The organism is Serratia sp. CoH_122_TC_1, assembly GCF_058191755.1.
Genome location: NZ_JBXWLA010000011.1, coordinates 56311 through 113723, shown reverse-complemented (window position 1 = coordinate 113723; position 57413 = coordinate 56311). Strand labels below are relative to the sequence as shown.

Annotated in this window: 56 protein-coding genes (2 of these 56 only partly in view); 17 read left to right on the top strand and 39 right to left on the bottom strand. The window is 54.2% G+C overall.

Annotated features, from left to right (window positions below):
- On the bottom strand, window positions 1–11 hold the 5' portion of the coding sequence (locus AC2FC2_RS15620) for a YfbU family protein (protein ID WP_037421009.1). The gene continues 484 nt to the left of window position 1, outside the view; the window shows 11 of its 495 coding nt (coding positions 1–11); its start codon is at window positions 9–11; its stop codon lies beyond the left edge, outside the window.
- 147 nt (window positions 12–158) lie between these two features.
- Window positions 159–614, bottom strand: a complete 456-nt coding sequence (gene yfbV, locus AC2FC2_RS15615) for a terminus macrodomain insulation protein YfbV (protein ID WP_209638913.1) — start codon at window positions 612–614, stop codon at window positions 159–161.
- Between the two features lie 355 nt (window positions 615–969).
- On the opposite strand from yfbV, the gene ackA reads away from it, so the two are divergent.
- Together ackA and pta are read left to right on the top strand one after the other, a co-directional pair.
- Window positions 970–2172, top strand: coding sequence for an acetate kinase (ackA, locus tag AC2FC2_RS15610; RefSeq protein ID WP_209638911.1), 1203 nt, complete (start codon window positions 970–972; stop codon window positions 2170–2172).
- 152 nt (window positions 2173–2324) lie between these two features.
- Complete coding sequence (pta, locus tag AC2FC2_RS15605) at window positions 2325–4487, top strand: phosphate acetyltransferase (protein ID WP_209638908.1); 2163 nt, start codon at window positions 2325–2327, stop codon at window positions 4485–4487.
- Window positions 4488–4625: 138 nt separating this feature from the next.
- On the opposite strand, the gene AC2FC2_RS15600 is transcribed toward pta, so the two are convergent.
- Complete coding sequence (locus AC2FC2_RS15600; RefSeq protein ID WP_265555661.1) at window positions 4626–5564, bottom strand: LysR family transcriptional regulator; 939 nt, start codon at window positions 5562–5564, stop codon at window positions 4626–4628.
- 220 nt (window positions 5565–5784) lie between these two features.
- Here AC2FC2_RS15600 and AC2FC2_RS15595 point away from each other — a divergent pair, with 220 nt between their 5' ends.
- Together AC2FC2_RS15595 and metC are read left to right on the top strand one after the other, a co-directional pair.
- A complete protein-coding gene (locus AC2FC2_RS15595) occupies window positions 5785–7035 on the top strand; it encodes a dicarboxylate/amino acid:cation symporter (protein ID WP_404759217.1) in 1251 nt (416 codons plus the stop codon).
- A gap of 51 nt (window positions 7036–7086) precedes the next feature.
- The gene (gene metC, locus AC2FC2_RS15590) at window positions 7087–8274 is read left to right on the top strand and encodes a cystathionine beta-lyase (protein ID WP_416221885.1); all 1188 of its coding nucleotides are present in this window, start codon (window positions 7087–7089) and stop codon (window positions 8272–8274) included.
- A 54-nt stretch (window positions 8275–8328) separates the two neighbouring features.
- Here the strand turns inward: metC and yfcD are convergent, their stop codons facing one another.
- Both yfcD and yfcE read right to left on the bottom strand, forming a co-directional pair.
- Entirely contained in the window at window positions 8329–8886 is a 558-nt protein-coding gene (yfcD, locus tag AC2FC2_RS15585) for an NUDIX hydrolase YfcD (RefSeq protein WP_209638902.1), read from the bottom strand.
- 90 nt (window positions 8887–8976) lie between these two features.
- Complete coding sequence (gene yfcE, locus AC2FC2_RS15580; RefSeq protein ID WP_209638900.1) at window positions 8977–9528, bottom strand: phosphodiesterase; 552 nt, start codon at window positions 9526–9528, stop codon at window positions 8977–8979.
- A gap of 248 nt (window positions 9529–9776) precedes the next feature.
- Here yfcE and yfcG point away from each other — a divergent pair, with 248 nt between their 5' ends.
- The 3 genes from yfcG to AC2FC2_RS15565 all read left to right on the top strand — a co-directional run bounded on the left by yfcG (window position 9777) and on the right by AC2FC2_RS15565 (window position 11823).
- Window positions 9777–10406, top strand: a complete 630-nt coding sequence (yfcG, locus tag AC2FC2_RS15575; RefSeq protein ID WP_209638898.1) for a GSH-dependent disulfide bond oxidoreductase — start codon at window positions 9777–9779, stop codon at window positions 10404–10406.
- Between the two features lie 104 nt (window positions 10407–10510).
- Complete coding sequence (folX, locus tag AC2FC2_RS15570) at window positions 10511–10882, top strand: dihydroneopterin triphosphate 2'-epimerase (protein WP_012146035.1); 372 nt, start codon at window positions 10511–10513, stop codon at window positions 10880–10882.
- A gap of 26 nt (window positions 10883–10908) precedes the next feature.
- Window positions 10909–11823 (top strand): TIGR01777 family oxidoreductase, encoded by a 915-nt coding sequence (locus AC2FC2_RS15565; protein WP_209638896.1) that lies wholly within the window; start codon window positions 10909–10911, stop codon window positions 11821–11823.
- Between the two features lie 41 nt (window positions 11824–11864).
- Here AC2FC2_RS15565 and hisP read toward each other — a convergent pair whose 3' ends face one another.
- The 15 genes from hisP to AC2FC2_RS15490 all read right to left on the bottom strand — a co-directional run bounded on the left by hisP (window position 11865) and on the right by AC2FC2_RS15490 (window position 26357).
- Window positions 11865–12638 carry a histidine ABC transporter ATP-binding protein HisP gene (hisP, locus tag AC2FC2_RS15560; protein WP_209638894.1) on the bottom strand — a complete coding sequence of 258 codons (774 nt, stop codon included), beginning with the start codon at window positions 12636–12638 and terminating at the stop codon, window positions 11865–11867.
- A 19-nt stretch (window positions 12639–12657) separates the two neighbouring features.
- A complete protein-coding gene (locus AC2FC2_RS15555; protein WP_209638892.1) occupies window positions 12658–13362 on the bottom strand; it encodes an ABC transporter permease in 705 nt (234 codons plus the stop codon).
- Window positions 13359–14045: a histidine ABC transporter permease HisQ gene (locus AC2FC2_RS15550; RefSeq protein WP_209638890.1), complete on the bottom strand. Its 687-nt coding sequence runs from the start codon at window positions 14043–14045 to the stop codon at window positions 13359–13361. The genes AC2FC2_RS15555 and AC2FC2_RS15550 overlap by 4 nt, the downstream gene beginning before the upstream one ends.
- 85 nt (window positions 14046–14130) lie before the next feature.
- The gene (hisJ, locus tag AC2FC2_RS15545; RefSeq protein WP_209638887.1) at window positions 14131–14913 is read right to left on the bottom strand and encodes a histidine ABC transporter substrate-binding protein HisJ; all 783 of its coding nucleotides are present in this window, start codon (window positions 14911–14913) and stop codon (window positions 14131–14133) included.
- 301 nt (window positions 14914–15214) lie between these two features.
- Window positions 15215–15787, bottom strand: a complete 573-nt coding sequence (locus AC2FC2_RS15540) for a UbiX family flavin prenyltransferase (RefSeq protein WP_490659493.1) — start codon at window positions 15785–15787, stop codon at window positions 15215–15217.
- Between the two features lie 132 nt (window positions 15788–15919).
- Entirely contained in the window at window positions 15920–17437 is a 1518-nt protein-coding gene (purF, locus tag AC2FC2_RS15535; protein WP_265555653.1) for an amidophosphoribosyltransferase, read from the bottom strand.
- A gap of 21 nt (window positions 17438–17458) precedes the next feature.
- On the bottom strand, window positions 17459–17959 hold the full coding sequence (gene cvpA, locus AC2FC2_RS15530; RefSeq protein WP_020827869.1) for a colicin V production protein: 501 nt from the start codon (window positions 17957–17959) through the stop codon (window positions 17459–17461).
- A gap of 296 nt (window positions 17960–18255) precedes the next feature.
- Complete coding sequence (dedD, locus tag AC2FC2_RS15525; protein ID WP_209638881.1) at window positions 18256–19008, bottom strand: cell division protein DedD; 753 nt, start codon at window positions 19006–19008, stop codon at window positions 18256–18258.
- Window positions 19009–20274 (bottom strand): bifunctional tetrahydrofolate synthase/dihydrofolate synthase, encoded by a 1266-nt coding sequence (gene folC / locus AC2FC2_RS15520; protein ID WP_490659492.1) that lies wholly within the window; start codon window positions 20272–20274, stop codon window positions 19009–19011.
- 211 nt (window positions 20275–20485) lie between these two features.
- The gene (accD, locus tag AC2FC2_RS15515; RefSeq protein WP_209638877.1) at window positions 20486–21394 is read right to left on the bottom strand and encodes an acetyl-CoA carboxylase, carboxyltransferase subunit beta; all 909 of its coding nucleotides are present in this window, start codon (window positions 21392–21394) and stop codon (window positions 20486–20488) included.
- Window positions 21395–21627: 233 nt separating this feature from the next.
- Entirely contained in the window at window positions 21628–22290 is a 663-nt protein-coding gene (locus tag AC2FC2_RS15510) for a DedA family protein (RefSeq protein WP_020827873.1), read from the bottom strand.
- Between the two features lie 75 nt (window positions 22291–22365).
- Window positions 22366–23187 carry a tRNA pseudouridine(38-40) synthase TruA gene (truA, locus tag AC2FC2_RS15505; RefSeq protein ID WP_209638875.1) on the bottom strand — a complete coding sequence of 274 codons (822 nt, stop codon included), beginning with the start codon at window positions 23185–23187 and terminating at the stop codon, window positions 22366–22368.
- Entirely contained in the window at window positions 23187–24197 is a 1011-nt protein-coding gene (locus AC2FC2_RS15500) for an aspartate-semialdehyde dehydrogenase (RefSeq protein WP_209638874.1), read from the bottom strand. Before AC2FC2_RS15500 ends, truA begins: the two co-directional genes overlap by 1 nt.
- A gap of 90 nt (window positions 24198–24287) precedes the next feature.
- The gene (gene pdxB / locus AC2FC2_RS15495; protein WP_490659491.1) at window positions 24288–25409 is read right to left on the bottom strand and encodes a 4-phosphoerythronate dehydrogenase PdxB; all 1122 of its coding nucleotides are present in this window, start codon (window positions 25407–25409) and stop codon (window positions 24288–24290) included.
- A gap of 174 nt (window positions 25410–25583) precedes the next feature.
- On the bottom strand, window positions 25584–26357 hold the full coding sequence (locus AC2FC2_RS15490) for an AraC family transcriptional regulator (protein ID WP_209638870.1): 774 nt from the start codon (window positions 26355–26357) through the stop codon (window positions 25584–25586).
- 117 nt (window positions 26358–26474) lie between these two features.
- Here AC2FC2_RS15490 and AC2FC2_RS15485 point away from each other — a divergent pair, with 117 nt between their 5' ends.
- The gene (locus AC2FC2_RS15485) at window positions 26475–27377 is read left to right on the top strand and encodes a DMT family transporter (protein ID WP_209638868.1); all 903 of its coding nucleotides are present in this window, start codon (window positions 26475–26477) and stop codon (window positions 27375–27377) included.
- On the opposite strand, the gene AC2FC2_RS15480 is transcribed toward AC2FC2_RS15485, so the two are convergent.
- The 3 genes from AC2FC2_RS15480 to AC2FC2_RS15470 all read right to left on the bottom strand — a co-directional run bounded on the left by AC2FC2_RS15480 (window position 27374) and on the right by AC2FC2_RS15470 (window position 29995).
- Entirely contained in the window at window positions 27374–28792 is a 1419-nt protein-coding gene (locus AC2FC2_RS15480) for a sensor histidine kinase (protein ID WP_265555633.1), read from the bottom strand. The two genes, AC2FC2_RS15485 and AC2FC2_RS15480, sit on opposite strands and share 4 nt — an antisense overlap.
- Window positions 28779–29453, bottom strand: a complete 675-nt coding sequence (gene tctD / locus AC2FC2_RS15475) for a transcriptional regulator TctD (RefSeq protein WP_209638864.1) — start codon at window positions 29451–29453, stop codon at window positions 28779–28781. Before tctD ends, AC2FC2_RS15480 begins: the two co-directional genes overlap by 14 nt.
- A gap of 221 nt (window positions 29454–29674) precedes the next feature.
- Window positions 29675–29995: a hypothetical protein gene (locus tag AC2FC2_RS15470; RefSeq protein WP_265555630.1), complete on the bottom strand. Its 321-nt coding sequence runs from the start codon at window positions 29993–29995 to the stop codon at window positions 29675–29677.
- Between the two features lie 298 nt (window positions 29996–30293).
- Between AC2FC2_RS15470 and AC2FC2_RS15465 the strand changes: the two genes are divergently transcribed.
- The 4 genes from AC2FC2_RS15465 (at window position 30294) to AC2FC2_RS15450 (ending at window position 34631) form a co-directional block, all read left to right on the top strand.
- Window positions 30294–31274: a Bug family tripartite tricarboxylate transporter substrate binding protein gene (locus AC2FC2_RS15465; protein WP_209638860.1), complete on the top strand. Its 981-nt coding sequence runs from the start codon at window positions 30294–30296 to the stop codon at window positions 31272–31274.
- A 12-nt stretch (window positions 31275–31286) separates the two neighbouring features.
- Complete coding sequence (locus tag AC2FC2_RS15460; protein ID WP_209638858.1) at window positions 31287–31718, top strand: tripartite tricarboxylate transporter TctB family protein; 432 nt, start codon at window positions 31287–31289, stop codon at window positions 31716–31718.
- An 11-nt stretch (window positions 31719–31729) separates the two neighbouring features.
- Window positions 31730–33247: a tripartite tricarboxylate transporter permease gene (locus tag AC2FC2_RS15455; protein WP_209638857.1), complete on the top strand. Its 1518-nt coding sequence runs from the start codon at window positions 31730–31732 to the stop codon at window positions 33245–33247.
- Window positions 33248–33815: 568 nt separating this feature from the next.
- The gene (locus AC2FC2_RS15450) at window positions 33816–34631 is read left to right on the top strand and encodes an MrpH family fimbial adhesin (protein WP_209638855.1); all 816 of its coding nucleotides are present in this window, start codon (window positions 33816–33818) and stop codon (window positions 34629–34631) included.
- Between the two features lie 171 nt (window positions 34632–34802).
- Here AC2FC2_RS15450 and AC2FC2_RS15445 read toward each other — a convergent pair whose 3' ends face one another.
- The gene (locus AC2FC2_RS15445; protein WP_209638853.1) at window positions 34803–35432 is read right to left on the bottom strand and encodes a CatB-related O-acetyltransferase; all 630 of its coding nucleotides are present in this window, start codon (window positions 35430–35432) and stop codon (window positions 34803–34805) included.
- Window positions 35433–35587: 155 nt separating this feature from the next.
- Window positions 35588–36583: a DMT family transporter gene (locus AC2FC2_RS15440; RefSeq protein ID WP_209638851.1), complete on the bottom strand. Its 996-nt coding sequence runs from the start codon at window positions 36581–36583 to the stop codon at window positions 35588–35590.
- A 170-nt stretch (window positions 36584–36753) separates the two neighbouring features.
- Here AC2FC2_RS15440 and pdxR (AC2FC2_RS15435) point away from each other — a divergent pair, with 170 nt between their 5' ends.
- Window positions 36754–38226: a MocR-like pyridoxine biosynthesis transcription factor PdxR gene (gene pdxR, locus AC2FC2_RS15435; RefSeq protein WP_490659490.1), complete on the top strand. Its 1473-nt coding sequence runs from the start codon at window positions 36754–36756 to the stop codon at window positions 38224–38226.
- Between the two features lie 29 nt (window positions 38227–38255).
- Here pdxR (AC2FC2_RS15435) and AC2FC2_RS15430 read toward each other — a convergent pair whose 3' ends face one another.
- From AC2FC2_RS15430 to AC2FC2_RS15415, 4 genes are read right to left on the bottom strand one after another with little or no spacing between them, the layout of a single operon-like run.
- Window positions 38256–38756 (bottom strand): protein disulfide oxidoreductase, encoded by a 501-nt coding sequence (locus tag AC2FC2_RS15430; protein ID WP_209638847.1) that lies wholly within the window; start codon window positions 38754–38756, stop codon window positions 38256–38258.
- Window positions 38749–39465 carry a DsbA family protein gene (locus AC2FC2_RS15425; protein WP_490659489.1) on the bottom strand — a complete coding sequence of 239 codons (717 nt, stop codon included), beginning with the start codon at window positions 39463–39465 and terminating at the stop codon, window positions 38749–38751. The genes AC2FC2_RS15430 and AC2FC2_RS15425 overlap by 8 nt, the downstream gene beginning before the upstream one ends.
- A complete protein-coding gene (locus AC2FC2_RS15420) occupies window positions 39462–41498 on the bottom strand; it encodes a protein-disulfide reductase DsbD family protein (RefSeq protein ID WP_490659488.1) in 2037 nt (678 codons plus the stop codon). The genes AC2FC2_RS15425 and AC2FC2_RS15420 overlap by 4 nt, the downstream gene beginning before the upstream one ends.
- Before the next feature lie 50 nt (window positions 41499–41548).
- A complete protein-coding gene (locus AC2FC2_RS15415; protein WP_490659487.1) occupies window positions 41549–41914 on the bottom strand; it encodes a copper resistance protein in 366 nt (121 codons plus the stop codon).
- Window positions 41915–42217: 303 nt separating this feature from the next.
- Between AC2FC2_RS15415 and flk the strand changes: the two genes are divergently transcribed.
- On the top strand, window positions 42218–43246 hold the full coding sequence (flk, locus tag AC2FC2_RS15410; RefSeq protein WP_490659486.1) for a flagella biosynthesis regulator Flk: 1029 nt from the start codon (window positions 42218–42220) through the stop codon (window positions 43244–43246).
- 4 nt (window positions 43247–43250) lie between these two features.
- Here the strand turns inward: flk and AC2FC2_RS15405 are convergent, their stop codons facing one another.
- Window positions 43251–43706, bottom strand: a complete 456-nt coding sequence (locus AC2FC2_RS15405; RefSeq protein WP_490659485.1) for a rhodanese-like domain-containing protein — start codon at window positions 43704–43706, stop codon at window positions 43251–43253.
- Window positions 43707–43799: 93 nt separating this feature from the next.
- On the opposite strand from AC2FC2_RS15405, the gene pdxR (AC2FC2_RS15400) reads away from it, so the two are divergent.
- The gene (gene pdxR, locus AC2FC2_RS15400; RefSeq protein ID WP_490659484.1) at window positions 43800–45233 is read left to right on the top strand and encodes a MocR-like pyridoxine biosynthesis transcription factor PdxR; all 1434 of its coding nucleotides are present in this window, start codon (window positions 43800–43802) and stop codon (window positions 45231–45233) included.
- A gap of 25 nt (window positions 45234–45258) precedes the next feature.
- Here pdxR (AC2FC2_RS15400) and AC2FC2_RS15395 read toward each other — a convergent pair whose 3' ends face one another.
- The gene (locus tag AC2FC2_RS15395) at window positions 45259–46155 is read right to left on the bottom strand and encodes an endonuclease/exonuclease/phosphatase family protein (RefSeq protein ID WP_209638834.1); all 897 of its coding nucleotides are present in this window, start codon (window positions 46153–46155) and stop codon (window positions 45259–45261) included.
- A gap of 214 nt (window positions 46156–46369) precedes the next feature.
- Between AC2FC2_RS15395 and pepT the strand changes: the two genes are divergently transcribed.
- Window positions 46370–47602 (top strand): peptidase T, encoded by a 1233-nt coding sequence (pepT, locus tag AC2FC2_RS15390; protein WP_490659483.1) that lies wholly within the window; start codon window positions 46370–46372, stop codon window positions 47600–47602.
- Between the two features lie 46 nt (window positions 47603–47648).
- Here pepT and AC2FC2_RS15385 read toward each other — a convergent pair whose 3' ends face one another.
- Window positions 47649–48761 (bottom strand): SLC13 family permease, encoded by a 1113-nt coding sequence (locus AC2FC2_RS15385; protein WP_490659482.1) that lies wholly within the window; start codon window positions 48759–48761, stop codon window positions 47649–47651.
- Between the two features lie 278 nt (window positions 48762–49039).
- Here AC2FC2_RS15385 and apbE point away from each other — a divergent pair, with 278 nt between their 5' ends.
- Window positions 49040–50071, top strand: coding sequence for an FAD:protein FMN transferase ApbE (apbE, locus tag AC2FC2_RS15380; RefSeq protein ID WP_490659481.1), 1032 nt, complete (start codon window positions 49040–49042; stop codon window positions 50069–50071).
- 54 nt (window positions 50072–50125) lie between these two features.
- On the opposite strand, the gene AC2FC2_RS15375 is transcribed toward apbE, so the two are convergent.
- The 7 genes from AC2FC2_RS15375 to fabB all read right to left on the bottom strand — a co-directional run.
- Window positions 50126–53245 (bottom strand): efflux RND transporter permease subunit, encoded by a 3120-nt coding sequence (locus AC2FC2_RS15375; protein ID WP_490659480.1) that lies wholly within the window; start codon window positions 53243–53245, stop codon window positions 50126–50128.
- Window positions 53242–54693: an efflux RND transporter periplasmic adaptor subunit gene (locus AC2FC2_RS15370; RefSeq protein WP_490308493.1), complete on the bottom strand. Its 1452-nt coding sequence runs from the start codon at window positions 54691–54693 to the stop codon at window positions 53242–53244. The genes AC2FC2_RS15375 and AC2FC2_RS15370 overlap by 4 nt, the downstream gene beginning before the upstream one ends.
- The gene (locus tag AC2FC2_RS15365) at window positions 54690–55949 is read right to left on the bottom strand and encodes a TolC family protein (RefSeq protein WP_490659479.1); all 1260 of its coding nucleotides are present in this window, start codon (window positions 55947–55949) and stop codon (window positions 54690–54692) included. Before AC2FC2_RS15365 ends, AC2FC2_RS15370 begins: the two co-directional genes overlap by 4 nt.
- 10 nt (window positions 55950–55959) lie before the next feature.
- The gene (locus tag AC2FC2_RS15360; RefSeq protein WP_490659478.1) at window positions 55960–56283 is read right to left on the bottom strand and encodes a copper-binding protein; all 324 of its coding nucleotides are present in this window, start codon (window positions 56281–56283) and stop codon (window positions 55960–55962) included.
- Between the two features lie 68 nt (window positions 56284–56351).
- On the bottom strand, window positions 56352–56774 hold the full coding sequence (locus tag AC2FC2_RS15355) for a hypothetical protein (RefSeq protein WP_404759201.1): 423 nt from the start codon (window positions 56772–56774) through the stop codon (window positions 56352–56354).
- A 203-nt stretch (window positions 56775–56977) separates the two neighbouring features.
- The gene (locus AC2FC2_RS15350; protein ID WP_020827903.1) at window positions 56978–57199 is read right to left on the bottom strand and encodes a putative periplasmic lipoprotein; all 222 of its coding nucleotides are present in this window, start codon (window positions 57197–57199) and stop codon (window positions 56978–56980) included.
- A 208-nt stretch (window positions 57200–57407) separates the two neighbouring features.
- Window positions 57408–57413: the end of a beta-ketoacyl-ACP synthase I gene (fabB, locus tag AC2FC2_RS15345; RefSeq protein WP_209638817.1), read on the bottom strand. It continues 1209 nt past the right edge of the window; only the last 6 of its 1215 coding nucleotides appear in the window; the start codon falls outside the window, past its right edge — the gene reads right to left on this strand; the stop codon is at window positions 57408–57410.

Here is a 57413-nt window from a genome sequence, read left to right as displayed (position 1 = left end):
GTCATTTCCATCGTAATTTCCTCGATAAATTGCTTATGACGGAAGCATCGCACAGCGCAATATCACAGGAAATCACAACTCGCCGGTTCTTTGATTTGAACGGGGGTTATTCGTCACCGCAGTAAAAAGGCCGCTGAAGAATGCGGCCCTTTTTGATGTTACAGGTCATCCAGGAAGGTTTTATCCAACTGCTTGAAGGCGCGCTTCAACAGGTCGGCCAGAGCCTGGTACGTTGGTGTGCCTTCTACCGGCGCCACAGCCTGGCCAGCCTCCGTTAACTTATTGCGTACCTCGTGGTACCACTGCAACAACGTTGGCGGCAATGGCGTGATCGAACGACGCCCCAACCACCACAAGCCTTGCATCGGCATGCTACAGGCGAACAACGCCGTGGCAATGGCCGGCCCCAACTGCCCCCCAAGGGCAATCTGCCAGGTCAGGGTAAACACCGCCAGCGGCGGCATGAAGCGGACGGCAAAACGGGTGGCACTCGCAACGCGATTCTCCGGAAAGACCGGAGCCAGACGTTTGTCTGACGGCCAGGTTTTCATGTAATGCTGCCCGCGCTGGAATACCTGAAACCAGCTTACGGAACCGGACGGTTTGCTCGTCATCGCGTACCTCAACGTCACAAAGAAAAATAAGGGCACGGCAAACACAATACTAAAAAATTTGAAGCTTTAAATTTATTTTGTGTTTGCCTCAGGCTATCGGTATCCTAAGCCGGCCTTTTGGCCGGTAGAAGATGACAAGAATTCTGTCAACTTTTAGCCCTATAAAAATCAAGATTACTTAAACCGCAGAGAAATCATCGGTTTTTTCATCGTCATGTGGTTTGTGCAATTCACATGATGTTAATCATAAATGTCAACGGCATTATGCGCTACGCTTGTTGTCTGATTGACGATTAATTCACCACGTGTTTTGGTATTTCCTTTAACAACACGAACTATTTAAGTAGGTACTTCCATGTCGAGTAAGCTAGTACTGGTCCTTAACTGCGGCAGTTCTTCCCTGAAATTCGCTATCATCGATTCTGTCAACGGTGAAGAACACCTCTCCGGCTTAGCCGAATGTTTCCACCTGCCTGAGGCTCGCCTCAAGTGGAAGATGGACGGCGCCAAACATGAAGCTGCTCTGGGTGCCGGCGCTGCGCACAGCGAAGCACTGAACTACATTGTTAATACTATTCTGGCACAAAAACCGGAGCTTTCAGCACAGCTGACCGCTATCGGCCACCGTATTGTGCACGGCGGCGAGAAGTTTACCGCTTCTGCTGTAATCAATGACGATGTCCTGCAGGGTATCAAAGATGCAGTACCTTTTGCACCACTGCATAACCCAGCACACCTGATCGGTATCGCTGAAGCCTTGAAATCCTTCCCTAAACTGGCTGATAAAAACGTGGCAGTGTTCGACACGGCATTCCACCAGACCATGCCGGAAGAATCCTACCTGTACGCCCTGCCGTACAGCCTGTACCGTGACCACAGCGTTCGTCGCTATGGCGCACACGGCACCAGCCACTTCTATGTCACTCAAGAAGCGGCAAAAGCGCTGAACAAGCCCGTTGAAGAAGTTAACCTGATCACTTGCCACCTGGGCAACGGCGGTTCTGTAACTGCAGTGCGCAACGGTAAATGTGTTGATACCTCCATGGGTCTGACCCCGCTGGAAGGCCTGGTCATGGGCACCCGTAGCGGTGACATCGATCCAGCTATCATCTTCCACCTGCATGACGCACTGGGCATGAGCGTTGATCAAATCAACAAAATGCTGACCAAAGAATCCGGCCTGCTGGGCCTGACCGAAGTCACCAGCGACTGCCGTTATGTCGAAGACAACTACGAAACCAAAGCCGACGCCAAGCGTGCAATGGACGTATTCTGCCACCGTCTGGCCAAGTACATCGGCGCATACAGCGCATTGATGGATGGCCGTCTGGACGCGGTGATCTTCACTGGCGGTATCGGTGAAAACGCCGGCATGGTGCGTGAGCTGACCCTGGACAAACTGGGCCTGCTGGGCTTCGAGATTGACCACGAGCGCAACATGGCTGCGCGTTTCGGTAAATCCGGTGCCATCACCAAAGACGGCAGCCGCCTGGCGCTGGTTATCCCGACCAACGAAGAATTGGTCATCGCGCAAGACGCATCCCGTCTGACCGCGTAATGCTTTCCGACACCGTCAGCCCAGGCTGGCGGTGCTGTTTTAGCCTTCATACTTGAAGCCGCAGCCACATTGACTGCACGCGTTTGCCGTCTGGCTGCAACTTCAACTATTTTGGCTATAGCCTCATGTCAAATCGTGAAGAGGACTATTCTGTGTCACGTACAATTATGTTGATCCCCACTGGCACCAGCGTCGGCCTGACCAGCGTCAGCCTGGGTGTCATCCGCTCCATGGAACAAAAAGGCGTTAGCCTGAGCGTGTTCAAACCTATCGCTCAGCCACGCACTGGCGGCGACTCGCTTGACCAGACCACCACCATCATCCGTAGCAGCAACTCCACGATTACAGCCGCTGAACCGCTGCGTATGAGCTACGTTGAAGGCCTGCTGAGCTCCAACCAGCAAGACGTGCTGATGGAAGAAATCGTGGCTCGCTACCACGAAAACACCAAAGATGCAGAAGTGGTGTTGATCGAGGGCCTGGTACCGACCCGTAAGCACCAGTTCGCCAATGCGCTGAACTATGAAATTGCCAAAACGCTGAATGCGGAAATCGTCTTCGTGCTGGCGCTGGGCAACGATTCCCCAGCACAGCTGAAAGAGCGCATTGAGCTGGCTCGCAGCAGCTTCGGCGGCAGCAAAAATAAAAACATCACCGGCGTGATCATCAATAAGCTTAACGCCCCTGTTGATGAGCAAGGCCGTACCCGCCCTGACCTGTCCGAGATCTTCGACGATTCCACCAAGGCCAGCATCACTCATGTTGAGCCGGCGCAACTGTTTGCCAACAGCCCGCTGCCAGTATTGGGCTGCGTGCCGTGGAGCTTCGATCTGATTGCGACCCGTGCTATCGATATGGCTCGTCACCTGAAGGCCACCGTGGTCAATGAAGGCGACATCATGACCCGCCGCGTGAAGTCTGTGACCTTCTGCGCGCGCAGTATCCCGCACATGCTGGAACACTTCCGTCCAGGCTCACTGCTGGTCACCTCAGCGGACCGCCCTGACGTATTGGTTTCCGCCTGTCTGGCAGCCATGAACGGCGTAGAAATCGGCGCCATTCTGCTGACCGGTGGCTATGCCATCGACGAACCGATCAGAAAACTGTGTGAACGTGCTTTCCAAACCGGCCTGCCGGTATTTATGGTCGACACCAACACCTGGCAGACCTCGCTGAGCCTGCAAAGCTTCAACCTCGAAGTGCCGGCAGATGACCATCAGCGCATCGAGAAAGTGCAGAACTACGTGGCCAGCCACATCAACGCCGAGTGGATCGAATCACTGACGGCAACCTCCGAACGTTCACGCCGCCTGTCTCCGCCAGCATTCCGTTACGAGCTGACCGAACTGGCGCGTAAAGCCGGCAAACGCATCGTGCTGCCTGAAGGCGACGAGCCTCGTACCGTGAAAGCAGCAGCCATCTGTGCCGAACGCGGTATCGCAGAATGCGTGCTTTTGGGTAACCCAGAAGAGATCCAGCGTGTCGCAGCCGCTCAAGGCGTTGAATTGGGCAAAGGTATCGAGATTGTTGATCCCGTCGCCGTTCGCGAACAATACGTGCCACGTCTGGTTGAACTGCGTAAAAGCAAAGGTATGACCGAAGTGGTTGCTCGTGAGCAACTGGAAGACAACGTCGTTCTCGGTACGCTGATGCTGGAGAAAGGCGAAGTCGACGGCCTGGTTTCTGGCGCGGTTCACACCACCGCCAACACCATCCGTCCACCGTTGCAGTTGATCAAAACCGCACCGGGCAGTTCACTGGTGTCTTCCGTGTTCTTCATGCTGCTGCCTGACCAGGTTCTGGTTTACGGCGACTGCGCGATCAACCCGGATCCAACGGCAGAGCAACTGTCTGAGATCGCTATTCAGTCAGCAGACTCCGCTGCCGCCTTCGGTATCGAACCACGCGTCGCCATGATCTCCTACTCTACCGGTAACTCCGGTGCGGGTAGCGACGTTGAGAAAGTGCGTGAAGCGACGCGTCTGGCACAGGAAAAACGTCCTGACCTGATCATCGATGGCCCACTGCAGTACGACGCAGCCATCATGGCCGACGTAGCCAAGTCCAAAGCCCCTAACTCACCGGTTGCAGGCCAGGCTACCGTGTTCATCTTCCCAGACCTGAACACCGGTAATACCACTTACAAGGCAGTACAACGTTCTGCGGATCTGGTGTCCATCGGGCCAATGCTGCAAGGCATGCGCAAACCGGTGAACGACCTGTCCCGTGGCGCGCTGGTAGACGACATCGTTTACACCGTCGCACTGACCGCCATCCAGTCTTCCCAGGCTGATGCGGCAGCAGCCAAAGCCTGATAATTCCTGAATTATCAGATAAAAAGCCGGTCAATTGACCGGCTTTTTCTTTTCCACACCGCTTACTGCAGTTTCCCCCCTCTTCATAAAGTCCCTCTCCTGTGCGCCAAAACATGCTTCTCATTGCGGCGTCCGGTTTTAATGCGTCGAGAACTCGCTCATCCAGCTATCCCAGACGGGGATCGGCTGGAGCTCATCCAACAGATAGTCGATAAATGAACGCACCTTCGGATTGCTATATCTGCTGGGAAAATAGAGGGCATAGAGAGCATGGGTGTCGTGAGTCAATTCGCCATCCAGTGCCAAAGGGACCAGGGCTCCCTGTTGTATAGAATCACTTAACAAATAGGTCGGGAGATAGGCAATTCCCTGATCTTCAATAGCTGACTTGAGTAGCACCAGGCTGCTGTTTGCTTGAATAGGCGTTCGTTTTTTTAACTGGTGCGTCACGCCCTGCTCATCGATACACCTTTCTCTCGGGGTTAAACCCGGATAAATAAGGCAATGATGCCGAGTTAACTCTTGAACGGATTTGGGTTTCCCATATTTTCTGAGGTAATTAGGACTGGCGCAATAGGCCCAGTTAATAGTCGCCAATTTACGCATGGCATAATTATCAGGAGGGGACGAAGACACCCGCAATGCAATATCAACATTGACTTCATTAAGATTAACAAAGTTATCATTAAGATCGATATGAAAATCAACATCAGGACAATTCTTGCGAAAATGATTAACCAGTGTCACTAAGTGTGTATAACCAAAGGCTATAGAACAGGTTATCCTTAATTCCCCTTGAGGGTGATTATAGTAACCTGCCGTTGTATTTATTGATTCATCAAAATCCAACAACAGTTGCGTTGCTCTATTGTATAAATACTGCCCGGGCTCGGTAAGGGTAAAACTCCGCGTTGTTCTTTTCAGTAACGTTGTCCCTAATTGATTTTCCAGCTGCGATAGGCTTTTGCTCACCGCAGACGGCGAGACATTCAGCTGAACTGCGGCTTCCGATAACCCACCACACTCGACGATCTTGACCAGGATCTCTAGTTGTTTTAACGAAGCCGGATTGCTCATTTTTTCCTTTCGTTCACGAGTGATTTCATTAAATGGTACGAATGGCGCATTACATTGATTGAAATAAAATGTAATTATTAACAACAGAAACATTATCCGTTTTTAATTTTAAATACAGCACCAAAGGGTGATCGCAATCACAAAATAAATAATCAATAAAAATAGCCAATAAAAAAGTGACTTCAGTCACACGTGAAAAAATGATGAAAAAGGAATCAATATGTGGAAACATTTAGAGCCTTACCGATCCTCACTTATTCTATTGCTCGCATTAACACTGGGGGGAGCATTAGGTATCTATGCACCTGAGATAGCGTTGAAATTACAGGCTATAGGCAAAATATTCCTGAATTTATTATTTATGATAATTGTCCCTTTGGTCAGCGTTAGCGTTATGTCATCAATTGCAGGTATGACGGACCTGAAGAAACTCGGCCGCATCATGGGAATTATCTTCGCCGTTTCCATTATGATGGCGCTGATACCGGCGGCAGGTATTGTGGGTTTGGCAACGCTGTTTGATCCGGCACAGGGCGTGGTGATTGAGCTGACGGAAAAGTTCAACGCCGGGGGCGGTGAGATGGATTTTGTCAGCATGGTTACCGCCAATGACTTTGTTGGGTTATTGTCCAAATCCAACATTCTGGCGTTGATTATCATGTCGGTTATCGCCGGGATCGCCATTGGGCAATCCGGTGAGCAAGGCAAACGGATTTCCAACTCGTTAAACGATCTGAATGCAGTAATCATGAAGATTGTGTCCATCATCATGAAAGCGGCCCCCGTCGGTTTAGGCTGTTATTTTGCTTCAACCATGGCAAGCCAGGACTCACAACTACTGATCACCTTTGCCCGCGCTATTGGCCTGTTTTTCCTGGCAACACTGCTGTATTTCGTGTTCGGTTCCATTTTTTACTCCTGGATTGGCGGCGGCGTCCCTGCGGTACGCGCATTCTGGAAAAATGCCATCGAGCCTTCAGCAACGGCATTGGGAACCTGCTCTTCTCTAGGAACGTTGCCCGTCAGTATTCGCGCCGGTAAAGCCATGGGTATCGATCCGGAAATCGTCGATATTGCCTTGCCCCTGTTGGTAAACCTGAATAAAGGCGGTGTGGCGATGATTGCCGCATTGAAAATCGTCTTCATCTTTGCCGTGTTGGGGTTGGACTTCACGATGGAGACCTTCTTACTGACCATGCTTATCTCTGTACTTTCGGCGATTATTGTTGGCGGCGTACCTGGCGGAGCATTCCTTGGCGAAATTTTCATTGTGACGACACTGGGGCTCCCGTTGGAAACCATTCCGATGTTGGTGGTTCTCGGTACCATTACCGATGCCCCCGCCACCTTAATCAACGTCATCCATGATTTAAATGCCGCGCAGATTGTTGAACGTTTTTCTGGCAAGAAATCGGCAGTTACCGCGCATCAGACAAATGTTCCCCTAATAAAAGAAGAAAGCGCTTTATAGAACCCCCTTCGTTACCCATTGGATTAATAATCGATAATAAGCAGGTAAATTATGACGTCTAAAAAAATAGAAACTGCCTTGGTCACTGCGGGTCGCAAACCGAAATTTACCCAGGGTTCGGTAAACTCGGTAATACAGCGCGCATCCTCATTAATTTTCAGCTCAGTTAAAGCGAAAAAACAGGCCACGGCAAACCGTGCCAAAGGTGAGTTATTCTATGGTCGCCGAGGTACCCTGACACATTTTTCATTCCAGGACGCCATGACGGAGTTAGAGGGTGGCGCAGGATGCTCTCTTTACCCCTGCGGGGCTGCCGCAGTGACCAATGCCATTTTGGCCTTTGTCGCCAATGGCGATCATATTCTGATGACTGGGGCAGCTTATGAGCCCACACAGGATTTCTGTAATAAGGTATTAGCACGCTTGGGTGTGGCGACGACATATTATGATCCACTGATAAGCGCTGGCATTGTCGACCTTATTCAGCCAAATACCAAAGTGGTATTTCTTGAGTCACCGAGCTCCATCACCATGGAGGTTCAAGATGTCCCCGGCATGGTAAAGGCTATCCGCGCGGTTAATCCTGATATTGTAATCATGATTGATAATACCTGGGCTGCAGGCATCTTATTTAAAGCGCTGGATTTCGGCGTGGATATTTCTATTCAGGCCGGGACCAAATATATCATTGGTCATTCCGATGCCATGTTAGGCACTGCGGTATCAAATGCACGCTGTTGGGATCAACTGCGCGAGAATTCTTATCTCATGGGGCAAATGGCCGATGCCGATACAGCCTATGTTGGCAGCCGGGGATTGAGAACGTTGGGCGTACGATTAAAGCAACACGAGGTAAGCAGTATCGCCGTCGCAAAATGGCTGGCTAATCGCCCCGAGGTGGCGCAAGTCAATCATCCGGCACTCCCTTCCTGTAAAGGGCACGAATACTATCAGCGGGATTTCACCGGCAGCTGCGGATTGTTTTCTTTTGTGCTTAAACAGCGGTTAACCGATGAACAGGTTGCCCATTATCTGGATAATTTTGAGCACTTCAGCATGGCGTATTCGTGGGGCGGGTTTGAATCACTGATCTTGGCCAACCAGCCTGAGGAACTCAACGAAATTCGCCCTGCCGGCAAAGTAGATTTCACCGGGACACTCGTGCGTGTGCACATTGGCCTTGAAAATATCGAAGATTTAATTGCCGATCTGGAAGCGGGTTTTGCACGGCTGGCATAAACAAGGTTAAACAAAAGCCGGTCGACTGACCGGCTTATTCATTGCAAAAGCCCATCAGGCATTTTCGTCGCTATCGCGTAGCGGCTTGCCATAGGCCTGCTCATTGTTGCGTGTCAGCCACAGCGACAGTGCTTTGAGTGAGTCGGGCGTGAATTCGTCACAGCGTGCGGTGATTTCTTCCGGCGTCAGCCAGCTCACCTCGGCCACTTCTTCTTCTTGCAAAGCAAACGGGCCATGGGAAACACAGCTAAACAGTGCACCCCACACCCTGCACTGCTCTTCTTCGAAGTAGAACAGCCCATGTTCGGCAAAAGGCACGCCAGCAATACCCAGCTCTTCTTCTGCCTCGCGGCGCGCGGAATCCAGCACATTCTCCCCGCTTTGCACTACGCCACCCGCAGTGGCATCCAGCCAGCCCGGATAGAAGTCTTTGATGTCGGTGCGACGTTGCACCAGAATTTTTCCCATTCCATCATGCACCACAATATAGGTAGCACGATGACGTAGCCGTTGAGCACGCATCTGTTGGCGACTGGATTGAGCAATCACTTCGTTTTGCTCGTCGACGATATCAACCCACTCGGTATCTGCAGCCTGACCCTGTTCCGCCATCCTCTAAAACCTTCTATTTTGGCGCGATGCATCCCGCGCACTGGTTAATCAATGAGTGTTTTTCAAAGATTTTTATTGTGTGTGTATAAATTAGTGCGTTAATGCCACCTCTGCAACAGCCTTGCCGCTGTCCAACGTGACCACACTTAAAATGCCGTCCTCCAGTATGCCATAGCTGGCGGGAAAGCCCCCTTTCGGAATGCTGACCGACCCTGGATTAAAGCAGTAAATATCCCCCTGCCGTTCCGCCTGCGGCAAATGGCTGTGTCCATAGACCAGCACATCTCCGGCAGATAACGGCGGCAGTGCGGAAGGATGATAAAGGTGACCGTGGGTTAAAAACAATCGTCTTTTTTGCAATAGCACCTGCTGCCAAGACGCTGTGATAGGAAATGACAGTAACATCTGATCAACTTCGCTATCACAGTTGCCGCGAACGGCGATGATCTTGTCGCTATAGCGATTCAAATGTTCAGCAACCTGCGCCGGCTGATATCCCGCGGGTAACGCGTTTCGTGGCCCATGATTCAGCAAATCACCCAGCAGAATCAGCCAGTCAGCACCGCTTTGTTCAAAACGATCCAGCACGCTTTCGGTGGCGGGGAGCGAACCGTGAATATCCGAGGCAAATATCAGCTTCATAACCTTGTCCTTAATAAGGAAATAAGCGCTATTTTAGCGCGCCGCCAGTGCACGGCAAACCGCAGATTTACCTGCGGAGAATTGTGAGGCATCTTGTGGAGATAGCATCAGACGAATCTCACATAGCCTGCTATTCTTAGCTGCTATTGTAGGTAATCCTATAGAAAGATCTTTGATATACCTTTGTGCGCGGCGAAGACCGCAACACCGTGTAATGATTTACAGATCACCTTACCGCAGGAGGCAACATGATTGACCTGTATTACGCGCCTACTCCAAATGGTCACAAGATTACCCTGTTTCTGGAGGAGGTTGGCTTACCCTACCGTATCCACCGCGTAAACATCAGCGCCGGCGATCAGTTCAAGCCGGAATTTCTGAGCATTTCCCCCAACAACAAAATCCCTGCTATCGTCGACCAGCAGCCGGTTGATGGCGGAGCCCCTATCAGCCTGTTCGAGTCCGGTGAGATTCTGCTGTATCTGGCTGAGAAAACCGGCAAGCTATTAAGCAAAGGGCTACGTGAACGCGCCGCTACGCTGCAGTGGTTGTTCTGGCAGGTCGCCGGATTTGGGCCGATGCTTGGACAGAATCACCATTTCAACCATTACGCCCCACAACCCGTCCCTTACGCCATTGAACGTTACCATCTGGAAACCAAGCGCCTGTATGCCGTTCTGGAAGCCGAGCTGCAAAAGCACCCGTACCTGGGCGGTGACAACTACAGCATCGCCGATATTGCGACTTACCCTTGGGTCGTGTCACACCCCCGTCAACGTATCGATCTGGCGGATTACCCGGCAGTGCGTAACTGGTTCGAGCGTATCAGTAACCGCCCAGCAACCGAGCGGGCTTACAAACTGGCTGAGCAGGGCTAAATGTCCAACTCCCCGGCCTCCGGGGAGTTTCCCCCGGCTCGTTATCTTTTCCTTACTTTCCGTGTATTCTGGGCGCAAATAATCAGACCTGTGGAGATTCTCTGATGTCATTCAGTCAACCCGACGCCATTATTCGTATAAAAAACCTGCGGTTGCGTACTTTCATCGGTATCAAGGAAGAAGAAATCAACAACCGTCAGGACATCCTGATTAACGTCGTGATCCATTACCCGGCGGATAAAGCGCGCGACAGCGAAAACATTGACGATGCTCTTAACTACCGAACCATCACTAAAGCCATCATCCGTCATGTGGAAGATAACCGCTTTGCTCTGCTGGAAAAATTAACTCAGGATGTGCTCGATATCGTGAAACAACACGCCTGGGTAACCTATGCTGAAGTAGAAATAGATAAATTATTGGCTCTGCGCTACGCCGACTCGGTTTCGATGACCATGAGCTATCGCCGGGCCTGAAACTACAGCTTCAGGGAGAATCGACCATGCGGATCCTGATCACCGGCGCCACAGGATTGATAGGGAGCAGCCTGACGCAGCGGCTGCTGGGCCTTTCTCACCAAATTACGGTGTTAAGCCGCAACGTGCAGCACGCGCGTGAACGGTTTGGCGAACAGGTAGATTATTGGTCAACGCTGCAAGATAAGTCCTCGCTGGAGGGCTTTGATGCCGTGATTAACCTGGCCGGTGAGCCGATCGCCGACAAGCGCTGGAGCAAGGCGCAGAAAGAACGCCTGTGTCACAGCCGTTGGGATCTGACCGAGCAGTTGGCAAAGCTGATTAACGCCAGCAGCACGCCGCCCAGCGTGCTAATTTCCGGCTCAGCAACCGGCTACTATGGCGATCAAGACCAGGCCGTCGTTACCGAAGACGAAGTTCCGCACGACGAATTCACCCATATGCTGTGTCAACGCTGGGAGTCATTGGCGCTCCAAGCGCAAAGCAATGCCACCCGCGTCTGTCTGCTGCGCACCGGCGTCGTCTTGGCAGCCAAAGGCGGCGCACTGGCGAAAATGCTGCCCCCCTTCCGTATCGGGCTCGGTGGGCCAATGGGTACGGGTCGCCAATATCTGCCGTGGATCCATCTGGATGACATGATTAACGGCATTATTTATTTACTGGATCACCAGACCCTGCAAGGGCCGTTCAATATGGTCGCCCCTTATCCCGTTCACAACGAGCAGTTTACCGCGCAACTCGCTAACGTCCTCGATCGGCCGGCATTTTTACGCGTGCCGGCATTCGCCCTGCGTTTATTGATGGGAGAAGCCGCGGTATTGGTGCTGGGCGGGCAACGGGCAGTGCCGAAACGTCTGGAAGAGGCCGGTTTCAGCTTCCGTTTTTTGGAATTGGAACAAGCCTTGGATGATGTTATCAATCAGCGGCAAGACGATCGCTGAAGATCGGAACGGGGCCAGAAAGATCCGGCCCCGCCAAACGGCTATTTCAATGCGCCGGAAAGAAACTGCTGCAACCGGGTACTCTTCGGATTACCAAACAGCTCGGCCGGCGGACCTTGTTCTTCAATCAGCCCCTTATGCAGGAAAATCACGTGGTTGGACACATGGCGTGCAAACTCCATTTCATGTGTCACTACCACCATGGTTTTACCCTCTTCAGCCAGCTTCTGCATGATTCGCAGCACTTCGCCAACCAATTCAGGATCCAGGGCTGACGTCGGTTCATCAAACAGCAAGACTTCTGGTTCCATCGCCAATGCCCGGGCGATCGACACGCGTTGCTGTTGACCGCCGGACAAGTGCACAGGATATTTGCCGCGGGCACGCTCGTCGATGCCCACTTTATCCAGATAGCGGACAGCGCGCTCACGCGCCTCCGTCTTGCTCAGCCCCAACACTTGCACCGGTGCTTCCATCACGTTCTCCAACACCGTCATGTGGCTCCACAGGTTGAAGTGCTGGAACACCATCGTCAGGCGGGTACGCAGCAGTTGCAGCTGTTTCTTATCAAACACCTTCAACTGGCCATCTTTGTCACGCACCATACGAATGTCTTCGTTGTTCAGGCTGATAGAACCTTCGCTCGGTTTCTCCAGGAAGTTAATGCAGCGCAAAAAGGTACTTTTACCGGAGCCGGAAGATCCGATGATGCTAATCACATCCCCGGCGTTGGCCGCCAAAGATACGCCTTTCAACACTTCATGGTCACCGTAGCGCTTGTGCAGTTCAGTGACGGCTAATTTATTTTCAGACATAGTTTCTTCCCGTCATTTATCAGTGGCTAACATGCGCCATCCAGCGCTTCTCCGCTTTGCGGAACAGGCTGATTAACACGTAAGAGATAATCAGATACAGCACCGCCGCGATCCCGAAGGCATAGAACGGCTGATAGGTCGCCGCATTAATGTCGCGTGCGATTTTCAGCAGGTCCGGTACGGTGGCGGTAAACGCCAGCGCGGTGGAGTGCAACATCAAGATCACTTCGTTGCTGTAGGCCGGCAACGCGGTCCGTAACGCCGAAGGCAAAATAATGCAGCGATACATCTTAAAGCGGGAAAAACCGTAGGCGTTGGCCGCCTCGATCTCACCGTGCGGCACCGAACGGATAGCCCCGGCGAAGATCTCGGTGGTGTACGCGCAGGTGTTGAGAGTCAGCGCCAAAATGGTGCAGTTCAACCCACTGCGGAAGAACGCATTGAGGAACTCGCTGCCACGCACAATCTCCAGGCTGTACATACCGGAATAGAACACCAGTAACTGCACATACAGCGGTGTACCACGGAATACGTAGGTATAAAGCCATACCGGGAAGCGGACCCATTTGATGGAGGAGACACGCGCCACCGCCATCGGAATGGCCAGCAGACCGCCCATCACCACCGACGCAATGAGCAGCCACAGCGTGACCGCCACACCGGTGAAACGATAGCCGTCGCTCCAGAGCAGCGATTGCCAGTATTGGTGCAAAATATCGATCATAGCTCGGCCCTCTTCACGCCCAGTGAGTAACGCCGTTCAAGCCACAGCAACACCCCGTTGGAAACCGTGGTGAAAACCAGATAAACCACGCCAGCCACAATCGCGAAGAAGAACGGTTGGTAGGTACCTTTACCGGCCAACTGAGTGGCTTTCACCACATCATTAAGACCAAGAATAGACACCAGTGCCGTTGCCTTCAGGATCACCTGCCAGTTGTTGCCGATGCCCGGCAGGGCGAAGCGCATCATCGCAGGGAACAGAATGCGACGGAAAATCTGCGAACCGGAAAAACCATAGGCGGTTGCTGCTTCGATCTGCCCTTTCGGGACGGCCATATAGGCACCACGGAAAGTTTCAGTGAAGTAGGCACCGTAGATAAACCCGAGGGTAATGATCCCCGCGCTGAGCGGATCGATATCAATTTGTGAGAAGCCAAGCAGTTCGGTGAGGTTGTTGAGCGCAATTTGAAGGCCGTAGAAAATCAGCAGCATCAGCACCAGATCGGGTACACCGCGGATCAGCGTAGTGTAAGCACCGAAAATCATCGATATCAGTGGGTTATGTGAAAGTTTACCGCCAGCGCCGATCAGACCAATCACCACCGCCAGCACTACGGAACTGAGGGCCAGCTCCAGCGTCACCAAAGCGCCCTCAAATATCAATTGGGAATAGCCTTGCAGCATTTACTTCACCCTGTCGTCATTGGATCCCGAACCATCGGGGCCGGTGGACCGGCCCCGAAGTCACAACATGGAACGGTGCGCGGAATTACCCGCCGTAGACGTCAAAGTTGAAGTATTTCTTCGCAAACTTGTCGTAAGTACCGTCTTTGCGCATGTCGGCAAAGGCTTTATCTAATGCGGCCTTCAGTTCGGTATCTGTCTTACGCAAGCCCATACCGGTGCCGACACCAAAGAATTTGTCATCCTTCACCGACTCACCGGCAAACGCGTAGTTTTTGCCTGGAGGCTGCTTCAGGAAGCCATCGCTGCCTGCCACTTCGTCCTGGAAAGCGGCATCAATACGGCCAGATGCCAGGTCGGCGTAAACCAGATCCTGGTTCTGATAAGGCACAACGGTAATGCCCTTAGGCTGCCACATAGCGTTGGCATAGGCTTCCTGAGTGGTACCTTGCAGCACGCCGATACTTTTGCCTTTCAGCGCATCCACGGTAGGCAGCAGCTTCGAGCCTTTCGGCGCGATCAGACGGGCGTTAGCGGCATACAGCTTGTCGGTGAAGGCAATTTCCTGCTGGCGTTTTTCGGTGATCGACAGAGAAGAGATAATGGCGTCAATTTTCTTCGCCTTCAGGGAAGGGATCAGCGCGTCAAAATCGCTTTCCACAAAGGTACATTGGGTATTTATGCGTTTGCACAGCTCTTTGGCCAAATCGATATCAAAACCGACCAGCTCACCTTTGGCATTTTTAGACTCAAAGGGGGCATAGGTCGGATCGGTACCTATCTTCAGCGTCGATGGTACGGCGGCAAATGCGCTGCTTACCGCGCTCAAAGCCAAGACTAAAGGAAGAACCTTAACCAGCTTTTTCATAAATTACCCTCAAATTGATTTTTTGATGCCACTGCGGGCATTACTTTTCCACCAAATCAATTTGCAGTAATCGTGCCACATTTGTTGCTGTAGGCGGAGGGAACGGCTCCGGCCTTCACAAAACTGTTTCCTGGGACGATAACTGCAAAATTAAATCGGCCAGTCTTGGCCGCGCCACGGGCAGTGGATAAATACCAAAGCCTTGAAACAGTGAACGTGATGAAGTGGGATCATTATGGTGCATGCGCCGCCCTAAATCAGTGCGGTGTTGCACAAATGTACCAAATTGGGGAGAAATTTGTTAATTAGAGCCTTGCCAGCGGACAAATAAATCCTTCGGTAATTCAATGTCAAATTGGTCAACCACCCGGTTTACGGTTTGATCGATAATGTCTTCGACACTCTCAGGGCGGTGATAAAACGCCGGCACTGGCGGCATAATGACTGCCCCCATTTCCGCAGCCTGGGTCATCAGCCGCAGGTGGCCAATATGCAATGGCGTTTCACGCACGCACAACACTAACCGGCGGCGCTCTTTCAGCACCACATCCGCAGCACGTGTCAGTAAACCGTCGCTATAGCTATTGGCGATACCCGATAACGTTTTGATCGAACAAGGTAAAATCACCATACCTGCCGTTTTGAACGAACCGGACGAAATGCTGGCGCCAATATCGCGAGAATCATGCACTACATCGGCCAGCGCCTGCACTTCACGCAGGCTGAGCGGTGTTTCCAGCGACAGCGTTTGCCGCGCGGCGTTGCTCATCACCAAATGGGTTTCCACCTCTGCAACGTCGCGTAATACCTGCAGCAAGCGCACGCCATAGATTGCGCCACTGGCGCCGGAAATACCGATGATGAGTCGTTTCATAAAACTGGCCTCTGCCACGAAAAAGATAAGATCAGGCAGACTTTGCCGCAATGGCGAGGGATAAGCAAGTCAGGGAGGGATAATGCACTGCGACAGACGCCGCAGTGCACCTTGGTAGCACAACGCAGGCGTTTAACCTTCGTTATGCATTTCCAGATTTTCTGCTTCGGTTTGACCACGTATTTCTTTTGCGTCGTCGTTACGCAGCGATTCCAGATACTCGAGATAGCTTTGATCGACGTCTTTGGTGACGTAAATACCGTTAAATACCGAGCATTCGAACTGAACGATATCCGGGTTCTCTTCACGCACGGCTTCGATCAGATCGTCCAGGTCTTGGAAAATCAGGCCATCAGCACCGATGATCTGGCGGATTTCATCCACTTCACGCCCATGTGCAATCAGCTCATTGGCACTCGGCATATCGATGCCATAGACGTTAGGGAAACGAACCTCCGGTGCCGCGGAAGCCAGATAAACCCGCTTGGCGCCAGCGTCGCGCGCCATCTCGACGATCTGCTCTGAGGTCGTGCCGCGCACAATGGAGTCATCCACCAGCAGCACATTCTTGTCGCGGAATTCAGCACGGTTGGCGTTCAGCTTACGACGTACCGACTTACGGCGTGCCTGTTGGCCCGGCATGATGAAGGTACGGCCGACATAGCGATTCTTCACGAAACCTTGACGGTACGGCTTATCCAGGATGCGTGCGATCTCCAGTGCGATATCGCAGGAGGTTTCCGGGATCGGAATCACGACATCAATATCCAGATCTTCCCACTCGCGAGCAATCTTCTCCCCCAGCTTCTGCCCCATACGCACACGGGCGCTGTAGACCGAAATCTTGTCCATAAAGGAGTCAGGACGAGCGAAATAAACGTACTCGAACAGGCATGGGTTGGTTTTCGGATTCTCTGCACACTGGCGCGTGAACAATTGGCCCTTATTGGTGATATACACCGCTTCGCCCGGCGCCACGTCGCGCAAGAACTCAAAGCCCAGCGTATCCAGCGCCACGCTTTCGGAAGCCACCATATATTCATTACGGCCATCTTCCAGCGTGCGTTTGCCGATGACTAACGGGCGGATGCCGTGCGGGTCACGGAATGCCAACAGGCCATGGCCGATGATCATCGCGACACAAGCGTAAGCACCACGCAGCTGCTGATGCATGGCGGCAACGGCAGTGAAGACGTTGTCGGACTCCAGCGGATAGTGTTGGAAGCGGTCCAGCTCACTGGCCAACACGTTCAGCAGAATCTCAGAGTCGGATGTGGTGTTGATATGGCGGCGACCGCTTTCGAACAACGTCTGGCGCAGTTCATGGGCATTGGTCAGATTGCCGTTATGTGCCAGCGTAATGCCGAACGGTGAGTTTACATAGAAAGGTTGAGCCTCTGAAGCACTGGAGCTGCCAGCCGTCGGGTAACGCACATGGCCAATACCCATGTTGCCCTGCAAACGCTGCATATGGCGTGCCTCAAACACATCCTTCACCAGACCGTTTGCTTTACGCAGGCGGAACCCGTTATGGGCATCAATGGTGACGATGCCTGCGGCATCCTGGCCACGGTGCTGAAGCACCGTCAGCGCATCATAAATCGACTGGTTTACCGGCATAAAACCGGCGATACCGACAATACCGCACATGTTGTCTTTTCCTCATCAGCGCTACCGCCCTGGTAAATGGGTCGGTAAGAAACTCGACGTGCTCTGCAGGTAGTCAAAGAACCACCTGATGATGTAACTGAACTGGGGAATAAGCTGCGACTGTTTCCAATCGGCACTTTGTGAAAAACCAGTAAAGGTATCCAGGAAAAACAGTATCGCCGAAACGATCAACACGCCGCGCAGTGCGCCGAAACAGACGCCCAGCACCCGGTCGGTGCCTGATAACCCGGTTTTCTCTACCAGTGAGCTAATCACATAGTTAACAATAGCTCCTACGATCAGGGTCGCAATAAACAAGATTGCAATCGCGATACCGTTTCGCACCAGTTCATCTTCAAAACGAGTGAAGTAGACCGCAAGGTAAGAGTAGAAATGGCTGGCAACAAAAAACGCACATCCCCATGTCACAAGTGACAATGCTTCGCGAACAAACCCTCGGATCAGGCTCACCAGAGCCGAAAATCCAATCACCGCTATAATGACGTAATCAATCCAGACCATGAACTATTCCAATAATGAATCGCCCCTGCCCCCTTCATCTTTCATACCGCATCTGCGTTGGCTGCCTTGATACGACATGAAATCTAACGGGTGATCCAATTCGCGGCGAATTCTAACAGAAAAAGAAAACGTTTGCGTAGGGGTTTTCCTACCACGTTACAAATAAAAAGCGGCGATAAAAAAATTCCCAACCGCCGCGCCTACATAGGCCATTTCAGCTACGAAAGGCACAGTTTATTTAATGATTATACTGGCACGCATAGGTTTAGGGGCACAGCATGCTGTGCCCCTTTCTCTTAACGTACGCCGTATGGCTTCACCTGGCCGCTCAAACCGCTGAGGGAGTTCAGCGCAGGCAATGAAGACTGCAGTTTCTGTTTCGAGGCGTCTGGACCGACGTAAATCCGAGTAATCTGCCCCTGTACCGGTGTGGATGGCACGGTGAAAGCACGATAGCCGGACAGCCTGAGCGACGCGACCACTTCGTTCACCTTGGCAGCATTCTTCAACGCCCCCAGTTGCACCACATACGCTTGCCCTGCCGGTGCTTTCTCTTCCGCCGGTTTCTGCACAGGTGCAGGTTCAGGCTTCGGTGTCGGTTCTGGCTTCGGCTCAGGTTTGGCTACCGGCTTCACTTCCACCGGTTTCGGCTGCTGCACCGGTTTTGGTTTCACTTCCACCGGCTTGGTTTCTACCGGTTTAGGTTTCGGCTGTGGCGTTGGCGTCGGCGTCGGTTGCGGACGCGTCTCGACCGGTGCCTGCGTGACCTGAGCCGGCTTCTGCGCGGCCTGCTGCGTCGCCGCCTCATTAGCCGCCTGCTGTTCAACCAATGCACCTGCGCCTTCCGGCGGTTGTGCCGGCAATGGCTGACTTACCGGTGGCACCACGTCGTTCTCTTCCACATCACCGGCCTTCGGCACCAATGGAATGGCTGCGAATTCATCCTCGTAATGTTTCTTTTTACCGTCCAACAGCCCTGGCAGGATAATCACCCCCAGCGCAACCAGAATCACGGTACCCACCAATCGGTTTTGAAATTTACTTGCCACTCACACTCCCCGCATCTCGTCTAACGCCGCCATCACGTGTGCAACGGTGTGGAACGATCCACAGACGATCACAATATCCTGTTTTTCAGCGTCCTGCATAGCCTGACGCCAGGCAGTTTCGACATCGGTAAACTGCCGCGGTTCCGTTAAATATTGCGCCAACAGCTCAACACTGGCACCGCGCGGCCCTTCAAGCGGCGCACAGTACCATTCATCGACCTGCTCACTCAGACAGGCCAGCGTACCGGCAATATCTTTGTCCGAAAGCATCCCCACCACGGCACGTACTTTGCCACCATTACGCGGCAACGTCGCCAGGCGACCAGCCAAATAACTTGCCGCGTGCGGGTTATGCGCCACGTCGAGGATCAATGTCGGTTCACGCCGCACAATCTGGAAACGTCCCGGTAAGGTCGCCTGCTGCAGACCGGCGAAAATCGCCCGCTCATCAATTTCCAACGCAGAATAATGCAATGCAGCCAGTGCGGTCGCCGCATTGGCTAAGGGCACGTTTGGCATCGGTAAGTCAGTCAGCAAGGTACCGCCGCCTTCCCACTGCCAGCGCTCACCCTGTTCGCTAAAGGTCCAGGCCTCGCCGCGGCGATACAGTTGCGCACCCAGAGTGTCCGCCACTTGCCCAATGGTTGCCGGCATATCCGGTTCCCCCACGACGGCCGGCTTACCGCCACGGAAAATCCCGGCTTTTTCGCGGCCAATGCTTTCGCGGTCGCTGCCCAGCCAGTCGGTGTGATCCAGTGCAATGCTGGTCACCACTGCCACGCTCGGGTCGACGATGTTGGTCGCGTCCAGACGCCCACCAAGACCAACTTCCAGGATCACCACGTCAAGCTTAGCTTGTTTGAACAGTTGCAAGGCCGACAGAGTGCCAAATTCGAAATAGGTCAGTGACGTTTCACCCCTGCCCGCTTCAATGACGGCGAATGAACGGCTGTGTTCGGCTTCGCTCAGCTCATCACCTTGAATGCGCACCCTTTCGGAATAACGTACCAGATGTGGTGAGCTGTAGACGCCAACGCGCAACCCCGCCTCCATCAAAATCGCTTCCAGAGTGCGGCACGTGGTGCCCTTGCCGTTAGTGCCGGCAACGGTGAACACCGTCGGTGCAGGAGTGAGTAAATCAAGGTGCTCCGCAACGCGTTGTACGCGTTCCAGGCCGAGTTCGATCGCCTGGCTGTGCAGACGTTCCAGATAAAAAAGCCACGAGCTCAATGGCGACGTGGCTTGGGGAATTTGGTGGTTTTGCATGAGTCCCGTCACTGAACTTGGGTTCATTAATCCATCAGGGCACCACCCTCACCGCGGTAAAGGCGATGCTCTGCATGATACCCCATGTTTTCAAGCCGCAGCGTGACTCGCTGTTGCTCGAGATCCATCGGGTATTTCCAGCCGCCACTTAGCCACAAAATGGCGGCTGAACCCCGCGTTGGCTTGCGCCAACACGGGTGACTGACTTGCCTCAGGCGTCGGCCTGATTTTCCTGTGCAGACACCGGCGCAGCTTCATCGAAATGTGGCTGTGGCTGGTTGGTCAGTTTGGAAAGGATACTCGCCAAGGTCTGGCGCATTTCCGGGCGACGCACGATCATGTCGATCGCGCCTTTCTCAATCAGGAACTCACTGCGCTGGAAGCCCGGCGGCAGCTTTTCACGTACGGTCTGTTCGATAACGCGTGGGCCGGCAAAGCCGATCAGCGCCTTCGGCTCAGCGATGTTGATATCGCCCAGCATTGCCAGACTGGCGGAAACGCCACCCATGGTCGGGTCAGTCAGTACTGAAATGTACGGCAGACCACGCTCCTGCAGTTTCGCCAGCGCAGCGCTGGTCTTCGCCATCTGCATCAGCGACATCAGCGCTTCCTGCATACGGGCACCGCCACTGGCTGAGAAACACACCAGCGGACAGTTATCTTCCAGCGCCTGCTCAACAGCTCGCACAAAGCGTGCACCGACTACAGACGACATGGAACCGCCGATAAAGGCAAATTCAAACGACGCGGCGACAATAGGCATGCCATATAACGTGCCTTTCATCACGACCAACGCGTCTTTTTCACCGGTTGCTTTCTGTGCGGCAACCAGACGATCTTTGTATTTCTTGGAATCCTTGAACTTCAGAACATCTTTCGGTTCCAGTTCGCTACCCAGCTCCACTTCACTGCCTTCATCCAGCAGAGTATGCAGACGCATACGCGCAGTCATGCGCATGTGGTGGTCGCATTTTGGGCACACTTCCAGATTACGCTCCAGCTCGGCGCGGTAGAGAACCTGACCGCAGCTATCGCATTTGGTCCAAACCCCTTCAGGAATGCTCGCCTTACGGGTTTGGGTAATATTGCTCTTGTTAAGAATTCGTTCAATCCAGCTCATCGATGACCTTTCTGTTTGAACCTGGCAGACGCCAGTCCGCAGTTCATGCTTTAACAATCCCCCCGTAAACAGACCCAATGAAAAAGTGCCCGAGTAAAACGCGACAAGCGCGCGACAGAGGCACTGATTTCAAGGTTGTTCACAGGAACAGACCATAAATGTCGCTCATTAAACCATATCGGCCCGGCACTGTGGACAAAAAACTGGTCGAACCGACAGGTTAAGCGATGTTTTTACTGTTTTTGCTGGCGGGCAGCCGCGCGCTTATGGCGCCAAATTTCAATGATGCCCGGCAGAATTGAAACAATGATGATAGCCACGATCAACAGTTTCAGGTTTTCCTGCACGATCGGCAAATCGCCGAAGAGATAACCAGCATAGGTGAACAGCAACACCCAAACCAGCGCACCAATCACGTTGTAAGCCGCAAAATGGCGATAGGACATATGCCCCATTCCGGCAACGAACGGCGCAAATGTGCGCACGATCGGTACAAAACGCGCCAAAATAATCGTCTTCCCGCCATGCTTCTCATAAAACTGATGCGTTTTATCCAGGTAACTGCGACGGAAGATTTTCGAATTCGGGTTGCTGAAAAGCTTTTCTCCGAATAGCCGTCCAATAGTGTAGTTCACCGCATCCCCAAGTATCGCCGCACCTATCATCAGCGCGACCATAGTGTGTACATTCAGATCATTGGTCGGCAACGCCGCCAACGCCCCCGCAACGAACAACAGAGAATCCCCTGGCAAGAACGGCGTAACCACCAGCCCGGTTTCGCAAAACAGAATCAGGAACAAAATACCGTACACCCACATACCGTATTGCGCCACCAGCTCAGCCAGATGCACGTCAATATGCAGAATAAAATCAATCACAAACTTGATGATGTCCATAGGTTCTCTCTTTTACCGGGTGTCTCACCCACTCGGCAGGTACACAAGGGAACAACGCGTCAGGCGCGCCGGCGTTTAATCGTCGGGTAAAAACAGTGGCCCCATTGGGGGCCGGGGTAGGGCAAAGTGCTCAGGGTAATCAACGCTAACCAGGTATAACCCTTCGGCCCGCGCCGTCGCCGCAGCCAGATTACGATCTTTCAGTGCCAGTAATTCGGCCATCCAATTCTCATCCTGATTGCCGCAGCCAATTTCCATCAGGCTACCGACAATATTGCGAACCATATGATGCACAAAGGCATTCGCCTTGATATCTACCACAATATACTCACCATAGCGCGTAACCTTAACGTGTTTTACGTTACGCCATGGCGTGCGTGACTGACATTGCACGGCGCGAAACGACGTAAAGTCGTTTTCGCCCAACAACGCCTGCGCCGCCCTCTCCATGCGCTCGGCATCCAGCGGGTGATAAAAATGCGTCATCCCCTGCTGCAATACCGCCGGACGATAACGGTGGTTATAAATAATGTAGCGGTAACGGCGTGCCGTAGCGCTGAAGCGTGCATGGAAATCTTCAGCAACGCCGGTCACCCAACGCACAGCAATATCCGGCGGCAGATGGGTATTTACCCCCATCGTCCAGGCGGCATCCTTACGCTGCGCGGTGGTTTCAAAATGCACCACCTGGCCGGTAGCATGCACCCCGGCATCGGTACGTCCGGCACACAGCACGTTGATCGGCGCATTGGCCACTTTACTCAACGCCTGTTCCAGACAGGCCTGTACACTGGCCACTTCCTGCTGACGCTGCCAGCCGTAATAACGGCTACCGTCATATTCAATCCCCAGCGCGATTTTCAAGGTCGGCTGGGTGGGCAAGACAACCTCGGACATCAGTACATCTGCTCCTGCACCAGACGTTCTGCGGTTTCGATCGCCATCAATGCGCCACCAAAGCGTACGTTGTCAGCTACCGACCAGAACTGCAGGATTTCAGGAATGCCGTAGTCATTACGCAAGCAGCCAACGCTCAGCGCGTCGCTGCCGGAAGCTTCCGTCACCTGAGTCGGGTAATCGTCTTCTTCGCTCAATTGGATATCATCCACCTGTTCCAGTTCGCTACGTGCTTCTTCCGCAGACATCGGGCGCAGGGCTTCCAGATGAACGACCTGTGCATGGCCATAGAACACCGGCGACTGCACGCAGCTCACGGAAATCGGTAACCCTTCGTCCTGCAGCACTTTACGCACCTGATCGACAATCAAACGTTCTTCACGCACGCTGCCCTGCTCGTCGGTCAGCAACGGCAACAGGTTGAATGCCAACTGCTTGGCGAAAACGCCAGGCTCAGCGGGAATACCATTCAACAGGCGTGCACTTTGGCCCGCCAGATCGTCGACAGCCACTTTGCCGCGTGACGATACCGACATCAGGGTCGTCACGTGCAGGCGAGAAAGCCCGGCCTGTTCGGTCAGCGGTTTGATTGCGGTCAGCAGTTGGCTGACCATGCTGTCCGCCACGGCAACAATATTGCGGTTACGGTAATCGGCCAGCACCTGCGGGTTAACCCCAGGCACCACCAGTGGAACATCCGGCTCCAGCGCAAACAGGCCGCTGGTGTCGATCACCAGGCACCCCATATTGCCTGCTTCTTCCGCATAGCGAGCCGAGGCCTCAGTACCGGCAACAAAGAATGCTAACTGAGCTTGCGACCAGTCGAACTCTTCCGCTTTTTGCACCAGCACTGACTTGCCATTGAAGCGCACGGTCGCACCTGCACCACGTTCGCTGGCCAAAGGATAGAGTTCGCCCACCGGGAACTGGCGTTCCTGTAACAATTCCAGCAACGCTTCACCTACCGCGCCAGTGGCACCAAGTAGAGCGATATTCCAGCCGTCAGACATTGGGTTTCTCCAGAGTATTTATTCAAATGCAAATGGGCGGCTAATGCACCGCCCTGATAACAAAATTAGTCGCTGTGGCTTAAGAAAGCCTTACGCTATCAAAAAGCCCAGCGCGTTCAGCAGCTCCGCACTGGCGCTGTCATTGCACTGGACGCGCAATGAAGACCACTCGCGGCGCTCCTGATAATGCTTGCGCAGACGATCGAATTCACCCGGTTGCCCGGCCACTTTACGCAGCGGCGCATCGTCGCGGCGCACATCATACACCAAGTGCATCAATCGTTTTAATTTGCCTTCGTCCAGCGGCCCATTGAGTTGGATCTGGCTGAATTCGGGCACCGGCAACAGCGAGGCCAGCGCGATCTGCTGAGGCTGCCCCAGGTGGCGGCTGAAGGCTTCAAACACCTGCGTCGTGCCGCGTGCTTTGCCTTCCAGCGTATAGCCAGCGATATGTGCAGTACCTATGTCCACCCGCGCCAGCAGCGGCAGAGACAGTTCCGGTTCCGGCTCCCAAACGTCCAGTACCGTGCTGAGTTTTTTACCTTTTTCCAGCACCTGCAACAGCGCAGCATTGTCCACCACCGGGCCGCGGCAAGCGTTAATCAAAATGCGGTTATCCGGCAACGCCGCCAACAGCTCCGCGTCCACCAAATGCAGCGAGTGATAAGGGCCGGATTTATTCAGTGGCGTGTGGAAGGTCAGGACATCGGCTTCTGCCACCAGTTTCTCCAGCGGCCAGAATTCCTCGCTATCGCCCCGTTCAGCACGCGGTGGATCGCACAATAACGTACGCACACCCAAGGCTTTCAAGCGGGCGTCCAGACGCGACCCTACATTGCCGACACCGATAATGCCGACGGTTTTATCGCGCAATTGAAAACCGTCGCGTTCTGCCAGCAGCATCAGTGCAGAGAACACATATTCCACCACGGCAATCGCATTACAGCCCGGAGCCGCAGAGAAACCGATACCTTGCTGTTGCAACCAGGCGTCATCGACATGGTCAGTGCCCGCGGTTGCGGTACCGACAAAACCAACGCGGGTGCCGGCCAGCAGCGCTTCATTCACTTTAGTGACCGAACGCACCATCAGCGCATCGGCATCTGCCAGCGCATCGCTCGGGATCGGGCGCCCAGGCACGGCCTGCACATTCCCTAAACGACTGAACAATTCAGTCGCATACGGCATATTTTCATCGACCAGGATTTTCACTTATTGCTCCGACGGTTTACGGCTATTTATACCCAAAATAATTGGCGTTGCATCGAGGTGGCAAGCGCAGCAATCCCCTGGGGCTTACTCAAGTAAGTGACGGGGGTGTGCTCGCAGCCAAACAGAGGCAACGTCAAGTATGAAGGGTTATCTGGGAAATAGTGTGCCACTGAATCAGGCCCGGCGAAAGCGCTCGGGTGTCGTGCCGGCGATTTGCTGAAACATGACGATAAACGCCGATGCCGAGCTATACCCCACGTCCAGCGCGACCTCCTGCACGGTTTTCCCCTGTTCCAACAGCGAAACGGCGTGCAAGAAGCGCAGCCGCTGGCGCCATTCGCTGAACGACATGCCCAGATCCTGCTGGCAACGTCGCGATAGCGTGCGCTCGGTGGTATAGACGCGGGCAGCCCAGGCGGCAAGTGAGGTATTGTCCGATGGGCAGTGCTCCAGGGCTTCCAGTACCGGTGCCAGGAACTTGTCTTCGGATGTGGGTAAATACGTTTGTTGCACCGGCGAAACATGCAATTGGTCGATCAGCGCACGACACAGGCGCAGATCCTGTTTGCTTTGCGGAATGTATTGTTTGCGGGCGTAGAAGTCTTCGGCAATGGCCCGAAAAATCGGGGTGACACTCACCAGACAAGGCGCCTCCGGCAGCCCGGCGCACAGCGGCAAGGCAATATCCACCATGCGGCACTGTGCCAAACGTTGGTTATAACAGGAGTGTTCAATTTCCGCCGGTGCCCACAGCACAAACTCCGGCGGAGCCAGAAAACGCTGGCCGCCGATGCGTAACACCATGACCCCAGCCTTTACCCACATCAATTGCCCCCAGCTATGACGGTGGGGCTGGAACTCCGTACGCGCATTGAATTCCTCGCAGCGGAATTGCACCGGACGCGGTGCAGGGATCAGCGCTTCGGGGAAATGACGGATTTCTGGCATGGTTTCGTCCCGTTACTTGTCTTGTTTAGGATAAATATTGTCTGGATATCACTATATATAATAAACCGGACACGCGTAAACTAGCCAGCATGTCAGTCGTTAATGAGAATAATTATCATGAATATGCTCTTCCCTTTGCTGGCGGTCTTGATTTGGTCAATCAATGCCGTGGTCAGCAAGCTCTCGGCCACCGCAATCGATCCGGCCGCCATTTCCTTCTATCGCTGGCTCCTGGCGCTCGTCACCCTGACCCCCTTCGTGTTGCCTGGCGTAGTTCGTCACTGGTCGGCAATACGTGCCAACTGGTGGAAATTGATGATTCTTGGCATGCTTGGCATGGTGCTGTATCAGAGCCTGGCGTACTACGCAGCACACAGCGTGAGCGCACTGTTTATGGGTATCATTGTCTCGCTGATCCCATTACTGACCATTCTGATCAGCATTGTGCTGTTGCGCGTCGCGCCAACGGTGGGTATTGCTATCGGCAGCCTGTTGTCTTTGGGGGGCCTGATCTGGCTGGTCAGCGCCGGTAACCCGGCGGAATTGTTGCACCACGGTATCGGCAAAGGTGAATTGATGATGTTTGCGGCTACCGCCTCTTATGCGCTGTACGGCGTGCTGACCAAACGCTGGGCGATTGCTCTGCCAAACTGGCAGTCATTGTATGTACAGATACTGTTCGGCGTGGTGTTGTTGTTGCCGAATTTCCTGATGGCGCAAGACGTCGCGTTAACCCGTCAGAATATCCCCCTGGTCTTGTTCGCCGGCATCCCTGCGTCGATTATCGCGCCATACTTGTGGATCCACGGGGTTATGCGCTTGGGGGCCAATACGGCATCTATCTTTATGAATCTGGCACCGGTATTTACCGCCATCATTGCAGTGTTGTTCCTGCATGAACACCTGCACAGTTACCACCTGATCGGCGGCGGCATTACTCTGCTCGGCGTAATCCTGTCACAGCGCCTACGTACTCCGTTGGCGCGTAAAGCGAAACAAGCCGCAGAGTGCGAAAGCTAAGGTAACAGTTGAAAACGCACCCGCACCAGTAAGCCACCCAGAGTGGCCGAGGTTAACAACTCTGGGCGGGTGCCATGGTAACGGGTGATATCGCTCACCAGCGCCAACCCCAGCCCTGCGCCGGGTTGATCGCCCACGTTATCCAGCCGATGGAACGGCTGGAGCGCCTGCGCAGTGTCCTGTTGGGCAATGCCTGGGCCGCTGTCTTCAATTTCCAGTACCCCCTCCCCGCCCAATCTGTCCATGATGAGCCTTGCCGTTACCATGCCCTGATGCGGCGTATACTTCAGTGCGTTATCCAACAGGTTGGCGCACAGTTCCGTCAGCAGCAGCGCTTCTCCCCCCACCCAGCATACCGACTCTCCCTCATAGCCAAGATCGATACGTTTACTGCGCGCCTGTGGCAGACGCGAAAAACACGCATCTCGCAGCACCTGCGCCAGGTTCACCGGCTGCAACTTGCGATCGGCATCGTGTTCATGGGCTTTGAGCCTTGAGAGATAAAGCAGACGATCGGTCAACGCCACGGTGTTATCCAATGTGGCGCTCATCGCGACCAGACTTTCCCGCCACTGCTCCGGCTGATCGCTTGCCAGCGCAACCCCTACCTGCGTTTTCAGCACGGTTAACGGCGTCCGCAATTGATGTGAAGCATCGGCGCTAAAGCGCTCCTGACGTGCCACCATCACTCGCAACCGCTCGATATAACGGTTAAACGCCAGCAGTAGCGGCTGCATTTCCGACCAGGGCAACACCATTGGCAGCGGCGTTAATTCCCCCGGATCACGTCGCAACATGATGCCTGAAAGCTTGCGCATCGGTTTGAGCACCCGCTTGAGAAGCCCAAAGGCCAGGATCATGGTCAACACGACCACGGTCCCCTGACTGAGTAGCGCAGAGAGCATCATCTGCCGCGCCAGATAGCGGCGTGACTCCAGCGTTTCAGCCACCAATATGGTTGCCATGCCCATCACGCCAGATTCGTTGATGGGTTGGTACAAGGCGGCAACGCGAATCGGGCGTCCGCGATACTCGGCATCATAAAAATGCACCAATGCGGGATACAAGCTTGAACGCAGAATATGGGGCGGCATCGGCGGCAAATCGTCATAGCCAGAAATGCTTCGGCCTTCTGGCGAGATCACCTCGTAGTAAAGTTGATCGTTCATGTTGCGCTCGAAACTGTCGAGCACGACATAGGGGACGTCCGCTTCCAAACGCCCATTACGCACCACCAGCCGCTCCGCCACGGTGCGCGCCGATGCCAGCAGCGTACGATCGTAAGCCAGCGTGGCGGCGTTCATTGCACTGAAATAGTGGGTATAAATCGAGATACTGCCTAACACCAGCAGGGGTAAGCCAAAGAACAATAACAGTTGGTAAAACAACGATTGCGGCGCGTTAAACCACCTCATTGCAAAGCTCCAGGCTGTAGCCCAGACCGCGCAGAGTGATAATTGCCACATTGCTGCCCTGCAGCTTTTTCCGCAACCGGTGAACATAGAGTTCAATGCTCTCCGGGTTAGCCTCATCGGCCAAGGTAAATACCTGTTCGAACAACTGCTGTTTGGCAACCGGACGCCCACGGCGGTGAATCAATGCCGTCAGCACCGCCAGTTCACGCGGTGTCAGTTGCAGCGGCTTGTCGTCCAGTTGGAAATAGCCCTCATCGTGATAAGTCAGCGCACCGTATTGCAGCGCTTGCTGAGTGACACCGACGCTGCGGCGCAGCAACGCCCGAATGCGGGCTTCCAGCTCATCGAGTTCGAAGGGTTTCGTCAGATAGTCGTCGGCACCCAGATTCAGTCCCTTCACCCGATCGGCCACGTCGGTTCTGGCCGTCAACAGCAATACCGGCAAGTCCTGCCCACGTTTGCGCAATCGGGCCAGCAGTTCCAGACCATTCAGGCGCGGCAATGCCACGTCTAACACCACCAACGCGTAGGTTTCATTTAACAGCAAATGGTCGGCTGCCAACCCGTCTGGCGCAATATCGACGGCAAAGCCGACACCGGTCAGCGCCTTTTGCAACCAATGGGATAACTCAGGGTGGTCCTCAACCAATAACAGACGCATGCTTCCATTCCATTGATTTATCTATGCTCGCAGGCCGAATGCTGCGCTATCGCATCAGGATCCGGCGTCATACGAATTAACATGTTTATAACAGAAGGATGGCATGGAAGCCGCTGTGATAGAAGGGTTATGCCGGACCAGTTTTGGGAGCTGGAACACAATTGCGGCACTGAATAAACCCTGAACTGTCGACGAGGGCGGCTAACGTCGTGGTCGAGGTATTATTTTTCGCTGTCGGCGAGGGCAATATCAAATACCGGCTGTAATTTGGCAGGACTGAACGGGGGTGAAACCAGCACAGTGCGATTATTGGTGGAAAAAACAATATCAATGCCGGTGACACAGGCGGTCATCTGGCAAGCATACTTTTCGCCATTATCTTTGGAGAAGTGCAGTTCAAAAACACCGATATCCGGGCGCAGGCGCTTCAACCGGCAATGCCCCGAGGCCCCTGTCATCTCATCATAGGCCGTTGGTAGCATCTTGATTGCACTGACTTTGGCGCTGTCCCTGCCACCGAATAATTTCCCTAATGAAAACATATCAATCCCCCCATCATCATTTTATTTTTAATCATTTTATCTCAAGACAAAAAGGGTAAAACTGACATTACGCAGCCTTTAAGCCAAGTTTACAGGCTGTTCTTGCGCCCTGACATGTGTTAGCGCACAGGCAATCTGCTGTTTCAGCACAGGTGTTTTGCCCCCAACAGGAGATGCATATCACATCCCGAAAACTTTTTCGTCCGTTGAAAGGTAAATGAAAGGTTGTTGATTTAACAATCCAGCAACCCGTATCGGCGGGGATCCGCAACGACAGAAAAATACCTTGGGGAAAGCAATGAAAAAAATAATCACCCGCACTCTGACCGCTACCGCTCTGCTGTTGGCAGCCAATCAAGCCTTTGCCGTGGAAGCACCGAAACGTACCGAATGTATCGCCCCCGCCAAGCCCGGCGGCGGATTTGACCTCACTTGTAAGCTGATTCAGGTGTCCTTGCAGGAAACCCACGCTATCGATAAACCGATGCGCGTCACCTATATGCCCGGTGGTGTCGGCGCGGTCGCCTATAACGCCATCGTCGCCCAGCGGCCGGCAGAATTCGGCACGGTGGTTGCCTTTTCCGGTGGATCACTGCTGAATCTGTCACAAGGAAAATTCGGCCGTTATAACGTGGATGACGTGAAATGGCTGGCCGCTGTCGGTACCGACTACGGCATGATCGCCGTCCGCGCCGACTCGCCGTATAAAACGCTAAAAGACCTGATGGATGCCTTCAAAAAAGATCCAAACAGCGTGGTGTTCGGTGCCGGTGCTTCTATCGGGAGCCAGGACTGGATGAAAACGGCCCTGCTGGCACGTGAAGTGGGTATTGATCCCCATAAAATGCGCTACGTCGCGTTCGAAGGCGGCGGCGAGCCCGTGACCGCACTGCTCGGCAACCACATTCAGGCGGTATCAGGCGATCTGAGTGAAATGGTTCCCTACTTGCAGGGTGACAAAATTCGCGTACTGGCGGTCTATGCTGACCAACGTCTGCCTGGCCAGTTAGCGAATGTCCCCACAGCCAAAGAACAGGGCTTCAATCTGGTCTGGCCGATTATCCGCGGCTTCTACGTCGGCCCGAAGGTCAGCGAAGAGGAATACCAGTGGTGGCTCGATACCTTCCAGAAAATGATGACGACCGAAGAGTTCAAAAAGCAACGTGATCTGCGTGGCCTGTTCGAATTCAATCTGACCGGCAAAGAACTGGATGCCTACGTGAAAAACCAGGTCAATCAGTACCGCGAACAAGCCAAAGTTTTCGGCCTGGCCAAGTAACAGGGGGATACCATGAGCGATCGCATTTTCGCCGGTCTCTGGCTGCTGTTGTGCATTGGGGGGTTGTTTATCGGTTGGGGGATCCAGAGCGAATACAGCTACGAACCCCTGGGGCCACGTCCCTTCCCTCTGGCCATTCTCAGCCTGATGGCACTGTGTGCTGCACTGCTGCTGCTGAACAAACCGCAGGCCGTTGAGTGGCCACATAACAAGGTGATGCAACGTCTGCTGGTACTGGTCATTACGTTGGTGCTGTATGCCTGGGGCTTCGAATGGCTGGGTTTTCCGCTGGCAACCGCGCTGCTGACCTTTAGCATTGGCCTGTTGTTCCAGGCCAGTCTACCGGCAGCTTTAGTGTCCGGCGCGTTCATGGGCGTAGCCTTGTATTACGCCTTTGACCGCTTACTTGATGTAACACTGCCACTCGGCGTTTGGCTGAGCTAACGGGGGCGACGATGGATACCTGGATGTACTTATCTCAAGGGTTCGAGGTGGCACTGGTGCCACAGAACCTGATTATCGCCCTGATCGGCTGCTTCGTCGGCACGATTGTCGGCTTGCTGCCGGGGCTGGGGCCAATCAACGGCGTGGCAATCCTGTTGCCACTGGCGTTTGCCCTTAAGCTGCCGGCCGAGTCTGCACTGATCCTGCTGGCAACGGTGTATATCGGCTGTGAATACGGTGGCCGCATCTCCTCAATACTGCTTAACGTCCCGGGTGACGCCGCAGCAATCATGACCGCATTGGACGGCTACCCCATGGCGCAGCAAGGCCGTGCCGGCGTGGCACTGTCGATCTCGGCGGTCAGCTCCTTTACCGGTTCACTCATTGCTATCGGCGGGATTATCCTGTTCGCTCCGCTGTTGGCGCGTTGGTCGCTGGCGTTCGGGCCGGCCGAATATTTTGCTCTGATGGTATTCGCTATTGCCTGTCTGGGTAGCATGATGAGTCAAAACCCACTGAAATCGTTGCTGGCGGCGCTGATTGGTCTGGGACTGGCAACGGTCGGGGTGGACGCTAACACGGGTGTTTACCGCTTCACCTTCGACAGCATCCACCTCTCCGACGGTGTGCAGTTCATTGTGGTCGTTATCGGTCTGTTCTCGGTCAGTGAAATTCTGTTGATGCTGGAAAGCACCAGCGGCGGACAAAAATTGGTGCGCAAAACCGGTCGGTTATTGTTCAACCGCAAAGAGGCCGCTCAGTGCGTGGGCCCTACATTGCGTTCTTCCGTGGTGGGGTTCTTTGTCGGCATCCTGCCGGGTGCCGGCGCCACGATTGCCAGCGCCCTCACCTACATGACCGAAAAGAAAATCAGCGGCAACAGCGACACCTTCGGTAAAGGGGATATTCGCGGGGTTGCCGCGCCAGAAGCGGCCAACAACGCTTCAGCCTGTGGCTCATTCATCCCTATGTTAACGCTGGGTGTCCCTGGGTCTGGTACCACCGCAGTCATGATGGGCGCGCTGACGCTGTACAACATCACACCAGGCCCGGCGATGTTCACTGAACAGCCCGATATAGTCTGGGGGTTGATTGCCGCACTGCTGATTGCCAACGTGATCTTGCTGATCATGAACCTGCCGTTGGTGGGCCTGTTTACCCGTATGTTGACCATACCACTGTGGTTCCTGGTACCTGCGATTGCCGCCGTATCCGCGGTAGGGGTATACGCCGTACACAGCACAACCTTTGACCTGCTGTTGATGATCGGACTTGGGGTGTTTGGTTACATTTTGAGGAAAATGCATTTCCCGATGTCACCGCTCATTTTGGGTTTCGTATTGGGAGAGATGTTAGAACAAAACCTGCGCCGGGCGCTGTCGATCAGCAACGGAGAGTTTGGCATCTTGTGGAGCAGCAGCATCGCGCAAACGCTGCTGGTATTGGCAGTGTCTGTATTGGTGCTGCCGCCATTGCTGCGTAAATTGCGCAAACGCCGCGTGTCGGCGGAAGCGGCTAACGCCGACTAAGTCGTCAGGGGGGCGGGTAATAACCCTAAGACCGATCGTTTAAGCGTGCTTGAACGATCCGACCAGCGAGAGACAAATCCGGCGTCAGCCCCCTGACGCCGGATTTTTTTGTTTGAACACGGTATGGATTTCATTGTTGATGCTTTTTTTCCTACCTTGTCCCCGCATTGCCACCCAAACACAGCCTAAAACTTGGCAATGCACGGGATAGCGGGCGTCCCTCATCCAGATATCATCTTATCTGCTCTGCCCCCGGAAAAACGCAAGAAACCAATCGATCGATATAACCGATTCATAAAACAAATTTGATAGAATCTGACTATTGATTGAATTTTATCGATCGGTATAAGTGATTTGCCACACGACAAAAATTAGTCAATATATAAATTGCAGCGTTCATTATAATAAAATTATTAAATCGGCCAATCTAATGATTACCATTTATAAATCAGGATTATAAATGACACGCCTCACCGCTGCACGAAACCGCTTCATACATCGAATATCATTTTCATCTTAAACACAAACGGATCTGCATGAAAAACTTCACAATGGAATGGGAATTAATATGAAACCAGGGATTGCAATGTATAAAAATTTCATTTTTTTTATTGTTTTTTCATTCTCTCAGCAAGCTGTCGCTGGCGCATATATGCTTCCTGTCTCTTTTGTTAACTGGACGGTGGTTCAATCTTTGGTTGCATGGGATGAGAGTACATCCGATCTCAACCCTTGCTATCGATGGGCCTCTTGTTTTATTGGTCCGGATGTAAAATACAGTACCCGATATCCGGGGCTATATGGTTCCTGTATAGAGTCTAACAACTGTCTCCGAATTGAAAATTACAGAACGGCAAAAGAAGTAGAGATCGCGTGGAAAGCTTCCTTTGGCATTCCCTGGACCTCAAGGCCTTATAAAGTAAATGGCAGTGATGCCAGCTGCGTTGGGCTTTTTTATACACGGACACCTTCAATATCCGGAGGTGCACTTTTATGGCCCAATTCTGTTTGCGGTAAATTACCCCCACCAAACCAATCTTGTAATGTGAATATCCCAACGGTGATAGATTTTGGTACGCTTACGCAAGATGAAATTTACGGGGCGGAAAGAAACATTCAGGGAACAGTTGAGTGCTCCCTAACAGGAACTGTAAAAATATATTCACAGTCGACATTAGGCGAAGATAGAATTTATTTAAATGGCAACAAGAATTTTTATTCTACGCTATTTTTGGATGGGAAGTCCGCATGGACGGGTGTTGATTACTATTTAATGGGTAAAACACCCAAAAATATAAGCCTGAAAGCAAAAATGACAGCCAATGAAATCATCAGTCCCGGACCTTTCTCGGGGAATGCTATTATTTACATTGCCTTCCTCTAGGTGTCTGCTGCATAACCCCGGTAGTCAACCTATATTGACCACCACATTACACTGTTTAGCCTTACTCTGAATCAAGCCGGGTTGCGGTATATTCACAAACGCCGCCTGGCGTTTGAAACAACCAAGGCTGAGTGAGTCAACAGGGCAGGATAACGCCCCTGCCCTGTTCATTTAACGCTTAATTTCGCTTATCGCTCGCTCCAGGCCCGCAATATCATTGCCCGCCAGCAAGGGCTGCACACAGGCAAAATCCTCGGCTGACAAATCATAAATGCGCAAAGCCAGTAACCGAGCAATGATCTGCGGGGTAAATCGCAGCTTTATCGGTCGCGCCGGATTACCGCCCACAATGGTGTAAGGCTCAACGTCCGACGTCACAATACTGCCTGCGGCAACTATCGCCCCTTCACCAATGGTCACTCCCGGCATCAGCATCGCCCGCATCCCTATCCAGCAGCCATCCCCCAAACGGGTATCGCCTTTCGGTTTATAGGCAGCCTGGATGCTTTCCATCATCGGGTACAGGCAAAACCAATCGATGCGGTGGGTATGGTTCCCCCCCATCAGGATAACGGTTTCTGCGGCAATACAGACATAATCGCCAATCAGCAATTGGTCTATCGCCCCTAGCGGGGGCCACTGTTGACTCACCGCATCCCCGTGTAAATAGCGCACCACGGAGCGTTCAAAGCCGTCATCCAGGTAGTCGCTGTAATAGCTGTGGGTTCCCTTGACGATAATGTTGGGATTGGTCACCGTTTGGTGCAGTAACTCTGTTTTTGACCAGTGTTTTTCAGTCATGGCGCTTTCTCTGTAATCTGTTACAAGAGCCACAGCCTAGTGTCTGTGGCAGTGTTTTCGGTCACAAAACACTGCCTGATTAAGCGATTAACGCCCGTTTTAATCTTGGGTTGTTCGTCATTGATGCCTCCAAACTTCGCCCCAAGGGTAACAAATCACGCCTCCGCCGTCTTGCTCTTCAGCATCAATACTCCGCCCATCACCAGCGCGCTGCCCAGCAACTGCAACTGATTCATGTTTTCCCCCAGCAGGAAATAGGCGATCACCGCCGTGAATACCAACTCCAGCGACAAAATCAGATTAGCCACCGCCAATGGCAAGGTTTTCAAGCTGATGTTGTACAAACCGAATCCCAACAGCGTCGGGCCTGCCGCCAAAGTCAGCAGCAACAGCCAACCACGCCACTCGATGCCCTCAACGCCATGGGACAAGAACCACAACGAGCCGGTCATGCCATGGAATGCCGCCAACGGATATAACGTCAGCGCAGCATTGAACAACCACTGATAGATCGCCGAGAAACCGAACACATACAAAATGGTATTCCACACCGGGTAATGGCGCTCTGTCGCCACCCGCCCCCCCAACGTGTAAAGGGTATAACCAATGCCTGACAACATACCCACCAGCAATCCCAATACATTGAAATGGCTGTTGCCCATGCTGTCGCCGTTACTGACCAAGAAGCAGCCCCCCAGGCTGACCACAATCACCACCAATTGACGCAGGCTCAGGCGCTCGCTGTACATCATCCAACCCAGGAACACGGTAAAACCGACCGAACAATAGGTCAGAATGGTTGCCACCGACGCACCGTTAAGCGCCACCGACAATGTCCACAAACTGTTGAACACCGCCAGTAACAGGCCATAACAAGCATAAAATGGCACCTGTGAACGCTGTAAGCGCGCCCACTCAGGCTTGAATAACAACAGAATCGGCAATAACACCAACGCAACCAGCGCCGCTCGCCAAAACGCCAGCACAAAGGTCGGCAGGTGATAATACTCCGTAAGTACACGAATAATGATGGCGGTAAAAGCCAGTAGCATGGCGCTGATAATCGCGATCGCATATCCCTGACTGCTGCCCTGTAAAAAACGCGCGCCCGGTAAAACCGGCCTGGCTGAAATACCTGATGGTAATGACATGACACCCTCAAAAAACTGCGGTAATACACCTGGGCAGAGATTCTAACGCCACACAACTTTGCCGCCAGAGCCACTTTGCCCTGATGTTATGCAGGCCACTTTTATCCGCTTGAAGGCCAGTTGCTATGGGGTATAGTAAAAATCCGCACCGTTAACCGAGCCAATTGCGCATGCATATTCCGTTAGACCGTCAGCAGGATGTTCCGCTGTATTTGCAAATTGAAGAGGCGCTGCGGCGGGCAATCCTAAGCGGTATTTTTGTCGATGGCGATAAACTCCCCTCCACCCGTACGCTCGCCGGCGAATTGGCTGTCAGCCGGCTGACGGTAGAGAATGCCTATGCCGAACTGGCCGCCAAAGGTTTTCTGCATCAACGGCGCGGCAGCGGTGCCTATGTATCACACCCGCTGCAACACCCCGCTCAGCCGCGCCCAAAGCCCGATGTGCTGTTCCCGGCAGAACGTTTCACCACCCTGACCTCGCGGCTGGATGGCTACCCCGATACGCCTTTGCCGAACAATGTCATCAACTTTGCCGCCGGTGTTGGCAGCCCAAAAGTGTTTCCTCAGGAGGAATTCCGCAAGATATTGCTGTCGGTGCTCAACCGCCATGCAGAGGACGCTTTCAGCTATGGCGAGTACTGCGGGTATTACCCTCTGCGCGATACATTGGGGCGCATTCTCACCGCCCAGGGCATTCCTACTCATGCGGAACAGTTGTTGATCACCAACGGCTCGCAGCACGCCATCAGCCTGATTGTACAAAGCCTGCTGGAGCCGGGAGATACGGTGATCGTCGAACAACCCACTTACGCCGAAATTCTGGGGTTACTGCGCCTGCATCGCATTAATATCGTTACCCTCCCCAGCGATCGTCACGGTATGCGGGTTGAACAACTGCCCGCCCTGCTGGAAAAGCACCGCCCAAAGTTGATTTACACCATTCCCAACTTCCAAAACCCCACCGGCCGTTGTCTGAGTGAGGCCCGCCGTCGGCAATTGCTGGCGCTGGCCCAACAGGCTGGCGTGATGATACTGGAAGACGATTTTGTCGGTGATCTGCGCTACAACGGCAAACAGCTGCCCTCGCTACGGGCTCTGGCACAGCCAGGCACGGTGATTTATGTCAGTACTTTTTCCAAAATGCTGCTGCCCAGCATGCGCATCGGCTATCTGGTGGCAGACAGCGAACACTACCAACGGATCGCCCGACTAAAGCACGTTGACAGTTTCACCAGCTCGAACCTGATCCAGCGAGCGCTGGACGCATTCGTTACCATTGGGCGCTACGACAAGCAGCTGCGACGCGCCGGACGCATCTACCGGCAGCACCGCGACACCATGGTGGCAGCCTTGCAGCAACACCTGCCGCATGGCTGTCAGTTTGAAACGCCGGAAGGCGGGCTGTTCATCTGGTTGACGCTACCTACCCGCGTCAGTACCGAAGCACTGATGCCGGTAGCCTGGAAAGAAGGAGTGACCTTTGCGCGAGGAGAATGCTTTTATGCCGAGGAGCAACGTGGCGCCCATGGCATGCGATTAAATTTCGCGGCCAATACGCCGCCGCTGATTGAAGAAGGAATCGCCCGACTATGCCGGGCGATTCGTCAGGTGATGACGTCAGAACACGCCGCTCCCCCCTAAATCATGGGCGTTATATCACATAGGCCGGGTTACACCCCGGCCCACCACAACCGCAGTTTCATCCCCCAATAGCTGGTCCAGCCGGTGGTGCTCTGTACCACCTTGCCTTTGGAAATCACCACCAGCGTGGGTGTGACGCCGATTTGCCACTGCGCAGACAACTGCCCCTGCGGATCGTTAACCACAGGTAACGTCACGCGTTTGCCCGCCATCCACTGCGCCACCTGACGATCGTCGCCGGAGCGCAGTGCCACGGTAAGCACGTTGCTCCCTTCGTCAGCCAGTTTGGCAACATACGGCGTGGTGAAACGGCATACGCCACACCAGCTGGCCCAGAAATAGACCAGCAGTGGCTTATCCTGGCTGAGCTGAGCCAGTGACACCTGCTGGCCACTTAGCGTCGTCAACATGTGCGAATCAAACGCTGCCGGTGCCTGCGGGGCGCGTAACCAGTCCATGCCAAACGCCACCACCAGCAGGATCAACAGCAAGACCAGCAGTTCGCGCGCCCAGCGCCGCAGCCTAGCCATTTTTCACTTTCGCCAATTGCTGTTTCACCAACGTCTCCAGGTCTTCATAAGAGACCGCACCCGGCAGCATCTGATCGCCGATCAGCGTCGTTGGCGTTCCTTGCACACCCAGTTTCTCTGCCAACGCCATATTTGTGCGCAGGGTGGTCATGCTCAGTTCACTCGGCGAGACCGCTTTTACGCCGGTTTTCTGCTGTGCAGCGGCAATGCTGGCATTGTCGTGGAAGCCTTTTTTAGCCATCAGACGTTGGTGCAACGCCCAGAATTGGTCCGGATGCTGTTGCCAGGTCGTCAATGCCACACGCGCCGAACTGACCGAGCTTTCCCCCTTAAAAGGCAGCAATTTCACTACCAGCGCCACATCTGGATATTGTTTGACGATCTTCTCCAGCATCGGATCAAAACGCTTGCAGTACGGGCAATTGTAATCGGTAAAGGTCACCATGGTCAGTTTGGCGTTGGCGGCCCCTAAGCGTGGGCTGGCAGGATCGTCGTACAGCACGTTGGCATTTTGTTTGATCGCTTGGCTAATTTGTTGTCCCGCCGTCTGTTGCTGCCAGGCGTCCACCGCCTGTGCCAGAATATCCGGATTAGACACCAAGGTTTCACGGATCAGCTCTTTAATGCGCGCCTCTTGTTCAGACGTAAATGGCGCAGCGGCCCAAACAGGGGTAACAATCAGCATCAGTAAAATCATTAATTTTTTCATTGTACGTTTCCTTTGGCGGCGGACAGGGTTTGTAATACGGCATCGCGGGTCAACAGCGGGGATAACACCACGCCATCTGGGCTGCCGGGGCCATAAATCTGGTTAAAAGGCACGGCAACGCTGCCGCGCTGTTGCAGGAAGGCGCTAATCTCGGCCGATGGACGGCTCCAATCGCCACGCAGAGCAACAACATCATCGGCGCTCAGTGCCTTTTGCACATCGTCACGCAGCAGGACGTTGAATTTATTGGCTTTACAGGTTACGCACCAGTCGGCGGTCACATCGACAAACACCCGTTTATTTTGGGCCAATGCCTGGGTGATTGCCTGCTCGCTCAACGGTTGCCAAACCACGTTGTCGTGCAGCGGCTGACGCCACAGCCCGGCAGTGAGAGAACCGGCCAACAACACGACACCGACCAACACCAGCGTGCCAGCCGCCAACTTAGCAGCCAGACGCACGCCATGTTGCCAGCCAACGGCCAACAACAACGCCAGCAGTGCGACACCGCCCACCACCAACGTTGGCACCATGCCAATATGGTTGACCATCAGGCTCAGCAACCACAGTGAAGAGGCAAGCATCAACAGCCCCATCACCAACCGCAGGCTGTTCATCCAACGGCCCGGCCTTGGCAAGCGCAGCGCCAGTGCCGGCCAGGCGGCAATGAGTAGCCATGGCAGGCTCATGCCGATACCCAGTGCGACAAACATCCCCCACAACACCGGCAAGGGTGCTGCCAGAGCAAAGGCCACTGCGGTCCCCAGGAAAGGTGCAGAACACGGCGTTGCCAGCAAGGTAGCAAAAGCGCCCTGCCAGAAATGCCCACCCAAGCCACGGCCGTTGTGGGTTGCCAGTTTGGTATTTAATGAAGAGGAAAGTTGCAGATGGAACAGGCCAAACAGGTTAGCGCTGAACAGCAGCGTAACCAGCACCATAAAACCAATGAACCACGGATTTTGGAACTGGATACCCCAACCCAGCGCCTGATTGCTCCACCGCAGCAGCGTCATTAGCAACGCTAACGCCATGAACGAGGCCACAATACCCAGGGTCGACGCGAGGAACTGTAACCGGATGCTCTGACGGTCGCGATGCTCTACCTGAAGAATTGAACCGAGTTTAATCCCCAGAACCGGCAGGACGCAGGGCATCAGATTGAGAATCAACCCACCCGCCAGCGCCATCAGCACCGCTTGCCACAGCGAGAAGCTCGCCGCAGCCGGCAAGGCCAGCGGCCCGCCAATCGGCAACGTCACCTGCTGCGCCAACCCGTTATCGCTGATCACCAACGTCAAGGTTTTACCGCGCAAATCCGGTGCGCTGTCCCCCCAACCATCGCTGACCGGCACCCGCGCTAACATGTGCGTACCCTCGCGACTCACCTTTGGCTTACCGAGATCAGCATCTTCCAGCGTATCGAAGAACAGTTCAGGCTGCTGCCAACCGGCGCCACGCTCAGCGCTGATGTGCAGTTCGCCACGCTGGTAGCCGGCTTTAATACTGTCCACCAACCCATCGGCAATCGGCACCTGCCCCATCGCCTGGGCAAAATCATGGGTAAATTGCGCGTCAGAGGGGGTACCAAGATCCAGGCTGAATGGATAGTCGGTCAGGATACAGACGTTGCTGCACGTTGACAGCGTCAGGGTCCCTGCCAACTTGCGCGGTGCTGCCCCCTTCATCACCATAGGCAGTTCAACCCGATCGTGATAACCCTGGGTAGAAATACCGGCAACATCAAAGCGCTGCGGCGTCGGCCAAAACCAGGTGGCGGGTGGCGGATTGCCCTGCCAGGTTATGGCCGGTGCTATACCGCCCTCACCGGGCGAACGCCAATAGGTTTTCCAACCTTTTTGCAGCTCTATTGCCAGCAGTAATCGGGTTTCCCCATTTTGCGAGGTATCGGCACGCAGTCGCACCTTCGCGTGATCATTCGTCGGACTTTGCAGCCAGCCGCTATCCGCCGCCTGCAAAGCAGGCAGCCATAGCATTAACAGGCAGGCTAACGCCGACCTGATGATATTCAACATGTTCTTTCTCCATAAAATAAATCAATCACCAACGGGAAGGGGCGATTAACTCATTCACGGAAGACACATAATCGGAGGTGCACCCTAAGGGTGGTGGGGGAAATCACTCTGGGAGGCGGAATACGCAGGCACGCAGCCACGGTAGGTGCCAGCAGCACCAATAACAACCCCAGACCGAACAGCAGCGTTTCAAACATCACCGGCGGTGAGGCCAATAAGGATTTAGCACTCAGTTCGCAAGGGGTCGGTTGGGTTTCAGCAGCGTCATCAGCAGAAGAGGCTACCGCGCTAGCGACAGGCAGGCCAAGCGCTTGTTGCAATGCATGCAGGCTCGCCATGCGCTGAGTCATACAGACCAGCACCACCAGGCAAGCCAAGCATAAAAACCATTTTGCAATCCGCTGCTGTTTAACCATGCCGTCCTCAATTCCAAGTCTGCGCTTATCTTAGCGGCGCAGGCGCGTTTAGCAATGTTTTGCCTGTAAAGAAATGTCTGTCGACGGTATTGATGATGGCCGTTTACAGGTATCATAAGCGCAAACCTGTGCTTTTCGCCGGGTACGACGATTATTTTCTCCCCAAAGTAAGGGGTGTTACGGCCAGGCGGCAAGCACATGGGCTCGATGAACGCACGACAGTACGGGATTCGGGTGAAGTTGCGCAGCCAACACAGCGGTAACGCCAAGTAAGCTGGGGATACACAGCGAAGGACAGGTGATATGCAACCTTTGAGTGGACCGGGTACCCCGATCGCCAGCGATCGCCCCCCAAGCCCGGATAAAACCACAACCACTGACGGCAGCCCGCTCTCCCCGGCACAACGCACGACGCTGGAGAAGCTGGTCGTCAAGATCATGGCACTCAGCCCAGCCAAGTCCGCCGAGATCTGGGTTACGTTGCGCCATGATCTGCAGACAGACAACAACAGCGAACTGCTGGCTCGCCATTTTCAGCCGGCCGAACAACTGTTGCAGAATCGCTTGGCTCAGGCACAACAGAGCCACGCCAGCCGACAACTGTTGCAACAACTCACCGAACTGTTACCGCAGGGCAATAATCGCCTGGCCGTCAGCGATTTTATTCGCCAGCAGTTTGGGCACACGGTATTGAGCCAGTTGAGCCACCCACAGTTGCAACAGGTCCTCAACCTGTTGCAAACCGGTAGCCTGACCATTCCTCACCCGCAGCAGACGACGACCAGCGATCGTCCCCTGCTGCCTGCCGAACACCAGAGCTTGCAACAGCAGGTGACCAAGCTCAGCGCCGCGACCGGCGAATCACCGGCTAAAATCTGGCAAACCCTGTTCGATCTGGCTGGGGTAAAAACCAATGATCCTCTTCCGGCTCGTCACTTCCAACTGCTGAACCAGTTTTTGCAGGTGAAGGTGGCATTGAGTCCACAGACAGCACCAACGCTAAACAACTTGCTGGCCGTACTCAAACAACCGGCAGATCCGCAGGAGCAGCAGCAGCTCAATGACTACTGCCAATCGCGTTTTCACTGCAACGCAACGGCGCCGCTAACCCATCCGCAGATGAGCGATGTGATCAACCAACTGTTTGCTCGTCGTCTGGAAAAAGCGGGCCCTACTCAGCCAATAACCGGCAGCGCTGCCGAACCGCAGCCGTTGCTCAATCCACTGATTGCCGCACTGCCCCAACCGCTGCAAAAAGCGCTGAGCAAACCCGCTGCGGTATTCATTCTTTTCATTCTGGTACTGGCCTTGGTATTTGCGCTGGTGTTTTAACCTATCAGCCACAGCCGCAGTCTTCTCCAATCGTCTTTCCCAGCAGCGAACCCGGCTGCTCACCGGTGGCCAATGGATGGCCATCGCGTTTCCAGAAGTCCAGTCCGCCAATCAGCTCCTTCACCTGGAACCCCTGCTGCGCCAACTTGTACGCCCCCTTGGTTGAACCGTTACAGCCAATGCCGTCACAGTAGGTCACATAAACTTTACCGCGATCCAGATGCGCCGTGCCCGCTTCGTCCATAAGCCTATGTGGCAAGCTGATCGCGCCGGGAATATGCCCGGCGGCATACAAAGCCTCTGTGCGGGTATCGATCACTACGATTTCACTGATGCCATTACGCAGATCTTCCGCCACGTCCCATGCGTCCGCGTAATAACTCAGTTTCGCCGCCAGGTAATCGAGACTCTGCGCCGCTGTTCCCGGTGGGAATGCCAAAACCAATGAAGATACCGCCATGAAATTCACCTCTGTTGATAAAGACTGATGACAATATTGCCTGATTTTGGTCTTATGATTGATACCCATTTTTGTACGTTGATAAGTCCCATTATGGCAAATGCGCTGCTCACCCTTTTTTACCTGCCAGAACACACAAGCGGTACCTTGCGTGAGCGCGTGTGCAGCACATTACGCCGGGCGATTCATAACGGGGCGTTAATCCGTGGTCAACGTTTACCCTCATCCCGAATACTGGCCAAAGATTTGGGCGTATCACGCGTGACAACGGAGGCAGCCTATAGCCAGCTCGAGGCCGAAGGCTATCTGCAACGCCGAGTGGGCCAAGGGACCTTCGTCGCAATATGCATTGTTAAATCGCCGCCCGTCGCCAAAGCGATCGGTGAACCGCATTTGTCACTCCGCGGCAGGCAGATCGTACAAACCGGGGGTTGCCGCGATCCCGAGCACCCCTTGCCCTTTGCCGCCGGTTCGCCGGACCTGCGCGTCTTCCCATTAAAACTGTGGAGGCACCTCACTGCCCAGCAGTTACGCTTACGTGGCGAAACCCTGCTGCGCTATGGTGATCCGCAGGGTTACCGCCCCCTACGCGAGGCCATTGCCGGCTATGTCAGCCAAACTCGCGGCGTCAATTGTGACGCGCAGCAGGTCCTGGTACTGACCAGCTCTCAACAGGCTCTGCAGTTGATTGCTACTTTGCTGTTGGATAATGGCGACAAGGTCTGGATGGAAGAACCCGGTTATCGCGGCGCCCAAAATGCCTTTACCAGTGCAGGCGGCGAATTGGTACCGGTCAGTGTTGATGAAGCCGGTATGCGGGCAGATGACAAGCTCCCTGCCCCCCGGCTAATTTACCTGACGCCTTCGCACCAATACCCTACGGGGGTGGCACTGAGTCTGGCACGGCGGCTCGAATTGCTGGCTTTGGCGCAACGGCATCGGGCGTGGATTGTTGAAGATGATTACGACAGCGAGTTTCACTATGACGGCCAGCCTATGCCGGCGATGCAAAGCCTGGATCGGCACGGCAACGTGCTTTATCTGGGGACGTTTTCCAAGGCGCTATTTCCCTCGTTGCGGCTGGCATATTTAGTGGTCCCGCCTGCCTTGGTCGAATCCTTTACCACCGCACGCACAGTCTATGACGGTCACAGCGCCCAACTGATGCAGGCAGTCACCGCCGAATTTATCCTGCAGGGGCATTTTGCCGCGCATATCCGCCATATGCGCCAGCTGTATTCTAGCCGACGTGACCAGTTGCTGGCGCAAGTGCAGGAAAAGCTAGGGCATTACGCTACCCCGCAACCGGCCGCTGGGGGATTGCAGCTCAGCGTTTGGCTACCTCCGGGCCAAGAAAGCGCCCTCACTCAGCAAGCACAGCGTTTAGGTGTGATAACACCCGGACTGGCAGCGCTGTATCAAACAGCAAACCTGCGGCGCGACGGTTGGCTATTGGGCTTTTCTGCCCTGACACCGGGTGAGATCCGTGCCGCCGTCGAACGGCTGGCACGGATTACTGCCCGCTAAATTTGCAACATCGCTTTCGGTGACATTACTGCTCGGTCAGCCGCAGTTCTGCCACTATCGGCAGATGATCGCTAACCGCCGGCCAGTGGATGCCATTCCAGTCACCGCTGGCGTTTGGCACCGTCAGGCTGTCCAGATGCCAGCGCTGCGCATTGCCGCTAAAGATGTAATCGACTTTAATTTCGGCATTTTCCGCCGGCCAACTGCGACCATCTTGTGCGGCAGGCATAATGTCGTTCCAGTATCGGCTGAGTTCAGTCCAGGTAACGCTGCCCGGGACATCGTTCATGTCGCCGAACAACAGCTTGATGCCGCGCATTTCGATGGTACGGTCGTTTAACTCACGCACCTGATCCAAACGCATGGCCGGATCTTCTTTGGTATCCAGATGAGTATTGATCAGGGTGATGGGTGCCGGGAACTCGGGCACGTCGGTCTGGGCGCTGAAAGCAATGCGCTGTTCACGCTGCCCGGACGGCAGTGGGTAAATCTTGCTGTCATGCAGCGGATATTTTGACAGAAACGCCAGGCCATATTCGCCGCCGTCAAAGTCAATCGCGCGACCAAAGACCACGTGCATACCTGTCAACTTGGCCAGCTCCGCAGCCTGATCCAATTTACCGCTGCGGCCCGTCAGTTTGTCCACTTCCTGTAATGCCACCACGTCAACGTTCATCGCCTTGATGGCCTTGGCGATGGCGGTCATATCGCTGACCTTGCCGGCAGCAATATTAAAGCTGGCTACGCGGATCTTCGGGGCCTGTTCCAGGTTATAGGTTTTGTTCTTCAAGCCACCCAGTGCGCTGGCCACTTCGCGGCTATTGGCATTGCTGTTGGCATGGCCGCCGTCGGTAGAGGACCAGGCAGTATGAGATATTCCCAGGGATAACAGAGTAATAAGCAAAGCATGACGTGAGCGCATGAATTCTCCTTTAGCGTTCAGATTTTTGTTGGGGCACCCGCACCCCACAGCTAACAATGATTTTGCCGCAGTTACCCGCGACTATTTCCTAGTTATCTCGCTATTTTTTTATTCTGCGCCGTATCTCGCATTCCGACAGTGAAAGTATTGCACCATTGGACAACCGGCTGAATTAGCTTTAAAACCGATAGACCGCTTATCGAGAGGAACCCAAATGACCCGCGCCTTAGCCGAACAGCTCACCGAACGTTTCTTCCGCTATCTGGCGGTAACCAGCCAGAGCGATGCCGCTGCCACAGCCCTGCCCAGCACGCCGGGGCAGCATGATATGGCCAAGCTGCTGGCGGCCGAACTGCGCCAGTTGGGGATGCACGACGTACAGATCGATGATCATGCGACCGTCACCGCACGCAAGCCCGGTAACCAACCAGGCGCACCGCGCATCGGTTTTATCACCCATATCGATACCGTTGACGTCGGCCTGTCAGCGCATATCTACCCACAGTGCCTGCACTTTAGCGGTCAAGATCTCTGCCTTAACGCGGAACATGACATCTGGCTGCGTACCGCTGAGCACCCGGAAATTCTCGCCTATCCAAATGAAGATATTATTTTCAGCGACGGCACCAGCGTGCTCGGCGCGGACAACAAGGCGGCAGTGACGGTCGTGATGACCTTGCTGGCTAACCTGAGCGCTACAGATCGCCACGGTGATATTCTGGTGGCCTTTGTACCGGACGAAGAGATTGGCCTGCGCGGTGCCAAGGCGCTGGATTTGACGCGCTTTGACGTAGATTTCGCCTATACCATTGACTGTTGCGAGCTGGGTGAAGTGGTCTATGAAAACTTCAACGCCGCAGCGGCGGAGATCCATATTGAGGGCGTTACTGCGCACCCCATGTCGGCGAAGAATATCCTGATCAACCCGATTCGCATCGCCAATGACATCATTAACCAATTCGACAGTCGAGACACGCCAGAACATACCGAAGGGCGCGAGGGCTATTTCTGGTTCAACGACATGGTGGCCAACGCCAACCTCGCCACCTTAAAAGTGTCGATCCGTGATTTTGATCTGGCGGCGTTCAATGCGCGTAAAGCACGGATACAAGAAGTGGTACAGCAGGTGGCGGCAAACTACCCGCGCGCCAAAGTGAGCTGTACTGTTACCGATATCTACAGCAACATCAGCAACTCTATCGGTGATGATAAACGCGCCATTGAGCTGATATTCGGCGCCCTCGCCGCCCACGGCATTCCACCAAAGGTTATCCCCATGCGAGGGGGCACTGACGGCGCAGCGCTCTCCAGCCGCGGGCTGCTAACCCCCAATTACTTCACCGGTGCACACAATTTCCATTCACGCTTTGAGTTCCTGCCGGTCAGTGCGTTTGTGAAGTCATATCAGGTGACTCGCAGCATTTGTTTACTGGCTGCCCGCGGGTAGCAGCCACACGCCTCCAAGCGCGATATTTCATGCAAAGATATCGCGCTTAGGCCAGTAACCAGCCCACTACCCCACCCCACGCCAACAATGGCAATGAGTAGTAATGGAATTTCAGCCAGATTTTACGCTCGCCCGCCATACGCAAAGCAATCAGGTTCGCCAACGAGCCGATCGCCAGCCCAAAGCCACCGGCATTCACCGCATAAGCCAGCAGTTGGCTTGAAGGCACATAATTGAGCAATAGAATGGTGGCAGGCACATTGCTGATTATCTGTGACAGGCCAATTCCCAGCGCATAAATTCCGCCGTTGCTCAACGAAGAGAGGCCAGCGAACCAGGATTGGATCGCCTCAAGTCGGGTGAACAACCCCACGTCGATAAACATGGCGATAAAAACAAAAATCAGGCTCCAGTCAATCTGCAGCAATACCCGGCGAGCCAGCAGTAAAAAGCCGGCGAAAACAGCCAACAGACCGTACAGCGGCAATCCCATATCCAGAGACAGCAGAAAAATCACATACAGCACCACGCAGCTCAACAACAAATGCCGTTGATACGGGTAGCCTTCGGTGTGCGGAACCTTAACGATCTCCCGCGGCGGGAAGCTGAACCAGGTCAACAACAACAGGCTAGCCAGCATTACCGCGCCAAAAGGCAACATTTGGGCAATAAAACCCAAGAAAGACAGCGAGGATTTACTCCAAAGCAAAATGTTCTGCGGGTTGCCGATTGGCGTCAACAACGAGCCGGCATTAACCGCCAGCGCCTGGAAGATAATCAACCGGCTAATCGGCAACGAAAACAGTTTTTTTAGCGTGATGGTCAGTGGAATGACAATAAACAGCGCCACGTCGTTGGTCAGGAACGACGACAGCAGCGCGGCAGAAAACACTAAAAACAGCGCCAGCCGTCGTTCACTGTGCAGCCTGTTGACGATCTGGCGACCGATAAAATCAAAATAGCCACTGACCTCAACCCCTTTGGTCAATAACATCAACCCCAGCAGCGTGATGATGGTACGCCAGTCAATAAAACGGTTAAGCTCTGGCAGCTGTTGTGGATTGAAGGCGGCCATCAGCACACCGGCCAGCAACAGGATATGTAAGAAACGATCTTTCAGGAATGGCTGAATCAGCCGAACAGCGGCGTTTGAACTCATGTTGAGCGCTTCAAAAAACAATCAAGGATCGGGAAGCAGACGTTAGCCCAAGCACACTAGTAACGCCAGAAAAATGCTTTGTTACCTTTTAACCGCCATTCTTGAAACCGCCTCTTTGTGGGCTGCCGGCACGCCCTCGGTCACGTATTGTCTGCATACTACCGGGGTGCGCTCAGTGGCCACCTCGATGCACCGCCCGTTATTTTGGCTATCTCTGCTTTTCATTTGTCGCACTTTGCTTTATTTGTAGCGCCCTCCTCTGTTTCAAAGGATTTTTTATGGCTAACATTTTTGCCAAATGGCTTTTGCTGAGTGTGACGCTCAGCCTGTTGACCGCCTGTAATGACCAGGACTCCCGCCCGCAGATTGATCTCGAGGGCAAAACCATGGGGACCTTCTACAGCGTCAAAGTCAGCGGGGATATCGCCGTCGATAAGCAGCAGTTACAGCAGCAGGTCGATGCCGTGTTGGAACGGGCTAATGACGATATTTCTACTTACCGTACTGATTCGGTACTGTCGCGTTTTAATCAAACGCAGAGTGCTGATCCACAGCCCATCCCACGCGGCATGGCAGACATCATCCTGATGGCTCAACGTATTGGCCACGATACTCAGGGCGCAATGAATATTACCGTTGGCCCTCTGGTGAATCTGTGGGGCTTTGGGCCGGATAAGCGCGCGGTAAAAGTACCGAGCCAACAACAAATAGAGGCGGCGCAAAAAAATGTTGGCCTGCAGCACCTCAAACTGATCAGCGACAATCGCGGCGAATGGCTACAGAAAGACCTGCCAGAAATGTATGTCGATCTCTCGACAATGGGCGAGGGCTATGGCGTCGACCAACTGGTACAACTGATGGCGCGCAATGGCATCACCAACTATTTGGTGTCCGTCGGTGGTGCAGTCTCCTCGCGCGGTGTTAACGGCAAGGGTAACGCCTGGCGAGTGGCGATCCAAAAACCGACCGATCGTGAAAATGCCGTGCAGGCGCTGGTTGATCTGCAAGGCTACGGCATCAGTACGTCCGGCAGTTACCGCAACTACTTCGAACAAGATGGGCAACGCTATTCGCACGTGATCGATCCCACGACGGGTCGGCCGATCACCCATCGCCTGGTATCTGCCACCGTGATCGCCCCCACCGCATTGGAAGCCGACGGTTGGGACACTGGGCTGATGGTTCTGGGCACAGAAAAAGCGCTCAAACTGGCGGAAGATAAAGGGCTGGCGGTGTATTTGATCAGCAAAACCGATGACGGTTTCAGCGCGGTGATGACACCGCAGTTTAAAGCGTTCCTGGTGAAATAATTTCTGGGATAGTGATAACGAGGGTGCAGTAGGTAAAACTGCACCCTCATGGTGTCATCCTTTGCGGTGCAGTAACAAATAGGCCACCGGTATCACCAACATCGACAACAGGGGCGCACTAAGCATCCCGCCAATCATCGGTGCGGCAATACGTCGCATCACTTCAGAGCCGGCGCCGTTGCCCCACATGATCGGCAATAATCCCGCCATAATGGTGGCAACCGTCATCACTTTTGGCCGAACCCGCAACACGGCACCTTCGCTAATTGCATCCATCAGCTGTTGTTGCGTTAACGGCTGCCCTGGCTGACTGTGTTTCTCCAACGCATGGTTTAAATACAGCACCATGATTACGCCAAATTCCGCCGCCACCCCGGCCAACGCGATAAAGCCCACCGCCCCCGCCACCGACAGGTTGTAGTTGAGCAAATACAACAACCACACGCCGCCGATCAGTGCAAATGGTAACGTCGCCATGATCAGTAATGCATCCCGCACGCTGCTAAAGGTGACGAACAGCAGCACGAAAATGATCGCCAACGTGACCGGTAGCACGACCTTCAACTGGGCGCTGGCGCGCTCCAGATATTCAAACTGCCCTGACCAGCTCAAGGATACTCCCGCAGGCAACTTAACCTGCTGTGACACCGCTTGCTGCATCTCTTCCACCGCCGATTTAAGATCGCGTCCACGCAGGTCAACATAAATCCAATTGGAGAGTCGGGCGTTTTCACTTTTCAGCATCGGCGGTCCTTCAGTAACCCGAATGTCAGCCAGCATAGACAGCGGCACCTGCCCTCCGCTGGCTGTCAGCACCGGTAACGCCTGCAGTTGCTGCACCGAGTCGCGAACCTCACGCGGGTAACGCACATTGATGGGATAACGCGCTCGGCCCTCAATGGTTTCACCGATGTTTTCGCCCCCCACCAGCGTTGCCACCATAGATTGCAGCTCTTTTACCGAGACGCCATAACGTGCCGCCCGCTGGCGATCAATATCAATATCCACGTAGCGCCCGCCGGTAATACGTTCCGCCAGCGCTGAGGTGACGCCCGGCACAGGCTTCACCACCTGCTCAATTTGCCCGGAAATCCGTTCAATATCGGCCATGTTATTGCCGTTCACCTTGATACCGACCGGGCTTTTTATCCCGGTGGCAAGCATATCCAGACGGTTGCGGATAGGTGGAACCCAAACGTTGGCAATGCCAGGCACCTTGACCACAGCGTCCAGTTCAGCCACCAGCTTGTCCATGGTCATGCCAGACCGCCACTGATCGCGCGGCTTGAAACGAATGGTGGTTTCCAGCATGGTCAGAGGGGCAGGATCGGTGGCGCTCTCCGCCCGTCCTGCTTTACCAAATACCGTCGCGACCTCGGGCACGGTTTTAATCAACCGGTCGGTGAGTTGCAGCAACCGGCTCGCCTCGCGCGCCGACATCCCCGGCAATGACGATGGCATATACAGCAGATCACCTTCGTCGAGCTGGGGCATAAATTCGCTGCCCAAACGACTGAGCGGATACAGCGTTAACAGCAGCAGTAATAGTGAAACCCCGAGCGTGGTTTTGGGCCTCGCCAGCACCGCAGCCAACACCGGTTGGTACAGGCGGATCAACCAACGGTTGATCGGATTGGCATGCTCGTCGGGAATGCGACCACGAATAAAATACCCCATCAGCACCGGCACCAGCGTAATCCCCAACCCGGCGGCCACCGCCATGGCATAGGTTTTGGTGTAGGCCAGCGGTGAAAACATCCGCCCTTCCTGTGCCTGTAATGTGAAGACAGGGATAAAGGACAGGGTAATAATCAGCAAACTGCAAAAGAGTGCGGGCCCGACCTCTACCGCCGCCTGCTCTGAAATACGCCAATAATCCGCCGATGTCGGCTGCTGCCCCGGATGGCGCTGTCGCCACTGCTCCAGCACCTTATGCATATTCTCGATCATGACGATCGCGGCATCCACCATGGCACCTATCGCGATGGCTATCCCACCCAGTGACATGATATTGGCGTTCACCCCTTGGTAATGCATCACCACAAAGGCCCCGAGGATGCCGAGCGGCAGCGTAATCATCGCCACCAGCGCCGAACGGAAATGGAACAGGAACAAGGTGCACACCAGCGCCACCACGATAAACTCTTCCAGCAGCTTATGGGACAAGGTTTCAATGGCATGCTCAATCAACTGAGAACGGTCATAAACCGTCACAATCTCCACGCCAGGCGGCAAGCTCTGCTGGATCTCCTGCAACTTCACCTTCAACGCATTAATGGTTTCCAGCGCATTTTTGCCGTAGCGCATCACGACAATGCCGCCTGCAACTTCCCCCTCGCCGTTAAGCTCCGCGACACCACGGCGAATTTCCGGCCCCTCACGCAAGGTCGCCACCTGTGAAAGCAGGATGGGTACCCCATCACGAACGGTGATTACCACGCTGGAGAAATCACTCAGTTTTTTCAGGTAACCCGAGGTGCGCACCATATATTCTGCCTCGCCCATCTCCAGCAGCGCGCCGCCACCTTCTTGATTGGCGTCCTGAAGGGCACTCACGACCTGCTGATGGGTGATATTCAACGCACGCAGGCTTTGCGGATCCAACACCACTTGATACTGGCGCACCATACCGCCTACGCTGGCGACTTCCGCCACGTTGGGGACAGTTTTAAGCTCAAATTTTAGCGTCCAATCTTGCAGGGCCCGTAGATCAGCCAGGCTGTGTTTCCCGCTTTTATCGACCAACGCATATTCATAAACCCAGCCAACCCCGGTGGCATCTGGCCCCAGCGCCACCTTGACCTGCGCCGGTAATGAAGACTGCACCTGACTGAGCGATTCCAATACCCGAGAACGTGCCCAGTACAGATCGGTACCGTCTTCAAACAGCACGTAAACATAGGCGTCGCCAAACATGGAAAAACCACGCACCGTCTTGGCACCCGGCACCGTTAATAAAGTGGTGGTCAACGGATAGGTAACCTGATCTTCAATCACCTGCGGTGCCTTGCCTGGATAGGTGGCACGGACGATGACTTGCACATCGGACAGGTCAGGCAACGCATCGAGTGGCGCTTTCTGCAAGGCCCATATCCCCCAGCCAGCCAGCAGCGCCGAGGCCAACAGCACTAACAGTCGATTACGCAACGACCAACGGATCACGAAAGCAATCATAAGTGCCCCCCGTGCTCAGCGTGAATCGGTACTATCTGACTGATATGCGAACCCCTGTCGTCCACAGTAAAGCGGATCTGCACTTTGTCGCCCGAGGTGATGCCGGTCGGCAATCCTCCTGGAGGCAGGGCAAAGTCCATGGTCATTGCCGGCCACTGCAATTCCGGTACAGGGCCATGGGACAGCGTAATCGTGTCGCCATTCAGCGCCTCAATCACGCCTTCGGCCTGGTACTGTTTAACCTCTGACTTTGCCGCCATCTGCGGCAAGGCACTGCGCATACTGGCCTCGGAGTCGATCAGGAATTGGCCAGAAGTCACGACCTGTTGCCCTACACTCAGGCCGCGTTTGATCTCCACCCAGCCATCCTGTGTACGCCCGGCGACCACCTCAACCGGCGTGAAATGCCCACTCCCTTCAGCAACCAATACCCGATTACGATCGCCGCTGCCGATCAGCGCCTCTTGCGGTATCGCCAGCACCGGTTTACCCACCGTGCTCTGCGACAGCGTCAATTGCAGGTACATGCCTGGCCGCAATTTTTGCTGCGGATTCTTCAATAAAATACGTGCCTTGAAAGTACGGGTCAGCGGATCGACATTGGCCAGCAGTTCGCTTACTTCTCCCTCAAAACGCTCCCCCGGCCAACTGGCGGAGGCGGCCTGTACCTTATCACCCACCTTCAGCAAGCCGGCCTGCGCCTGCGGATAATCAGCCAGGATCCACACTGGGTCGAGGCGAGCTATCTCAAACAGGCCCTGCGCCGCGGTCACCTGCGCACCTTCAAGGACGGTTAGCTTGTTAACGAAACCGTTTTCCGGGGCCACTATCTTAACGCGTGGCTCGGATTTGCCCGTGCGCTCCACTTGCCGAATTACCGCCTCGGGCATAAACAGCAGCTGTAACCGCTGGCGTGCTGACGCGGTCAATTCGGTATCACCCAGTTTGCGTATCGCCAGATACTCCTGCTGCGCCGCACTCCAGTCCGGTATCCACAACTGCGCCAGCGCTTCCCCCTTCTTCACCTGTTGCTCGCTGGCACGAACATAGAGCTTCTCCACCAGTCCATTGGCACGAGCAGCGATAATTTGAATGCCGCGCTCATCCGTCGCTACGCTGCCAAAGGCGCTAAATTGCGGTTCCAATGGGCGTAACTGCGCAGCCTCGATACGCACCCCCAGGTTCTGTTGCTGGCGCGTGCTGATGGTCACGCCGCCCTCCGATTCAGCTTCATCGGCATAGCGTGGCACCAGTTGCATATCCATAAAGGGAGATTTACCCGGTTTATCAAAGCGCTGAGCTGGCATCATCGGATCATACCAATACAATACCTGTCGTTCGCTCTTGCTCGCTTGCGGTGCCGTTTCACCCTGCGAGCCAAACCAATATCCGGCCAATCCACTGCCGATCAACGCGGCTAATAACGCCAGTTTGAATTGTATTTTCATTGCATCGATTCCTGTGGGGTGAGGTAGCGGATAGCGGCCCAGATTTGTGCAAGCCCACGAGCGGCTTTGCCGGCGTTGAGGCGGCTGTCGAGCAGCGCACGCCGCGCTTCCAGCACCGCGGACAGGTCACTTTTACCCGTGCGATATTGCGCCAACACCAATGTCAGCCGCTGTTGCTGCAAGGGGATGGCCTGCTGCTGCTGACGTTGCCACTGCAACTGCGCCGCCTGGTACTGCGCCAACAGCGTATCGAGTTGCGCCTGATGATCGCGAATCAGCAGCGTCAGTCGATCGTTGGCCTCCATGTTGCGAGACACATCGGCGGCATAGTCCTTATCCTGGCGTTGCGAGCGGAAAAGCGGCAGATCCACGGTAAACATCACCCCGGCCAGATCCTCGTAATCATCAGCACGCTTGCCGTAATACACCTCGACGCCGACATCCGGTATTGCCGCCACTTCTGACTGTGCAGAACGCGCCTTGGCAACATCTGCCTCACGGCTGGCTTGCAGTACTTCGGGGTGCTGTCTGATCCCCTGTCGCAATACGTCACTGTCAGCCGGCAAACGTTCAAAGCGCGGCAAGGTTCCTGACGTATCCGTCGCCGCCACGCCGGTCAGTTGCGTCAAACGCGCCTGTGCCACCCTAACGTCCCGCTGTGCTTCGCTGATGCGATCTTGCATGGCCAGCAACGTCAGCCGGGCGTCCAACACCGCACTGGCCGGCGTGCCACCACCGGCAACACCCGCGCGCTGAGTGGTGATTTGACGTTCGCTCTCCGTGACCAAGGCTGTCGCATCACGCAGGCTTTGCCGGCTCAATGCCAACTCAAGCCACGCTTGGGCGGTTTGCTGCTGCAAACGGGCACGGATGGTGGCGCTGCCTGCATCTGTTTTGCTGGCTTCGGCGCGCAAGGTATCAGCCTTGCGCTGGCGTTTGGTGCTGCTGACATAGTCCTGCATGATGCCAACCCGCCCCATCGTCATACCTTCGCGAGTGAAACGCCGGGCATTTCCCCCCTGCACCGGCACGTTCTCAATACCGAACTTCAGCTTGGGATCGGGCAATTGCATTGCCGAATCTGCCATGTTCGCCAGGGCATTGACCTGATGTCTATTGGCCGAGAGTTCGGCGGAATAACGTTCCGCTGCCGTCAGTGACTGTTGCAGCGTCAGCTCCGTCGCTTGGGTGGCTGATACCCAACAAACGAGCAGCAGCCAGCCCACCCGCAAGGGGTGAGAAATAATCCTGGTCATGACGCCTCCGTTATTGCCGCGTGGCGGCGATAGCAATCAACTGATAACCGCCGTCAATCGGCAGGAAGCTGAAGTCAACCGCAGTTCCCACCGGCAATACGGCGAGGGAAGGCGATGAAGGGAGCAGGAAACTCATGGTCATTGGAGGCCAATTAAGGGCTGGAATGGCTTGATGTCTGATAGACACCTTCCGCTCATCCCAAGCCTTTATCACGCCCTGGCTGTGGATTTCGACGGTAGGTTTGACAGCGGAATGTTGCATCGCCCTATCAGCGGCACTGGCGACAGAGGAGAAAAATAAGGTGATTAATACAGCGGCAAATAAATTACGCATAACGGGTACTCCATGAAATAGTTAACGAACACGAATGACCGTCGGAGACGGTAAAGCGGTTGTCAGGGCTATTCACGGAAACGACAGAATACGATCTCTGCCGGTGGGCCTGTTATCGGGGGCGTTTGCCAGGTGTTAAACGGGATAGAAAGTGACAGAGCGGGCGCGATCACCGCCAGTTCGCTGCTGACTGGCAAAGCGGCTAATGCCAGATTAGCGTGATCCTGTTGGGCTGATTCCGGCACGCAGTGTTTCTCACACAGCGGCTCTTGTGTCTGCATCTGCTCTGATGACGGCTGGCTATTTTGCATGTGCATCATATGCTGAGCCATCGGCGCTTCACCACTGAACTGCAGGTTGCAATTATGGCTGGCCAGCGCCATCTGGGTATTTAGCAGTAACCAACTGACGACCAATAGCCCTGCACAGGCTCGCTTTTTAGCGAAACGCAATCGGTGCATGAATAAGGAGATGGACGCCAACGCCGACATCAGGTGATTCCAGAAGATGAGATAGCGGAAGTATATCGACCAAGTGCTTGTGCAGGAATGGAATTTACACCCGCTGACAAAGTGGTGCGCGCCCACGTAAGGGAAACCAAAATGCATTGATGTTAATCAACAGGTATCGCATCAGCTCAAAAAAAAGCCCAGGGTCACTGGGCTTTATGCGGATAAATTCACCGATGGGAAGGTTATTTGGTTAACGCGATAATACCCAGCGTCAAACCCGCAACCGCTGCTGCACCACCGGCGATTGCGCCTGCGGTTTCCCAGTTATCTTGTGTCGTGCCTTTCATACAGGTGTTGGTGTGCACCAAACGCCCCTGATCATCATAGACAGGTACGCAAGGTGAATCAGTCGCGCACCCAGCCAAAATGACCGACAGTAACCCAACTGCAATTAACTTTTTCATACTATTGCCTCAATGTTCGATCACTCTGAAAACTACGCCGAGTGACAATCGCGCTATTGAGCCATTGTATGCCCAAAAGACTGAACAAAGCGTTAATGATCCGTCAGCAGATGTAATTTGGGATAACTCTGAACGGCTAACCCGTAGGCCTGCGGACAGCAAAAAGCCCGCGAATACGCGGGCTTTATTCTAATACCTTGAGCCGGAATTACTT

Bases quoted from the DNA above. Each gene is read 5' to 3' on its own strand.
- tctD (WP_209638864.1), bottom strand. From the start codon at position 29,453: ATGCGTCTGTTATTGGTTGAGGACCACCCTGAGTTATCCCATTGGTTG.
- AC2FC2_RS15445 (WP_209638853.1), bottom strand. From the start codon at position 35,432: ATGACTGAAAAACACTGGTCAAAAACAGAGTTACTGCACCAAACGGTG.
- cvpA (WP_020827869.1), bottom strand. From the start codon at position 17,959: ATGGTCTGGATTGATTACGTCATTATAGCGGTGATTGGATTTTCGGCT.
- hisP (WP_209638894.1), bottom strand. From the start codon at position 12,638: ATGTCTGAAAATAAATTAGCCGTCACTGAACTGCACAAGCGCTACGGT.
- AC2FC2_RS15455 (WP_209638857.1), top strand. From the start codon at position 31,730: ATGGATACCTGGATGTACTTATCTCAAGGGTTCGAGGTGGCACTGGTG.
- AC2FC2_RS15415 (WP_490659487.1), bottom strand. From the start codon at position 41,914: ATGGTTAAACAGCAGCGGATTGCAAAATGGTTTTTATGCTTGGCTTGC.
- AC2FC2_RS15565 (WP_209638896.1), top strand. From the start codon at position 10,909: ATGCGGATCCTGATCACCGGCGCCACAGGATTGATAGGGAGCAGCCTG.
- AC2FC2_RS15470 (WP_265555630.1), bottom strand. From the start codon at position 29,995: ATGTTTTCATTAGGGAAATTATTCGGTGGCAGGGACAGCGCCAAAGTC.
- yfcD (WP_209638902.1), bottom strand. From the start codon at position 8,886: ATGGCGGAACAGGGTCAGGCTGCAGATACCGAGTGGGTTGATATCGTC.
- pepT (WP_490659483.1), top strand. From the start codon at position 46,370: ATGACCCGCGCCTTAGCCGAACAGCTCACCGAACGTTTCTTCCGCTAT.
- folC (WP_490659492.1), bottom strand. From the start codon at position 20,274: ATGCAAAACCACCAAATTCCCCAAGCCACGTCGCCATTGAGCTCGTGG.
- yfcG (WP_209638898.1), top strand. From the start codon at position 9,777: ATGATTGACCTGTATTACGCGCCTACTCCAAATGGTCACAAGATTACC.
- AC2FC2_RS15405 (WP_490659485.1), bottom strand. From the start codon at position 43,706: ATGGCGGTATCTTCATTGGTTTTGGCATTCCCACCGGGAACAGCGGCG.
- metC (WP_416221885.1), top strand. From the start codon at position 7,087: ATGACGTCTAAAAAAATAGAAACTGCCTTGGTCACTGCGGGTCGCAAA.
- AC2FC2_RS15500 (WP_209638874.1), bottom strand. From the start codon at position 24,197: ATGTCTGACGGCTGGAATATCGCTCTACTTGGTGCCACTGGCGCGGTA.
- AC2FC2_RS15350 (WP_020827903.1), bottom strand. From the start codon at position 57,199: ATGAAAAAGTTAATTGCAGTTGGGTTACTGTCGGTCATTTTGGCTGGG.
- AC2FC2_RS15510 (WP_020827873.1), bottom strand. From the start codon at position 22,290: ATGGACATCATCAAGTTTGTGATTGATTTTATTCTGCATATTGACGTG.
- AC2FC2_RS15440 (WP_209638851.1), bottom strand. From the start codon at position 36,583: ATGTCATTACCATCAGGTATTTCAGCCAGGCCGGTTTTACCGGGCGCG.
- AC2FC2_RS15465 (WP_209638860.1), top strand. From the start codon at position 30,294: ATGAAAAAAATAATCACCCGCACTCTGACCGCTACCGCTCTGCTGTTG.
- AC2FC2_RS15365 (WP_490659479.1), bottom strand. From the start codon at position 55,949: ATGACCAGGATTATTTCTCACCCCTTGCGGGTGGGCTGGCTGCTGCTC.
- yfbV (WP_209638913.1), bottom strand. From the start codon at position 614: ATGACGAGCAAACCGTCCGGTTCCGTAAGCTGGTTTCAGGTATTCCAG.
- AC2FC2_RS15430 (WP_209638847.1), bottom strand. From the start codon at position 38,756: ATGGCTAGGCTGCGGCGCTGGGCGCGCGAACTGCTGGTCTTGCTGTTG.
- pdxR (WP_490659484.1), top strand. From the start codon at position 43,800: ATGGCAAATGCGCTGCTCACCCTTTTTTACCTGCCAGAACACACAAGC.
- hisJ (WP_209638887.1), bottom strand. From the start codon at position 14,913: ATGAAAAAGCTGGTTAAGGTTCTTCCTTTAGTCTTGGCTTTGAGCGCG.
- purF (WP_265555653.1), bottom strand. From the start codon at position 17,437: ATGTGCGGTATTGTCGGTATCGCCGGTTTTATGCCGGTAAACCAGTCG.
- AC2FC2_RS15425 (WP_490659489.1), bottom strand. From the start codon at position 39,465: ATGAAAAAATTAATGATTTTACTGATGCTGATTGTTACCCCTGTTTGG.
- yfcE (WP_209638900.1), bottom strand. From the start codon at position 9,528: ATGAAGCTGATATTTGCCTCGGATATTCACGGTTCGCTCCCCGCCACC.
- AC2FC2_RS15395 (WP_209638834.1), bottom strand. From the start codon at position 46,155: ATGCGCTCACGTCATGCTTTGCTTATTACTCTGTTATCCCTGGGAATA.
- AC2FC2_RS15595 (WP_404759217.1), top strand. From the start codon at position 5,785: ATGTGGAAACATTTAGAGCCTTACCGATCCTCACTTATTCTATTGCTC.
- ackA (WP_209638911.1), top strand. From the start codon at position 970: ATGTCGAGTAAGCTAGTACTGGTCCTTAACTGCGGCAGTTCTTCCCTG.
- AC2FC2_RS15385 (WP_490659482.1), bottom strand. From the start codon at position 48,761: ATGAGTTCAAACGCCGCTGTTCGGCTGATTCAGCCATTCCTGAAAGAT.
- AC2FC2_RS15420 (WP_490659488.1), bottom strand. From the start codon at position 41,498: ATGTTGAATATCATCAGGTCGGCGTTAGCCTGCCTGTTAATGCTATGG.
- AC2FC2_RS15375 (WP_490659480.1), bottom strand. From the start codon at position 53,245: ATGATTGCTTTCGTGATCCGTTGGTCGTTGCGTAATCGACTGTTAGTG.
- AC2FC2_RS15550 (WP_209638890.1), bottom strand. From the start codon at position 14,045: ATGCTGCAAGGCTATTCCCAATTGATATTTGAGGGCGCTTTGGTGACG.
- AC2FC2_RS15490 (WP_209638870.1), bottom strand. From the start codon at position 26,357: ATGCCAGAAATCCGTCATTTCCCCGAAGCGCTGATCCCTGCACCGCGT.
- AC2FC2_RS15370 (WP_490308493.1), bottom strand. From the start codon at position 54,693: ATGAAAATACAATTCAAACTGGCGTTATTAGCCGCGTTGATCGGCAGT.
- AC2FC2_RS15460 (WP_209638858.1), top strand. From the start codon at position 31,287: ATGAGCGATCGCATTTTCGCCGGTCTCTGGCTGCTGTTGTGCATTGGG.
- AC2FC2_RS15355 (WP_404759201.1), bottom strand. From the start codon at position 56,774: ATGTCGGCGTTGGCGTCCATCTCCTTATTCATGCACCGATTGCGTTTC.
- pdxR (WP_490659490.1), top strand. From the start codon at position 36,754: ATGCATATTCCGTTAGACCGTCAGCAGGATGTTCCGCTGTATTTGCAA.
- apbE (WP_490659481.1), top strand. From the start codon at position 49,040: ATGGCTAACATTTTTGCCAAATGGCTTTTGCTGAGTGTGACGCTCAGC.
- AC2FC2_RS15555 (WP_209638892.1), bottom strand. From the start codon at position 13,362: ATGATCGATATTTTGCACCAATACTGGCAATCGCTGCTCTGGAGCGAC.
- AC2FC2_RS15600 (WP_265555661.1), bottom strand. From the start codon at position 5,564: ATGAGCAATCCGGCTTCGTTAAAACAACTAGAGATCCTGGTCAAGATC.
- AC2FC2_RS15480 (WP_265555633.1), bottom strand. From the start codon at position 28,792: ATGAGGTGGTTTAACGCGCCGCAATCGTTGTTTTACCAACTGTTATTG.
- accD (WP_209638877.1), bottom strand. From the start codon at position 21,394: ATGAGCTGGATTGAACGAATTCTTAACAAGAGCAATATTACCCAAACC.
- folX (WP_012146035.1), top strand. From the start codon at position 10,511: ATGTCATTCAGTCAACCCGACGCCATTATTCGTATAAAAAACCTGCGG.
- AC2FC2_RS15360 (WP_490659478.1), bottom strand. From the start codon at position 56,283: ATGCGTAATTTATTTGCCGCTGTATTAATCACCTTATTTTTCTCCTCT.
- flk (WP_490659486.1), top strand. From the start codon at position 42,218: ATGCAACCTTTGAGTGGACCGGGTACCCCGATCGCCAGCGATCGCCCC.
- AC2FC2_RS15450 (WP_209638855.1), top strand. From the start codon at position 33,816: ATGAAACCAGGGATTGCAATGTATAAAAATTTCATTTTTTTTATTGTT.
- AC2FC2_RS15540 (WP_490659493.1), bottom strand. From the start codon at position 15,787: ATGAAACGACTCATCATCGGTATTTCCGGCGCCAGTGGCGCAATCTAT.
- AC2FC2_RS15485 (WP_209638868.1), top strand. From the start codon at position 26,475: ATGAATATGCTCTTCCCTTTGCTGGCGGTCTTGATTTGGTCAATCAAT.
- truA (WP_209638875.1), bottom strand. From the start codon at position 23,187: ATGTCCGAGGTTGTCTTGCCCACCCAGCCGACCTTGAAAATCGCGCTG.